This is a genomic window from Sagittula sp. SSi028 (assembly GCF_048553715.1).
Classification (GTDB): Bacteria; Pseudomonadota; Alphaproteobacteria; order Rhodobacterales; family Rhodobacteraceae; genus Sagittula.
The window spans coordinates 56,905-111,377 of sequence record NZ_JBLZNC010000003.1 but is presented as its reverse complement, the minus strand read 5'-3'; the positions used below and the strand labels follow the sequence as shown (position 1 = coordinate 111,377).

58 protein-coding genes (1 of these 58 running past the window's edge) are annotated in these 54,473 nt (G+C 63.4%); 23 read left to right on the top strand and 35 right to left on the bottom strand.

The window, feature by feature from the left end:
• On the top strand, positions 1-1,347 hold the 3' portion of the coding sequence (locus ACN5AZ_RS06715; RefSeq protein ID WP_419428093.1) for an ABC transporter transmembrane domain-containing protein. The gene continues 447 nt to the left of window position 1, outside the view; 1,347 of the gene's 1,794 nt are visible here — the last part of the coding sequence; the start codon falls outside the window, past its left edge; its stop codon occupies positions 1,345-1,347.
• Positions 1,348-1,699: 352 nt separating this feature from the next.
• On the opposite strand, the gene ACN5AZ_RS06710 is transcribed toward ACN5AZ_RS06715, so the two are convergent.
• Positions 1,700-3,259 (bottom strand): bifunctional metallophosphatase/5'-nucleotidase, encoded by a 1,560-nt coding sequence (locus tag ACN5AZ_RS06710; RefSeq protein ID WP_419428092.1) that lies wholly within the window; start codon positions 3,257-3,259, stop codon positions 1,700-1,702.
• 178 nt (positions 3,260-3,437) lie between these two features.
• Between ACN5AZ_RS06710 and ACN5AZ_RS06705 the strand changes: the two genes are divergently transcribed.
• Genes ACN5AZ_RS06705 through arsC form a run of 3 tightly spaced genes read left to right on the top strand, consistent with a single transcriptional unit; the run spans position 3,438 to position 5,166 of the window.
• Positions 3,438-3,776, top strand: coding sequence for a DUF952 domain-containing protein (locus ACN5AZ_RS06705; RefSeq protein WP_419428091.1), 339 nt, complete (start codon positions 3,438-3,440; stop codon positions 3,774-3,776).
• Positions 3,773-4,831: a quinone-dependent dihydroorotate dehydrogenase gene (locus tag ACN5AZ_RS06700; RefSeq protein ID WP_419428090.1), complete on the top strand. Its 1,059-nt coding sequence runs from the start codon at positions 3,773-3,775 to the stop codon at positions 4,829-4,831. The genes ACN5AZ_RS06705 and ACN5AZ_RS06700 overlap by 4 nt, the downstream gene beginning before the upstream one ends.
• A complete protein-coding gene (gene arsC / locus ACN5AZ_RS06695) occupies positions 4,822-5,166 on the top strand; it encodes an arsenate reductase (glutaredoxin) (RefSeq protein WP_419428089.1) in 345 nt (114 codons plus the stop codon). Before ACN5AZ_RS06700 ends, arsC begins: the two co-directional genes overlap by 10 nt.
• Positions 5,167-5,285: 119 nt before the next feature.
• On the opposite strand, the gene ACN5AZ_RS06690 is transcribed toward arsC, so the two are convergent.
• From ACN5AZ_RS06690 to rpsA, 5 genes are all read right to left on the bottom strand, one after another.
• Positions 5,286-5,945: a phosphoribosylanthranilate isomerase gene (locus ACN5AZ_RS06690; protein WP_419428088.1), complete on the bottom strand. Its 660-nt coding sequence runs from the start codon at positions 5,943-5,945 to the stop codon at positions 5,286-5,288.
• 68 nt (positions 5,946-6,013) lie between these two features.
• Positions 6,014-6,376: a LapA family protein gene (locus ACN5AZ_RS06685; RefSeq protein WP_419428087.1), complete on the bottom strand. Its 363-nt coding sequence runs from the start codon at positions 6,374-6,376 to the stop codon at positions 6,014-6,016.
• 3 nt (positions 6,377-6,379) lie between these two features.
• The gene (gene ihfB / locus ACN5AZ_RS06680) at positions 6,380-6,661 is read right to left on the bottom strand and encodes an integration host factor subunit beta (protein ID WP_023849055.1); all 282 of its coding nucleotides are present in this window, start codon (positions 6,659-6,661) and stop codon (positions 6,380-6,382) included.
• Positions 6,662-6,902: 241 nt separating this feature from the next.
• A complete protein-coding gene (locus ACN5AZ_RS06675) occupies positions 6,903-7,238 on the bottom strand; it encodes a hypothetical protein (RefSeq protein ID WP_419428086.1) in 336 nt (111 codons plus the stop codon).
• 173 nt (positions 7,239-7,411) lie between these two features.
• Entirely contained in the window at positions 7,412-9,091 is a 1,680-nt protein-coding gene (rpsA, locus tag ACN5AZ_RS06670; protein WP_419428085.1) for a 30S ribosomal protein S1, read from the bottom strand.
• 361 nt (positions 9,092-9,452) lie between these two features.
• On the opposite strand from rpsA, the gene ACN5AZ_RS06665 reads away from it, so the two are divergent.
• The gene (locus tag ACN5AZ_RS06665; protein ID WP_419428084.1) at positions 9,453-10,607 is read left to right on the top strand and encodes an amidohydrolase family protein; all 1,155 of its coding nucleotides are present in this window, start codon (positions 9,453-9,455) and stop codon (positions 10,605-10,607) included.
• Between the two features lie 165 nt (positions 10,608-10,772).
• Positions 10,773-10,988 carry a DUF1127 domain-containing protein gene (locus ACN5AZ_RS06660; RefSeq protein WP_419428083.1) on the top strand — a complete coding sequence of 72 codons (216 nt, stop codon included), beginning with the start codon at positions 10,773-10,775 and terminating at the stop codon, positions 10,986-10,988.
• 178 nt (positions 10,989-11,166) lie between these two features.
• Here the strand turns inward: ACN5AZ_RS06660 and rpsD are convergent, their stop codons facing one another.
• Complete coding sequence (gene rpsD / locus ACN5AZ_RS06655; protein ID WP_419428082.1) at positions 11,167-11,787, bottom strand: 30S ribosomal protein S4; 621 nt, start codon at positions 11,785-11,787, stop codon at positions 11,167-11,169.
• 298 nt (positions 11,788-12,085) lie between these two features.
• Here rpsD and ACN5AZ_RS06650 point away from each other — a divergent pair, with 298 nt between their 5' ends.
• The 5 genes from ACN5AZ_RS06650 (at position 12,086) to gcvA (ending at position 17,504) form a co-directional block, all read left to right on the top strand.
• Positions 12,086-12,889 carry an EAL domain-containing protein gene (locus ACN5AZ_RS06650; RefSeq protein ID WP_419428081.1) on the top strand — a complete coding sequence of 268 codons (804 nt, stop codon included), beginning with the start codon at positions 12,086-12,088 and terminating at the stop codon, positions 12,887-12,889.
• Positions 12,890-13,041: 152 nt separating this feature from the next.
• Positions 13,042-14,217, top strand: coding sequence for an acetyl-CoA C-acetyltransferase (locus tag ACN5AZ_RS06645; RefSeq protein ID WP_419428080.1), 1,176 nt, complete (start codon positions 13,042-13,044; stop codon positions 14,215-14,217).
• Between the two features lie 221 nt (positions 14,218-14,438).
• Positions 14,439-15,161, top strand: a complete 723-nt coding sequence (phbB, locus tag ACN5AZ_RS06640; RefSeq protein ID WP_419428079.1) for an acetoacetyl-CoA reductase — start codon at positions 14,439-14,441, stop codon at positions 15,159-15,161.
• A 146-nt stretch (positions 15,162-15,307) separates the two neighbouring features.
• Complete coding sequence (locus ACN5AZ_RS06635; protein ID WP_419428078.1) at positions 15,308-16,237, top strand: VOC family protein; 930 nt, start codon at positions 15,308-15,310, stop codon at positions 16,235-16,237.
• Positions 16,238-16,565: 328 nt separating this feature from the next.
• A complete protein-coding gene (gene gcvA, locus ACN5AZ_RS06630; protein WP_419428077.1) occupies positions 16,566-17,504 on the top strand; it encodes a transcriptional regulator GcvA in 939 nt (312 codons plus the stop codon).
• A 54-nt stretch (positions 17,505-17,558) separates the two neighbouring features.
• On the opposite strand, the gene ACN5AZ_RS06625 is transcribed toward gcvA, so the two are convergent.
• The 3 genes from ACN5AZ_RS06625 to ACN5AZ_RS06615 form a co-directional block, all read right to left on the bottom strand.
• Entirely contained in the window at positions 17,559-17,729 is a 171-nt protein-coding gene (locus tag ACN5AZ_RS06625; protein ID WP_419428076.1) for a YdcH family protein, read from the bottom strand.
• A 108-nt stretch (positions 17,730-17,837) separates the two neighbouring features.
• Positions 17,838-18,620: a tRNA1(Val) (adenine(37)-N6)-methyltransferase gene (locus ACN5AZ_RS06620; protein ID WP_419428075.1), complete on the bottom strand. Its 783-nt coding sequence runs from the start codon at positions 18,618-18,620 to the stop codon at positions 17,838-17,840.
• Positions 18,610-18,825 (bottom strand): DUF2007 domain-containing protein, encoded by a 216-nt coding sequence (locus tag ACN5AZ_RS06615; RefSeq protein ID WP_419428074.1) that lies wholly within the window; start codon positions 18,823-18,825, stop codon positions 18,610-18,612. The genes ACN5AZ_RS06620 and ACN5AZ_RS06615 overlap by 11 nt, the downstream gene beginning before the upstream one ends.
• 53 nt (positions 18,826-18,878) lie before the next feature.
• On the opposite strand from ACN5AZ_RS06615, the gene ACN5AZ_RS06610 reads away from it, so the two are divergent.
• The gene (locus ACN5AZ_RS06610; RefSeq protein ID WP_419428073.1) at positions 18,879-19,874 is read left to right on the top strand and encodes a polyprenyl synthetase family protein; all 996 of its coding nucleotides are present in this window, start codon (positions 18,879-18,881) and stop codon (positions 19,872-19,874) included.
• Here ACN5AZ_RS06610 and ACN5AZ_RS06605 read toward each other — a convergent pair.
• The 4 genes from ACN5AZ_RS06605 to ACN5AZ_RS06590 all read right to left on the bottom strand — a co-directional run bounded on the left by ACN5AZ_RS06605 (position 19,867) and on the right by ACN5AZ_RS06590 (position 24,692).
• Complete coding sequence (locus ACN5AZ_RS06605) at positions 19,867-20,775, bottom strand: 4-(cytidine 5'-diphospho)-2-C-methyl-D-erythritol kinase (protein ID WP_419428072.1); 909 nt, start codon at positions 20,773-20,775, stop codon at positions 19,867-19,869. The two genes, ACN5AZ_RS06610 and ACN5AZ_RS06605, sit on opposite strands and share 8 nt — an antisense overlap.
• Positions 20,762-22,516, bottom strand: a complete 1,755-nt coding sequence (locus ACN5AZ_RS06600; protein WP_419428071.1) for a tetratricopeptide repeat protein — start codon at positions 22,514-22,516, stop codon at positions 20,762-20,764. The genes ACN5AZ_RS06605 and ACN5AZ_RS06600 overlap by 14 nt, the downstream gene beginning before the upstream one ends.
• A 96-nt stretch (positions 22,517-22,612) precedes the next feature.
• On the bottom strand, positions 22,613-22,903 hold the full coding sequence (locus tag ACN5AZ_RS06595; protein WP_419428070.1) for a PilZ domain-containing protein: 291 nt from the start codon (positions 22,901-22,903) through the stop codon (positions 22,613-22,615).
• A 139-nt stretch (positions 22,904-23,042) separates the two neighbouring features.
• Positions 23,043-24,692 (bottom strand): 4Fe-4S dicluster domain-containing protein, encoded by a 1,650-nt coding sequence (locus ACN5AZ_RS06590; protein WP_419428069.1) that lies wholly within the window; start codon positions 24,690-24,692, stop codon positions 23,043-23,045.
• Between the two features lie 322 nt (positions 24,693-25,014).
• Between ACN5AZ_RS06590 and greA the strand changes: the two genes are divergently transcribed.
• Together greA and ACN5AZ_RS06580 are read left to right on the top strand one after the other, a co-directional pair.
• Positions 25,015-25,485, top strand: coding sequence for a transcription elongation factor GreA (gene greA / locus ACN5AZ_RS06585; RefSeq protein ID WP_419428068.1), 471 nt, complete (start codon positions 25,015-25,017; stop codon positions 25,483-25,485).
• Positions 25,486-25,497: 12 nt separating this feature from the next.
• Positions 25,498-26,493 (top strand): hypothetical protein, encoded by a 996-nt coding sequence (locus ACN5AZ_RS06580; protein WP_419428067.1) that lies wholly within the window; start codon positions 25,498-25,500, stop codon positions 26,491-26,493.
• A gap of 104 nt (positions 26,494-26,597) precedes the next feature.
• Here ACN5AZ_RS06580 and glp read toward each other — a convergent pair whose 3' ends face one another.
• The 4 genes from glp to ACN5AZ_RS06560 are packed head-to-tail and all read right to left on the bottom strand — an operon-like array spanning position 26,598 to position 30,678.
• Positions 26,598-28,682: a gephyrin-like molybdotransferase Glp gene (gene glp / locus ACN5AZ_RS06575; protein ID WP_419428066.1), complete on the bottom strand. Its 2,085-nt coding sequence runs from the start codon at positions 28,680-28,682 to the stop codon at positions 26,598-26,600.
• Positions 28,679-29,170: a molybdopterin-guanine dinucleotide biosynthesis protein B gene (gene mobB, locus ACN5AZ_RS06570; RefSeq protein WP_419428065.1), complete on the bottom strand. Its 492-nt coding sequence runs from the start codon at positions 29,168-29,170 to the stop codon at positions 28,679-28,681. The genes glp and mobB overlap by 4 nt, the downstream gene beginning before the upstream one ends.
• A complete protein-coding gene (gene mobA / locus ACN5AZ_RS06565; protein WP_419428064.1) occupies positions 29,167-29,784 on the bottom strand; it encodes a molybdenum cofactor guanylyltransferase MobA in 618 nt (205 codons plus the stop codon). Before mobA ends, mobB begins: the two co-directional genes overlap by 4 nt.
• 3 nt (positions 29,785-29,787) lie before the next feature.
• Complete coding sequence (locus ACN5AZ_RS06560) at positions 29,788-30,678, bottom strand: formate dehydrogenase accessory sulfurtransferase FdhD (RefSeq protein ID WP_419428063.1); 891 nt, start codon at positions 30,676-30,678, stop codon at positions 29,788-29,790.
• A 49-nt stretch (positions 30,679-30,727) separates the two neighbouring features.
• Here ACN5AZ_RS06560 and ACN5AZ_RS06555 point away from each other — a divergent pair, with 49 nt between their 5' ends.
• Both ACN5AZ_RS06555 and ACN5AZ_RS06550 read left to right on the top strand, forming a co-directional pair.
• Positions 30,728-31,444: an AzlC family ABC transporter permease gene (locus ACN5AZ_RS06555; RefSeq protein ID WP_419428062.1), complete on the top strand. Its 717-nt coding sequence runs from the start codon at positions 30,728-30,730 to the stop codon at positions 31,442-31,444.
• Complete coding sequence (locus tag ACN5AZ_RS06550) at positions 31,441-31,767, top strand: AzlD domain-containing protein (RefSeq protein WP_419428061.1); 327 nt, start codon at positions 31,441-31,443, stop codon at positions 31,765-31,767. The genes ACN5AZ_RS06555 and ACN5AZ_RS06550 overlap by 4 nt, the downstream gene beginning before the upstream one ends.
• Here ACN5AZ_RS06550 and ACN5AZ_RS06545 read toward each other — a convergent pair whose 3' ends face one another.
• The 5 genes from ACN5AZ_RS06545 to ACN5AZ_RS06525 all read right to left on the bottom strand — a co-directional run bounded on the left by ACN5AZ_RS06545 (position 31,768) and on the right by ACN5AZ_RS06525 (position 36,061).
• Positions 31,768-32,427 carry a hypothetical protein gene (locus ACN5AZ_RS06545; RefSeq protein ID WP_419428060.1) on the bottom strand — a complete coding sequence of 220 codons (660 nt, stop codon included), beginning with the start codon at positions 32,425-32,427 and terminating at the stop codon, positions 31,768-31,770.
• A gap of 149 nt (positions 32,428-32,576) precedes the next feature.
• Positions 32,577-32,714, bottom strand: coding sequence for an aa3-type cytochrome c oxidase subunit IV (locus ACN5AZ_RS06540; RefSeq protein WP_419428059.1), 138 nt, complete (start codon positions 32,712-32,714; stop codon positions 32,577-32,579).
• Positions 32,715-32,820: 106 nt separating this feature from the next.
• Positions 32,821-33,270 (bottom strand): DUF6173 family protein, encoded by a 450-nt coding sequence (locus ACN5AZ_RS06535; protein WP_419428455.1) that lies wholly within the window; start codon positions 33,268-33,270, stop codon positions 32,821-32,823.
• Between the two features lie 59 nt (positions 33,271-33,329).
• Complete coding sequence (locus ACN5AZ_RS06530) at positions 33,330-34,373, bottom strand: MBL fold metallo-hydrolase (RefSeq protein WP_419428454.1); 1,044 nt, start codon at positions 34,371-34,373, stop codon at positions 33,330-33,332.
• A complete protein-coding gene (locus ACN5AZ_RS06525) occupies positions 34,373-36,061 on the bottom strand; it encodes an acyl-CoA dehydrogenase (protein ID WP_419428058.1) in 1,689 nt (562 codons plus the stop codon). Before ACN5AZ_RS06525 ends, ACN5AZ_RS06530 begins: the two co-directional genes overlap by 1 nt.
• A 133-nt stretch (positions 36,062-36,194) precedes the next feature.
• On the opposite strand from ACN5AZ_RS06525, the gene ACN5AZ_RS06520 reads away from it, so the two are divergent.
• Positions 36,195-37,130, top strand: a complete 936-nt coding sequence (locus tag ACN5AZ_RS06520) for an L-threonylcarbamoyladenylate synthase (protein WP_419428057.1) — start codon at positions 36,195-36,197, stop codon at positions 37,128-37,130.
• A 4-nt stretch (positions 37,131-37,134) separates the two neighbouring features.
• Here the strand turns inward: ACN5AZ_RS06520 and ACN5AZ_RS06515 are convergent, their stop codons facing one another.
• Positions 37,135-37,716 (bottom strand): YqgE/AlgH family protein, encoded by a 582-nt coding sequence (locus ACN5AZ_RS06515; protein WP_419428056.1) that lies wholly within the window; start codon positions 37,714-37,716, stop codon positions 37,135-37,137.
• A gap of 138 nt (positions 37,717-37,854) precedes the next feature.
• Here ACN5AZ_RS06515 and ACN5AZ_RS06510 point away from each other — a divergent pair, with 138 nt between their 5' ends.
• Entirely contained in the window at positions 37,855-38,649 is a 795-nt protein-coding gene (locus tag ACN5AZ_RS06510; RefSeq protein ID WP_419428055.1) for a protein-disulfide reductase DsbD domain-containing protein, read from the top strand.
• A 3-nt stretch (positions 38,650-38,652) separates the two neighbouring features.
• On the opposite strand, the gene ACN5AZ_RS06505 is transcribed toward ACN5AZ_RS06510, so the two are convergent.
• The 6 genes from ACN5AZ_RS06505 to ACN5AZ_RS06480 form a co-directional block, all read right to left on the bottom strand.
• A complete protein-coding gene (locus tag ACN5AZ_RS06505; RefSeq protein ID WP_419428054.1) occupies positions 38,653-42,333 on the bottom strand; it encodes an efflux RND transporter permease subunit in 3,681 nt (1,226 codons plus the stop codon).
• 32 nt (positions 42,334-42,365) lie between these two features.
• On the bottom strand, positions 42,366-43,823 hold the full coding sequence (locus tag ACN5AZ_RS06500) for an efflux RND transporter periplasmic adaptor subunit (RefSeq protein WP_419428053.1): 1,458 nt from the start codon (positions 43,821-43,823) through the stop codon (positions 42,366-42,368).
• A 92-nt stretch (positions 43,824-43,915) separates the two neighbouring features.
• Positions 43,916-44,458: a molybdenum cofactor biosynthesis protein B gene (moaB, locus tag ACN5AZ_RS06495; RefSeq protein ID WP_419428052.1), complete on the bottom strand. Its 543-nt coding sequence runs from the start codon at positions 44,456-44,458 to the stop codon at positions 43,916-43,918.
• Positions 44,459-44,500: 42 nt separating this feature from the next.
• The gene (locus ACN5AZ_RS06490; RefSeq protein WP_419428051.1) at positions 44,501-45,052 is read right to left on the bottom strand and encodes a hypothetical protein; all 552 of its coding nucleotides are present in this window, start codon (positions 45,050-45,052) and stop codon (positions 44,501-44,503) included.
• Positions 45,053-45,075: 23 nt separating this feature from the next.
• A complete protein-coding gene (locus ACN5AZ_RS06485; protein WP_419428050.1) occupies positions 45,076-45,684 on the bottom strand; it encodes a LysE family translocator in 609 nt (202 codons plus the stop codon).
• On the bottom strand, positions 45,681-46,469 hold the full coding sequence (locus ACN5AZ_RS06480) for a uracil-DNA glycosylase (protein ID WP_419428049.1): 789 nt from the start codon (positions 46,467-46,469) through the stop codon (positions 45,681-45,683). Before ACN5AZ_RS06480 ends, ACN5AZ_RS06485 begins: the two co-directional genes overlap by 4 nt.
• 148 nt (positions 46,470-46,617) lie before the next feature.
• Here ACN5AZ_RS06480 and ACN5AZ_RS06475 point away from each other — a divergent pair, with 148 nt between their 5' ends.
• The 4 genes from ACN5AZ_RS06475 to plsY all read left to right on the top strand — a co-directional run bounded on the left by ACN5AZ_RS06475 (position 46,618) and on the right by plsY (position 50,129).
• On the top strand, positions 46,618-47,568 hold the full coding sequence (locus ACN5AZ_RS06475; protein ID WP_419428048.1) for an aspartate carbamoyltransferase catalytic subunit: 951 nt from the start codon (positions 46,618-46,620) through the stop codon (positions 47,566-47,568).
• A 66-nt stretch (positions 47,569-47,634) separates the two neighbouring features.
• Positions 47,635-48,174 carry an aspartate carbamoyltransferase catalytic subunit gene (locus ACN5AZ_RS06470; protein WP_419428047.1) on the top strand — a complete coding sequence of 180 codons (540 nt, stop codon included), beginning with the start codon at positions 47,635-47,637 and terminating at the stop codon, positions 48,172-48,174.
• Between the two features lie 69 nt (positions 48,175-48,243).
• Positions 48,244-49,539 (top strand): dihydroorotase, encoded by a 1,296-nt coding sequence (gene pyrC, locus ACN5AZ_RS06465; RefSeq protein WP_419428046.1) that lies wholly within the window; start codon positions 48,244-48,246, stop codon positions 49,537-49,539.
• The gene (plsY, locus tag ACN5AZ_RS06460; RefSeq protein ID WP_419428045.1) at positions 49,536-50,129 is read left to right on the top strand and encodes a glycerol-3-phosphate 1-O-acyltransferase PlsY; all 594 of its coding nucleotides are present in this window, start codon (positions 49,536-49,538) and stop codon (positions 50,127-50,129) included. Before pyrC ends, plsY begins: the two co-directional genes overlap by 4 nt.
• On the opposite strand, the gene ACN5AZ_RS06455 is transcribed toward plsY, so the two are convergent.
• Positions 50,126-50,911, bottom strand: a complete 786-nt coding sequence (locus ACN5AZ_RS06455) for an alpha/beta fold hydrolase (RefSeq protein ID WP_419428044.1) — start codon at positions 50,909-50,911, stop codon at positions 50,126-50,128. The genes plsY and ACN5AZ_RS06455 overlap by 4 nt on opposite strands.
• Positions 50,908-51,507, bottom strand: a complete 600-nt coding sequence (locus tag ACN5AZ_RS06450) for a 2-hydroxychromene-2-carboxylate isomerase (RefSeq protein ID WP_419428043.1) — start codon at positions 51,505-51,507, stop codon at positions 50,908-50,910. Before ACN5AZ_RS06450 ends, ACN5AZ_RS06455 begins: the two co-directional genes overlap by 4 nt.
• Positions 51,508-51,621: 114 nt before the next feature.
• On the opposite strand from ACN5AZ_RS06450, the gene ACN5AZ_RS06445 reads away from it, so the two are divergent.
• Positions 51,622-52,629, top strand: coding sequence for a ribose-phosphate pyrophosphokinase (locus ACN5AZ_RS06445; RefSeq protein ID WP_419428042.1), 1,008 nt, complete (start codon positions 51,622-51,624; stop codon positions 52,627-52,629).
• Between the two features lie 63 nt (positions 52,630-52,692).
• On the opposite strand, the gene ACN5AZ_RS06440 is transcribed toward ACN5AZ_RS06445, so the two are convergent.
• The 3 genes from ACN5AZ_RS06440 to ACN5AZ_RS06430 form a co-directional block, all read right to left on the bottom strand.
• Positions 52,693-53,043, bottom strand: a complete 351-nt coding sequence (locus tag ACN5AZ_RS06440) for an H-type lectin domain-containing protein (RefSeq protein ID WP_419428041.1) — start codon at positions 53,041-53,043, stop codon at positions 52,693-52,695.
• 51 nt (positions 53,044-53,094) lie between these two features.
• Entirely contained in the window at positions 53,095-53,781 is a 687-nt protein-coding gene (locus tag ACN5AZ_RS06435; protein WP_419428453.1) for a MarC family protein, read from the bottom strand.
• Between the two features lie 205 nt (positions 53,782-53,986).
• Complete coding sequence (locus ACN5AZ_RS06430) at positions 53,987-54,421, bottom strand: F0F1 ATP synthase subunit epsilon (RefSeq protein ID WP_419428040.1); 435 nt, start codon at positions 54,419-54,421, stop codon at positions 53,987-53,989.
• Positions 54,422-54,473: the final 52 nt, after the last annotated feature.

Sequence of the window (54,473 nt, the reverse complement as noted above, 5' to 3'; positions counted from 1 at the left end):
TCGATTTCCATCGCCTTGCGCAATCTGCTGCTGTTTACGGGCGGGCTGGTGCTGATGCTGTTCACCTCGGCCAAGCTGACGGGACTGGTGCTGTTGATCGTGCCGCTGGTGGTGGTGCCGATTGCGGTGCTGGGACGGCGGATGCGGGTGCTGAGCCGCGAAAATCAGGACTGGATCGCGCAATCGTCGGGCAATGCGTCCGAGGCGCTCAGCGCGGTGCAAACCGTGCAGGCCTACACCCATGAGCCGCTGTCGCGCGCCGATTTCGCGCGTGTAACGGAAAAGAGCTTTGACGCCGCCAAAAAGCGGATCTGGACCCGCGCCGCCCTGACAGCCATCGTGATTTCGCTTGTGTTTACAGGCATCGTCGGCGTGCTGTGGGTGGGCGCATGGGACGTGCGCGCAGGCGAGATGAGCGCGGGCGTCCTGATCCAGTTCGTGATCTATTCTGTCATGGTGGCAGGCGCGGTGGGCGCGCTGTCGGAGACGTTTTCCGAGCTGCAGCGCGCGGCGGGCGCAACCGAGCGTCTGGTTGATCTGCTGCAGGCCGAGGACAGCGTGCGCGATCCCGCGACACCCGCCCCCCTGCCCCAGCCCGTGCGCGGGGCCATCGGGTTCGAGGGGGTGCGCTTTGCCTATCCTGCGCGCCCTGCGGTGTCGGCGCTGGACGGTGTGACGCTGGACATCCAGCCGGGCGAAACCGTGGCCTTTGTCGGCCCGTCCGGTGCGGGGAAAACCACAATTATTCAACTGCTTCAGCGTTTCTATGATCCGTCGGAGGGGCGCATCACGCTGGACGGTGTGGCGCTGACGAACATGGCCCGCGACAGCTTTCGCGCGCATATGGCGCTGGTGCCGCAGGACCCGATGATTTTTGCCGCCTCTGCCCGTGACAATATCCGCTTTGGACGACCTGACGCATCGGATGCGGAGGTCGAAGCCGCCGCCCGTGCCGCCGCCGCCCATGAGTTCCTGAGCCAATTGCCCGAGGGCTATGAGACCTCGCTTGGGGAGCGTGGCGTCATGCTGTCCGGCGGGCAAAAACAGCGTGTGGCCATTGCCCGCGCCATCCTGCGGGACGCGCCGGTGCTGCTGCTGGACGAGGCCACAAGCGCGCTGGACGCGCAATCGGAGCGGCTGGTGCAGACCGCCGTGGACAGGCTGGCCGAGGGCCGCACCACGCTGATCGTGGCGCACCGTCTGGCCACCGTGAAAAAGGCCGACCGCATCATCGTGATGGAAGCAGGCCGCATCGTAGCGCAGGGCACCCACGACGAGCTGGTGGCCAAAGACGGGCTTTATGCGCAACTGGCGCGGCTGCAATTCACCGAAGGCGGTGCCGCCTGAATCGTCCCAGTACGGTGGGGTTAAAATCCAAGCCATCTAACGCTGCGCGCGGTGGGGTTAACCCACCGCTCCGTTAACCTTTGTCCCCAGACCTTGTGTCTGCCACTATGCAGATCACAAGGCTGGAAGGGTTTGTTCATCAACGTGACCGTCGGTTAACCGGTGAACCGGCCGGTTCAGGGCAAAAACCGGTCGGTTGTTAACCCTCGCACCTGACGTTACGTCATCACTTGTTAATGGGGCGCTGCCCCGTCGCAGCAGGCTGCGACTCCCCGAGGTATTTTACCCAAGAAAAAACCCCGCCCCCGGTGATCGGGAGCGGGGCCTTGGTCGTTGGCCTAAAGTGGGGGGCTTATTCGCCCGCCACCTTGATCCGGCCATCGGTGTAGGGGACGTAGGGCGCGTTTGCGGCGATGTATTCCGCCATCACGTCCGCCAGATCCGGGCCGAAGTCATAGGCGTTTTCCGCGTCCACAAACATGCCGTAGCCGTCGCCACCGTTGCGCACGTAGTTGTTGGAGACCACGCCGTAGAGCTTGTCCTCTTCGATGGGGGCGCCGCCGACCATGACGTCGGAAATGCGGCTGCCCGGCTCTGCGGAAGGATCAACGGTGAAGGACATGCCCGCCACTTGCGGGAAGCGGCCTGCGCCCTCTTCGATCTGGCCGACACCGTTTTCCAGCGCCTCGATCATGGTGGCGCCAGTGACCTGGAAGGTCGACAGCGTGTTCTGGAACGGCAGAACTGTCAGGACCTCGCCCATGGTGACTTCGCCTGCGTCGATGGAGGCGCGCACGCCGCCGCCGTTCTGGATAGCGATTTCGACGCCCTGATCCTTGACCCGGTCAAGCATCGCATCGGCCACGAGGTTGCCCATGGGGCATTCCATGGCACGGCAGACATCGCGCGAGCCTTCGATCGCTTCCGCGGTTTCGGCCACCACGGTCTGGCGCATCTCTTCGAGCGGTCCGGCCAGTTCGGCGATGCGCGCAACGGTTGCCTCGTCCTCTGCCACGGAGGCGTCGAGCAGCTTTGGTGCGCCGGTGATTTCTGTCACCGCACCGTCGTCGTCAAAGGTGACCGACAGCTCGCCCAAGTATTTGCCATAGGCATAGGCGGTCACGATCGGCACATCGTTTTGCATGGTGGGATAGCTGCCCGCTGCGCCATCCATATCGCCCAGCAAGGTGTGGCTGTGGCCACCGATGATCAGGTCGACGCCGGTGAGTTCATCGGCGAGCTTCTTGTCGCCGGGAAGGCCCACGTGGGTCAGCAGGATGATCTTGTTCACGCCGTCCTCGGACAGGCTGTCGATTTCGGCCTGCGCCGCGTCAACCATCGACGAGAAGATCACCGTGTCGCCGGGGGACGACGTTTCGGGCGTGTCTTCGGCCAGCACAGAGACCACGCCGATTTTTTCGTCACCGGGCTGCAGGACGACAGATTTTGCCACGCGACCGGCCAGCATGTTGTTCTGGCTGACGTCGATGTTGGCAGAGAGCACGGGGAATTCGACCTTGTCGAGGAAGTCGGACAGGCCTTCGGGGCCTTTGTCGAATTCGTGGTTGCCGACCGCCATGGCATCGTAGTCGAGCGCGGTCATGAATTCCGCCGCCAGATCGCCACCGTATTGGGTGAAGAAAAGCGAGCCCTGGAACATGTCGCCTGCGTCAAGCAGCAGGACATCGCCCGGTGCTGCGGCACGGGCCTCGGAGATGGCGGTGACCATGCGCGCCATGCCGCCAAAGCATTTGCCTTCGGCGTTGTCCTCAGATCCGCAGGTCGAATCGTACTTGGAGATCGGTTCGAACCGGTCGTGGAAGTCGTTGGTGTGCAGGATTGTCAGGCTATAATCGGCCTGGGCTGCGCCGGCGATCAATGCGGCGGCGGCGGTGGTCATGAGAAAACGCATGAGACCCTCTCTGTCGTCTGTTTTATGGGCAGAGCAGACACCGCGCCGCCCTGTATGTCAAAGGTTCCTGCAAGGTATCGTAGGGGAAATGCCGTTTATCCACAGCGTATTGGATCGATAGGTGATGAGATTTAAGGCGATGCTTGATTTGCCGGGTGCAACGCGGCATCCCATCGCTATGCAGATTTACAAGATTCTCCGTTCCGATGAATGGGTCGCCCTGCGCGAGGCGGGCGAGACCCAAGGTGCCCCTGTCGATATTGCCGATGGCTATATCCATTTTTCAACAGCAGCTCAGGCCCGTGAAACAGCCGCCAAACATTTCGCGGGCGAAGACGGCCTGTTTCTGGCCGCGCTGGAGGCAGAGCGGATGGATGACGGCCTGAAGTGGGAGGAATCGCGCGGCGGCGCCTTGTTTCCGCATTACTATGGCCCGCTGAAACTGGAACATATCGAATGGTGCCAACCTTTGCCGTTGGAAGATGAGGGGCACCGCTTCCCGGATGGATTTGCATGAAAACGATTGAAAAAATCGGCCTTGCCGCGCTGCATCGCTTAGACCCGGAAACCGCGCATGGACTCGCAATCAAAGCGCTACAAAGCGGGCTTGTGCCTGTGGTGGGCCGCGTGACCTCGGACCGTCTGGCCACGACCATCGCGGGGTTGCGACTGGACAACCCCGTGGGTCTTGCAGCGGGATTTGACAAGAACGCGCAAGTTTTGCAACCGCTCGCACGGGCCGGTTTCGGTTTTGTCGAAGTGGGCGCGATCACGCCCCGCCCGCAACCCGGCAACCCCAAACCCCGCCTGTTTCGCCTGACCGAAGACCACGCCGCGATCAACCGTTTCGGGTTCAACAATGACGGGATGGAGGTCGCGGCCAAACGGCTGGCGACCCGTCCTGACAATATGATTCTCGGCCTGAACCTTGGCGCGAATAAAGACAGCACCGACCGAGCAGAGGATTTCGCGAAAGTCCTGCGCCACTGCGGAGCGCATCTCGATTTCGCGACAGTGAACGTGTCTTCGCCGAACACCGAAAAACTACGCGATCTGCAAGGCAAAGAGGCGCTGGCAGCCTTGCTTGCGGGGGTGATGCAGGCCCGCGATGCGCTGCCGAAACCGATCCCCGTTTTCCTGAAAATCGCGCCGGATCTGGACAGGCAGGGATTGGAAGATGTCGCCGAAGTCGCGCTCTCGTCCGGAGTGTCTGGCGTGATCGCAACCAATACGACGCTCGACCGCGATGGCCTACAATCAACACATAAGGCTGAGGCCGGGGGGCTATCGGGCACCCCCCTGTTCGAGAAATCGACAAGGACGCTCGCACAGCTGTCCCAGCTGACAAACGGCGCGTTGCCCATCATCGGCGTCGGCGGTGTCAGCTCGGCAGAACAAGCCTACGAAAAAATCCGCGCCGGGGCGTCGGCGGTACAACTTTACACTGCGCTCATCTATCACGGCCTCAGCCTCGGAGCCGACATCGCAACGGGTCTGGATCGCCTGCTGGCCCGCGATGGGTTTGCCAATGTCGCACAGGCCGTTGGCACAGGACGCAATAAATGGCTTTGATCCTGTGGCACAATCCCCGCTGTTCGAAATCCCGCGATGCATTGTCTCTATTGCAGGCGCGCGGCCAAGACGTGATCTTGCGCCGCTATCTTGATGACCCACCGAGTTTGGATGAATTGCGCGGGCTTCTTGCACGCCTGAACTGCCCCGTACTTGAAATGGTGCGCACTAAAGAGGCGGCTTTCAAGGCGGCTGGTCTTACGAAAGACAGCAGCCAAGAAGATCTTCTGGCCGCAATGGCTGCGAATCCCAAGCTGATCGAAAGGCCGGTTTTGATCACAGACACAAAGGCCGTGATTGGCCGCCCGCCTGAAAAGGTTCTGGACCTGATCTAAGGTACGACGCCCTCGGCTGCCGTTTCATTTAGGTATTTGGCCCAAGGAAAAGCAATGCACGTGTTTGCGTTTTTCCTTGGTCAAAATACCTAAATCCGACAGAAGATCGTGCGCTGCACTCAGAGGCGAGGGATCCGCTCTGATTTGGCGGCGCGCACAAAAGCGTCGATCTTGGCGGCGTCTTTGATGCCGGGCGCGCTTTCGACGGCGGAGGCCAGATCCACCTGGTTTGCACCGGTCATTGCAATAGCTTGTGCGACATTGGCCTCGGTCAGCCCGCCTGCCAGAAGCCATGGTTTGGGCCAACGGCGGCCCGCAATCAGACGCCAATCAAACGGCAGGCCATTTCCGCCGGGCAGAATGGCATCTTTCGGCGGTTTCGCGTCGATCAGCAGTTGGTCTGCGATGGCCATGAAAGTATCGATCTTTTCAAGGTCTTCCTCGGTGGCGAGACCCACGGCCTTGATCACTGGGAGGCCGTAGCGCGCGCGGACCTCACTGACGCGCTGCGGGGTTTCCTTGCCGTGTAACTGTATGAAATCGAGCGGGACTTTGGCGGTGATTTCGTCCAGAAGGTCATCGTCGGGATCGACGACCAAGGCAACCTTGGCAAGCCCGGGCTGGCAAAGCAGCGCCAGTTCGCGGGCCTGATCGGCGGACACGTAGCGTGGGCTCTTGGGAAAGAAGTTGAAGCCCACATAGGCTGCGCCGGAACGGGTCAGCGACTCGATGTCTTCTGCACGGGTGATTCCGCAGATCTTGACGCGAATTTGGGTCATTTGGGCTCCGGAAAAGGAATGGGGACCTCTGGTTAGAGGTCCCCTGTGTCAGCGTAAGGAGATCAGGATCAGGCGCGGGACTGGTCGAGAATGGCCAGCACTTCGTCCTTATCCTTGTCGCGTTCAACCTGGGTCTTTTTCAGCTCGCGTTCAAGTTTGCGGACTTCGCCCTGTTTGGTGCGGGCTTCGACGCGGTATTTGTGCTCCCGCAGCCATTCGAACAGCTCGCCCAGCACAAAACCCAGCAAGATCGCGCCCAAGACCACGATGAACAGAGGCAGCTCTACCGCTATGGCCAGCCAGCCCATCCCCGGGATCGCTGCCATTCCGTCAGGCAGCGTGCTGAGCGTGACCATATCGCGGTTGGCCAGCGACACGATGATCAACACGATGGCGACCACCGCGTAGACAGCATAGCGAATGTAGCGCATGAGTTATTTCCCGTTCAGGCGGTCCCGCAGGAGCTTGCCGGTCTTGAAGAAGGGGACGTGCTTTTCCTCGACCTCGACCGCTTCACCCGTGCGGGGGTTCCGGCCGGTGCGCGCATCCCGTTTCTTGACCGAAAACGCCCCGAAGCCCCGCAGCTCGACCCGGTCGCCCCGGGCCATGGCATTGGTGATTTCTTCGAAGATCGTGTTCACGATCCGCTCTACATCCCGCTGATACAGATGCGGGTTCTCGTCCGCAATCTTCTGGATCAGTTCTGATCTGATCATTCTTTACTTCCCCCTGTCGCGCCTTCCGTTAGTCGAGGAGCGTTATTGGAAAACTATAAGCATACCGATCCGTTACGGGAACCTTTGAAAACGCAATAATTGTCTTATTTTGCATGCGCTTGGCAGGCTTTTCGTGGGATTGATGATGGTTTTGGCAGTGCCGGGGTCAAGATTGGGGTCAGCGAAAATTTCACCCACCCCGTCCCGTGCGGCGATTCGGGTGACGTGGCGGCGCTTTGCCCTATTGGCAGACGGCAGCGAATTCACGGCGGCTTTTGCTGTCGGGTGTCTCTGCCTTGAAGTAGATCAGTCGCATGCCCGCCTCGCCGCAGGTCAGGGCCGCGCGCTGTTTAATCTCGCCCTCGGCCCATGCCCCGCCGAAACGGCCACGCAGCTGGTTCTGCCCCTCGACGGTGATCGGCTTCATGATGAATTCGGTGCTGCCTTGAAGCGGTGCAGGACCGCCTTCAACGATCTGGCTGCCGTCATCGGGTATGACGATCTGGCCGGAGCTTTGGGCGAGGGCAGGCAGCGTTGTGCCCAATAGCAGCCCGAGTGACACCACAAACCGTTTCATACCCTGTCTCCACGCCGGTCCATTTTCCTTAGGTTAGGAAATCCTTTGGGAGAGCGCCATTATTTTTACACGCTTGAGGGATGGTTTATCGAAGCCCCCTGCCCCGCACTCCGTGCAACGAAAAAGGCCCCCGCGTGGGCGGAGGCCTTCTTTAAACGATATGGAAGAGACGATTACTCGTCGCCGCCCTTCAAAGCCGCGCCGAGAATGTCGCCCAGCGACGCGCCTGCGTCGGAGGAACCGAACTGTTCCACGGCTTCTTTCTCTTCTGCGATTTCGCGTGCCTTGATCGACAGACCCAGACGGCGCGTTTTCGAATCGATGTTCGTGACGCGGACGTCGATCTTGTCGCCGGTGTTGAAGCGCTCGGGGCGCTGCTCGGCACGATCGCGGGACAGGTCGGAGCGGCGGATGAAGGACTTCATGCCTTCGTATTCCACTTCGATGCCGCCGTCTTCGATTGCGGTCACTTCAACGGTGATGATGGCACCACGCTTCACGCCGCCAACGGCTTCTGCGAACTTGTCACCACCCAGCGCCTTGATCGAGAGCGAGATGCGCTCTTTCTCGACGTCGACTTCGGAGACCACCGCCTGAACAACGTCGTTCTTCTGGTAGCTCTGGATCGCGTCTTCGCCGCGCTCGTCCCAGGACAGGTCGGAGAGGTGAACCATGCCGTCGATCTCGCCTTCGAGACCGATGAACAGACCGAATTCGGTGATGTTCTTGACTTCGCCTTCGACCTGCGTGCCCTCGGGGTGCGTTTCAGCAAACACTTCCCACGGGTTGCGCTGGGTCTGTTTCAGGCCAAGGGAAACACGACGCTTGGAGGGGTCGATTTCCAGAACCATCACGTCCACTTCCTGAGAGGTGGAGACGATCTTGCCGGGGTGCACGTTCTTCTTGGTCCAGGACATCTCGGAGACGTGAACCAGACCTTCGACACCGGCTTCGAGCTCAACAAATGCACCGTAATCGGTGATGTTGGTCACGCGGCCTTTGTGCACGGAGCCCAGCGGGTACTTGACGCCCACCAGATCCCACGGATCTTCCTGCAGCTGCTTCATGCCCAGGGAGATACGGTGCGTGTCCTTGTTGATCTTGATGACCTGCACTTTGACAGTTTCACCGATCGACAGGATTTCGGAGGGGTGGTTCACACGGCGCCATGCCATGTCGGTCACGTGCAGCAGGCCGTCAACGCCGCCCAAGTCGACGAATGCGCCGTACTCGGTGATGTTCTTGACCACACCGTCAACCGAATCGCCTTCCTGCAGCTTGCCGATAACTTCGGCGCGCTGTTCGGCGCGGGATTCTTCGAGGATCGCGCGGCGCGACACAACGATGTTGCCACGGCGACGGTCCATCTTGAGGATCTGGAACGGCTGCTTGAGACCCATGAGCGGGCCTGCGTCGCGCACGGGGCGCACGTCAACCTGAGAGCCGGGCAGGAAGGCCACGGCGCCGCCGAGATCGACGGTGAAGCCACCTTTGACACGGCCAAAGATCGCACCTTCGACGCGCTGGTCGTCGGCGTATGCTTTTTCGAGGCGGTCCCATGCTTCTTCGCGGCGCGCCATCTCGCGGGAGATAACAGCTTCGCCACGGGCGTTTTCGGCGGCGCGGAGGTAAACCTCGACTTCGTCACCGACAGAGACTTCGGGCTGTTCGCCCGGCTCTGCGAATTCTTTTAGCTCGACACGGCCTTCCATCTTGTAGCCGACGTCGATGATGGCCTGGCCCGCTTCGATTGCGATGACCTTGCCTTTGACAACTGTGCCCTCATCGGGCGTGTCCATCTCGAGGCTCTCGTTCAGGAGTGCTTCGAACTCTTCCATGGATGCGTTAGACATATACGTCTGGTTTCCTTTTCATCGGTTTTCACTGGCCGCACGGTTGGCTCCGCCGGTCTTGGTTGGTCACTGAGCTTGCCGCAAAACAAAGAGGGCCGGTGGTCCGGCCCTGCTCGTCCTTGCCGCGGCGTTAAATGCCTTGTCGACGCTCGCGCGTATAAAGGATGCCCGTTGGCCGGTCAAGCCTTGGGGCCTTCTGATCTGTAGACCGCCCTGTCCTGTGGCCCCTGCCCTGTCACGAATAATTTACGCTAAATCCCAGGTTTTGCGATGAAAATAAGGGGTTTTCGGCGTGAATGTCACGGCCACGATACATTGCCCGATTATGCATCAGGTAACACTCATCGTCCCGAGCAGACCCATGCCAGCTTGTCTTCCTCCCCTGTGCCTGAGCGGTGCAGCCGTCCTGCGCCCCGAGGGATTCTCGGATACCCCTGTGGCCTTTGCCGATGGATTGATCTGTGATGGGACTTTTGCGCAGGTGGATCTGGGCGACTATCTGGTGCTGCCGGGGATCGTTGATCTGCACGGCCCGCTGGTGACGGAGCAGATGGGCGGCGCGGACAGCTCTGCCGCCGCTGATGCGCTGAGCCGCGCGGCCCATGACGCCGCTGCCGCTGGAGTGACCACGGCAAGCGTCGCACTGGGGTGGGGCTGGCAAGGCGGCGGCTATGCGCCTGACCGCTGCGCCGCCGCGTTGACACATCTGCACGGCGCTAAGCGAATGCCATTCTGCGATCTGCTGCCGCAACTGGTGTTGGAGACACACAGCGTCGACACGCAGGACCGCCTTGTGACCACGCTTCGGCGTCATCCGGTCGCCAGCCTGCTGTTCACCGATACGCTGGACAATGCGGCCCAAAAGGCGCTGGTCGATCCGGCCATATCGAGTCAGGCGGCGGAAGACTATCGCACAGCGCTTGACACGCGGCGGGCGCAAGCCCCTGACGTGCCACGACATTTATGCCGTGTGGCCGATATGCTTGAGGCACTGGAGGTGCCCTTTGGCAGTCTGGGTGATGCGGATGGCGAAACCCGTGACTATTACAACCAGATTGGCGCACGGCTGTGTGCCCTGCCGGTGCGCCGCGCGGCGGCGGCGCTGGCGCGGGCGGCGGATGCGCCGATCCTACTGTCTGCGTCAGAGTTATGCGAGCGCGCGCCCGGCGCGGCACCTTTGGCCACGCTGGATCTGATCCACGCAGGCCTCGGCGATGTGCTGGTCTCTGCCGGGGCGTTTAATGCGCTGGTGCCTGGGGCCTTTGCGGTGACACAGGGCGGTGGATGCGGCTTGGAAGACGCTTGGGCCATGGTATCGTGCACCCCTGCCCGCCTGCTGGGGCTTGCGGATCGCGGGCAGATTGCGGCTGGGCTGCGGGCGGATCTGGTGCTGGTTCACCGCAAGCGCCGCACTGTCGATGCCACCATTTGCGGCGGGCGGCTGACGCATGTCAGCCCGGCCTTGCGCGCGCGTTTCGCACCCTTTGCCGACCGTCAGGCCATGGCTGCGGAGTAGCCCGCTTAGGGCGACGTTAATACGTGTAAAATTCATCTAAATGTTGAAGCCATGCATAAGGTGGACAGCCGGTATGCTGCACTGGCAGTGGTCCTACGCCGCAGTGCGGCATAGATTGGTGGCACGGAGGGGAGCAATCGTTCCAACCGAAGAGGCATAAACGCTATGGCACATATTACATATGACGACAGCGCCCGTCGCGGCATCCTGAGCAGCATGTTCCACGGTATGATGGACACGCTGACCCGCGCGGCTGAATCCAGCCACCGCATGAAGGAAATCGAACGCCTGCAGGGCCTGTCCGATGCAGAGCTGGCAAAACGCGGCCTGACCCGCGAAGGCATCGCGCACCACGTGTTCCGCGACATTTACTACGTCTGAATGATGTAGCGATCCGCTGATGCGGATGTGACCAAGGCCGTCGTTCCTACCGGAACGGCGGCCTTGGTGCGTTTGGCGCTATGATCCGGCGCATTGCTGTTCCGGCAAACAAAAAGGCCACCCCAAAGGGCGGCCCCAAAGTCGGGCGGCGCATAGCACCGCCCTACGTCTGTTACGCTTAGTTCTGAGCGTAGTATTCGATAACCAGGTTCGGTTCCATCTGAACCGCGTAGGGCACGTCCGACAGGCCGGGGGTGCGCACGAAGGTCGCAGTCATTTTGGAGTGGTCGGCCTCGATGTAATCGGGGACGTCACGCTCTGCCAGTTGGACAGCTTCGAGAAGCGCGGTCATCTGCTTGGACTTCTCGCGGACCTCGATCACGTCACCCTCTTTCACACGGTAGGAGGGGATGTTGACGCGCTTGCCGTTCACTAGCACGTGGCCGTGGTTCACGAACTGACGTGCAGCAAAGACGGTCGGCACGAATTTCGCGCGGTAGACGACGGCGTCCAGACGGCGCTCGAGCAGGCCGATCAGGTTTTCACCGGTGTCACCCTTCACACGCTCTGCCTCGGCATAGATGCGACGGAATTGCTTTTCGGTCATGTCGCCGTAGTAGCCCTTGAGCTTCTGCTTGGCGCGCAGCTGCAGACCGAAGTCGGACAGCTTCTGCTTACGACGCTGGCCGTGCTGGCCGGGGCCGTATTCACGACGATTGACCGGGGACTTCGGACGGCCCCAGATGTTTTCGCCCATGCGGCGGTCGATTTTGTATTTGGCAGACGTGCGTTTTGTCACGGCTGATCTCCTTCTGTAGGTTCGAAGGGCGTTGTCCTCTTTCCGGACCGGCGAACCGGCACCCCGGATTGACAGGCATCCCCTTGCGAGGGCCACCAACACCAATGAAGGCGCTCAAATACACGGCCTGTGCGTGGTGTCAACCGCAGTGTTTGGGCTGCGGCGTGGAGGGCGGCTGAAAGCTTTCGGAACAATTTAGGACAAAGCCGCACTTTAACGCGGGCTTAATTGGTGCGGTGTCAGATGGCAGGCGGTTGGGGGCTCTGCCACAGGTCGGAGCTGGAAAATGGGAAAGATCATGACAGGTCCGCGTAATCCGCTGGATCATGCCGTAACTGCGCGTGATGCCGGTACAATTGATATGGTACGCCGCGCCATCCAGCACCGGCAGGTCATGCTGGCGTTCCAGCCCGTGGTGACCTCGGTCCATCCGGATCGCATCGCCTTTCACGAGGGGCTGATCCGCGTTCTGGACGAAACCGGCCGCGTGATCCCTGCCGCCGATTTCATTGATGCGGTTGAAAGCACGGAATACGGGCGGCTGCTGGACTGTATCGCATTGGAGAAAGGCCTGGCCGAGCTCGCCCGCGTGCCCGAATTGCGACTGTCCATCAACATGTCTGCCCGATCCATCGGATATAAAAAGTGGATGCGCACGCTCAACCGTGGACTGGCGGCGGATCCGACTGTGGCGGAACGGCTTATTCTGGAAATCACGGAACAGTCTGCCATGCTGGTGCCCGAACTTGTGGTGACTTTCATGCAGGACCTGCAGGTCAAGGGAATCACCTTTGCCATCGACGATTTCGGGCAAGGGTACACGGCGCTGCGCCACTTCAAGGATTTCAGCTTTGATGTGCTGAAAATTGACGGCGCTTTTTGTAAGGGGATTGCGGCAGACCCCGACAATCAGGTGCTCGTCTCGGCGATCGTGCAGATCGCTGTGCAATTTGATATGTTCACCGTCGCCGAAAGCATCGAGAGCGGCGCGGATGCAGACTGCTTGCAAGCCATTGGCGTGGACTGCCTTCAGGGCTTTTTCTACGGCGCGCCCACGGTCACCCCGACGTGGCGCGAGGCCAACAGCCGCAAACGCGCGTAGCCTATGCCGCACCGCCGCATCGCACGGAACCTCTTTTTCTGCGACGGCAAATGGGTTAATTCAGGGACCTGACAGGCGCGACAGAAGCACCCCGCAGGGAGCGGATCGCCAATTTCGGCAGGTGCAGACACGCCAGGTCTGGAGGACACCACATGACAAACGTCGTTATCGCAAGCGCCGCCCGCACCGGAGTTGGCAGCTTTGGCGGTTCTTTTGCGAACACCCCCGCCCACGATCTGGGCGCCGCTGTTCTGGAAGCACTGGTCGCGCGCGCCGGCATCGAAAAAGGTGAGGTTTCCGAGACGATTTTGGGTCAGGTATTGACCGCAGCCCAAGGGCAGAACCCCGCACGTCAGGCCCATGTGAATGCAGGTCTGCCCATCGAATCCGCCGCTTGGTCCATCAATCAGGTCTGCGGATCGGGCCTGCGGGCCGTGGCGCTGGCCGCTCAGCACATCCAGCTGGGCGACGCGGCCATCGTATGCGCCGGTGGTCAGGAAAACATGTCCATGAGCCCCCACGCGCAAAACCTGCGCAACGGCTATAAAATGGGCGATGTGCAGTACATCGACACGATGATTCGCGACGGCCTGTGGGATGCGTTCAACGGCTACCACATGGGCCAGACCGCCGAGAATGTCGCCGAACAATGGCAGATCAGCCGCGAGATGCAGGATGAATTCGCTCTCGCCTCCCAGAACAAGGCCGAGGCCGCGCAAAAGGCCGGCAAGTTCGACGACGAGGTGATCCCCTTCACGATCAAGACCCGCAAGGGCGAAATCGTGATGGATAAGGACGAATACATCCGCCACGGCGCGGTGATCGAGAACATGCAGAAACTGCGCCCGGCCTTTACCCGTGACGGGTCGGTCACGGCGGGCAATGCCTCGGGTCTCAATGACGGCGCCGCCGGTGCGCTGCTGATGACGGCGGACGAGGCGGAAAAGCGCGGGATCGAGCCGCTGGCCCGCATCGTGTCCTATGCAACGGCCGGTCTGGACCCATCCATCATGGGCGTGGGTCCCGTCTATGCCTCGCGCAAGGCGCTGGAAAAAGCGGGCTGGAAGCCGGAAGATCTGGATCTGGTCGAAGCCAACGAAGCCTTCGCCGCGCAGGCCTGCGCCGTGAACAAGGACATGGGCTGGAACCCCGAGATCGTGAACGTCAACGGCGGCGCGATTGCCATCGGCCACCCCATCGGCGCGTCGGGCGCGCGCGTCCTGAACACCCTGCTGTTCGAGATGAAGCGCCGCAACGCCAAGAAAGGTCTGGCAACTTTGTGCATCGGCGGCGGTATGGGCGTTGCCATGTGTCTTGAGCGCCCGTAAGCTTCTATTGACCGCATCAAAGGGGCGCCCGTGCGGTGCCCCTTTTTTGTGGCCGCGAGGGAGGAATGGAACGCGAGGATGCCTGCCTTTTACCCGACACAGCCATGCTGCAGGTGCAAAAACGCCGCACCTCGCAGACCCGATGCGCAATATTGTTGTTACTTTTGTGATATATTGATAACAAAGTTACCATAAAAAAATACGACTGGGAGGAGACCCAAATGGCAAGAGTTGCACTCGTCACCGGCGGAAGCCGCGGCATCGGAGAAGCAATTTCCAAAGCGTTGAAGGCCGAAGGCTATGAAGTTGCGGCGACTTACGCTGGCAACGATGAAAAAGCCGCCGCTTTCACCGAGGCGACCGGCATCAAGACCTACAAGTGGAATGTCGCGGATTACGAGGCCTCCAAAGCCGGACTTGCTCAGGTCGAGGCCGATCTGGGTCCGATCGACGTCGTCGTGGCCAACGCGGGCATTACCCGCGACGCGCCGTTCCACAAGATGACACCGGACCAGTGGAAAGAGGTCGTGGACACCAACCTGACCGGCGTGTTCAACACCATCCATCCGATCTGGCCGGGCATGCGCGAGCGTAAATTCGGGCGTGTGATCGTGATCTCGTCGATCAACGGCCAAAAGGGGCAGTTCGCGCAGGTCAATTATGCCGCGACCAAGGCAGGCGATCTTGGGATCGTCAAATCGCTGGCCCAAGAGGGCGCGCGCGCAGGCATCACCGCAAACGCCATCTGCCCCGGCTATATCGCCACAGAGATGGTGATGGCCGTGCCGGAAAAGGTCCGCGAATCGATCATTGGCCAGATCCCCACAGGCCGTCTGGGCGAACCCGAAGAGATCGCGCGCTGCGTGACTTTCCTTGCCTCTGACGATGCCGGCTTCATCAATGGATCGACGATTTCCGCAAACGGCGGCCAGTTTTTCGTCTAACATTTGATGGGTTTACTGCACCCTATCGTAGCCCCGGTCATTTGGCCGGGGCTTTTTCGTGCGATGGCGCACCATTCCCGCGCAAATTCCCCGAATACCCTGCGCCCAAGCACAGCCTATATTCCGCGCAAACCGGAGGATACGCCATGTTGAAACAGATCAATGGATTGCATCACGTCACCTCGCTCGCCTCAAGCGCGCAGGAGAACAACAGCTTTTTCACAAAAACGCTGGGTTTGCGCCGGGTGAAGAAGACGGTGAATTTTGACGCGCCGGACGTCTACCACCTGTATTACGGCGATGCCGCAGGCGCGCCGGGCACGGTGATGACCTACTTCCCGTTCCCCCATGCGGCGCGCGGCCGCGCCGGGACCGGCGAGGTCGGGACCACCGCCTTTTCGGTGCCGCGTGGTGCCCTGCCCTATTGGCAGGACCGGCTGGACACATTCAACGTCGCAGGGCTGACCCGCAGCGAGCGGCTGGGCGAGGCGCGGCTGGCGTTCAAAGGCCCCGATGGCGACGGCTTTGCGCTGGTCGAGACGGAGGACAGCCGCCCCCCTTGGGCCGCAGAGGTCCCCGAAGACGTGGCCATTCGCGGCTTTCATTCTGCGGACATGCGTCTGTCCCCCCGCGATGCGCAGGCCAGCGCCGAGTTGTTGCGCTTTATGGGATATAGCCGCGAGGACACGACAGACAATGTCACCCGCTTCCGCATCGAGGGCGGCAATGACGCGCAGGTCATCGACATCACCGAAGTCGACGCAGCCCCTGCCGCGCAGGGGGCGGGATCGGTGCATCACATCGCGTTCTCTGTAGATGACCGTGCCGCGCAACAGGAGGTGCGGCGCGCCCTGCTCGACACCGGCTACCACGTCACCCCTGTGATTGACCGTGATTATTTCTGGGCGATCTATTTCCGCACGCCCGGTGGTGTGCTGTTCGAGGTGGCCACAAACGAGCCGGGATTCGACCGCGACGAAGACCTCGCCCATCTGGGCGAGGCGCTGAAACTGCCCCGTCAGCACGAACATCTGCGCGACAAGCTGGAGCAGTTGCTGGAGCCGATCACGGATTAAGCCGCCTTGCCCGAGAAACAAAAAGCGCCCCCGCAGCCATCAGGTTCGGGGGCGCTTGGGTCTTTGCCAGACCGTCGGGACATATGCCCTGCGGTCAGTTGCGGCGAAGAAACAGCGCACGCCAGACGTCGCGCATCATGGTGCCTCGGGCGTCATGAGCGGCACGGATCGCGGCGCGGTGGCGCGTGTCGATAGCAGATTCCAGCATGTCGGGCCCCTTTCACTAAAGCCTGTCTTGATTGGGTATGAGATAGCGGCGCAGATCAAAGGCGACAAACGAGACATCTTATGCTATCAGTTAAGAATATCTTTTCTGACGGAGGATCTGATGCCGGACCGCCTGCCCCCGCTGACCGCGCTGCGCGCTTTTGAGGCTGCGGCGCGTCACATGTCCTTTGCCAAGGCCGCGCAGGAATTGCATGTGACCCCGGCGGCCCTGTCGTTTCAGATCAAATCTCTGGAGACGGAGCTGGGGGCGCCGCTGTTCCACCGCCTGAACCGCGCCGTGACATTGACGCAGGCGGGGCAGATGCTGGCACCTGAGCTGAGCGAGGGGTTCGACCGGCTCAACAGCGCGTGGCGTGCGGTGCGGCGCAGTCTGGATGGTGCGGTGTTGACGGTGACGGCGGGTCCGGGGTTTACGGCAAAATGCCTCGCCCCGCGCCTGTACGGCTTTGCGCAGGCGCATCCGGACATCGAACTGCGGTTTCTGGCGGGCTTGCGGCGGTTCGATTTCCAGCGTGACGAGGTCGATGTGGCCATTCGTTACGGCCTTGGCCCCGATGAGGGTCTGTTCTCAGAGACCCTCATCGACGAGGGGATCGCGCCGCTGATGCGTCCGGATTTGGCCGCGCGCTACCCCACTCCTGAAAGCCTGCGCATGGCGCCGCTGATCGAAGACAGCTCGCACGCGTTTCTGGACCCTGCGCCGGATTGGCAGGCGTGGTTTGCCGCCTGCGGGATCGACCACCGGCCAACGGTGGCGACCAGTTTTTCGCAGGTGGATCATGCGCTGGATGCGGCGCTGGCGGGGGGCGGCGTGGCCCTGTCGCGCACCTCGCTGGCACAAGGCCTGCTGGCCAGCGGACAGCTGGTCGCGCCATACGACATCATGCTGGCAACGCCCGCGCGGTTCCGGTTTCTTTGCCCCACAGGCACAGAGCAGCGACCGCAGATTGCCGCGTTCAAGGACTGGTTGTTCGGGGAAATCAGGGCGCTGCCTTCGGGCATCGAAGGCAAAACGCTGGTTTCCGTGCTGCGGCCATGACCACATCAGACCTGCCCCGGCCAGAGCCGAGACAGGCCACCCTCGCCCGGGGCGTCAGGCGGTGGTCGAAAGTCTCGCGATTTCCTCCTTGATCCGCAGTTTCTGCTTCTTCATGTCCGCGATGTGCAGATCATTTGTGCCAGGCGCACGTTGTGCCGCCTCGACCTTGTCCGAAAGTGTTTGGTGTTTCCTCTTCAGTTCCTGCAGATGCGAACTCAAGCTCATTGGATACTCCTTTCGTTGGGGTTCAGGAGTCCAGTGCAGCACATCACAGGCCACCTGTCACGCCGCAGCTGCAAGAATGCTTCACAAAACTTTTAGAATCGGCAAGATTCAGCTTTGCGGCGTGGCAAAATCCAACGCTTTGCCCAATAACATGACGTTGCGGAAGCTCTCGGTATAGTTGTCGGGCTGCTCGGGCCGAATCGTGTCGGGATGGATTGGGCGCGGCGTGTGGCAGACAAAGGGCGCCCGCCCGTTCTTGCGCCCACGGATCAGGAAAAGACGGGGAGGACGCCCCGTGCGCGGCAGCAATGGCAGCAATTCGAGCGAGCCCAGATGACCGTGCATCGCCGCCATCAGTTCCGGCAACCGTTCGATGCGCTGGATAAAGGTTGCATAGCCGCGCGGGCGCAGGCGTTTGGCCGCCGTGGCCACCCAGACGTCCAGCGGGATTTCGCCCGCCCGCCCCGTACCGCGCCCACTGTCTCGGGCAACCACCCCGCGTGCGGTCTCAAAGTACGGCGGATTGGCGATGACGTGGTCAAAGTTCTGCGCCCGCAGATCGGCGGGCGGGCAGGCCACGTCCCCCGTCCAGATCGTTCCGGTCAACCCATTGTGATCGAGGTTGCGCCGCGCGAGATCCGCATAGCCCGGCTGCAGCTCCAGCCCCGCTAGCTGCAAGCCCGCCACCCGCGCCCCCAGACAGCACAGCGCAACCCCGCCGCCGCAGCCCAGATCCAGCACCGACTGGCCGCTGCGCGCCTGTACGCTGGCCGCCAGCAAAACCGGGTCCGTGCCCGCGCGATACCCCTCACGCGGTTGAAAGATATGGGTTTTACCGCCCAGCATCGCATCACAGGTCAAATCCTGCGCGGCAAAGGGATCACCCCGCAAGGTTCACCCCCGCCAGTTCCAGAACACGCCGCGCGCGGTCCAGATCATCCGCTCGCACCATCAGGCGGCGCGGCAAAATGCCGATGCTGCCTTCGAGGATGCTCATATTTACGTCCAGCTCAAAGCTGGGTATATCCTCGCCATCCAGAAGGGTTTTGACCAGCGGGATCAAAGTGATGTCGGTGGTGCGTAGAAGCTCTTGCATGGGTGTGATGTAAGGACAGGACGCGCGCCTGTCGAGCCTCAAGGGGGAGAGCGATGTTGGATCAGCGAAATGGCAAACCGCACGAACGTCTGGCCCAGCTGCTGGCCCCGGAAATGGATGCGGTCAACGCCCTGATCCGCGACCGCATGGCGTCGGAACATGCGCCGCGCATCCCAGAGGTGACGGCCTATCTGGTCGAGGCAGGCGGCAAACGTTTGCGCCCCCTGCTGACGCTCGCCGCGGCCAAGCTGTGCGGCTACGACGGCCCCTATCATGTGCATCTCGCCTCGACGGTGGAGTTCATCCACACCGCGACGCTGCTGCACGATGATGTGGTCGACGAAAGCCTGATGCGTCGCGGTCGCAAGACCGCCAACCTGTTGTGGGACAACAAATCTTCGGTTCTGGTGGGGGATTACCTTTTCGCGCGGTCGTTCCAGCTGATGACCGAGACGGGCAATCTGCGGGTGCTGCGCATCCTGTCCAACGCCGCCGCCACCATCGCAGAGGGCGAGGTGCTGCAACTGACCGCCGCGCAGGATCTTTCGACGACAGAGGCGATTTATCTGCAGGTTGTGCGTGGCAAGACCGCCGCGCTGTTTTCGGCGGCCACGCAGGTGGGTGGCGTGATTGCAGACCGCCCCGAACCGGAGGTGCAGGCGCTGTTCGATTACGGCGATGCGCTGGGGATTGCCTTTCAGATCGTGGATGACCTGCTGGATTATTGGGGCGGTGACGCCACCGGCAAGAACATCGGGGATGATTTCCGCGAGCGCAAACTGACGCTGCCGCTGATCAAGGCGCATGCCAAGGCCGATGCCGAAGAGCGTGCTTTTTGGACGCGGGTCATCGAAAAGAGCGACCAGCAAGAGGGCGATCTGGACCATGCGTTGGCCCTGCTGAACAAACACGGCGCGCTGGAAGAGACGCGGCAAGAGGCGCTGGCCTGGGCGGCCAAAGCCAAAGCGGCCATGCAGTCCCTGCCCCAAAGCGAGCTGCGCGACCTTCTGATCGATCTCAACGACTATGTGGTCGCGCGGGTCAGCTAAACCGGGGCATGCCCCAGTCTGACACATCCCCCAAAAGCGCGGGCGCGACCCACCAATCGGGGTGCGCTGCGCGGATCTCTGCGGCCATCTGATCCAGATCCGCCTGTGTGGCCGCCGCGAACAGGCCAAAACAGGTGGCGCCAGAGCCGGACAACCGCGCCAGACCACAGCCCGGCAAGCGCCCCAGTGCATCCAGCACCTGACCGACCGCAGGCTCTATCCCTTCTGCGGCGGGCTGCATGTCGTTGCGCTGCGTCTGCAGGAACGCGACCAGATCCGCCGCATCGGCAAAGCGGGGCAGATGTGCGGGCATCGGCGGGTTGTCACGGCGCGTCATGGCGCGGAACACCGCAGGGGTCGACACGGGCTTGCGCGGATTGACCAGCACGGCGGGCAGCGGCGGCAGATCAGGCACAGGGGTCAGCGTCTCACCAATCCCCGTGGCGCGCAGGGGCCGGTTCATCATGCACATAGGCAGATCGGCACCCAGTTTTTGCAGGTCCAACGCGGCGGCGAGATGGGACAGCCGCGCGCCGAGTTGATCCTCGTCCAACGACAGGCCGCGCAGCAAAAGCGCCCGCAAGACCGCTGCCGCATCGGCAGAGCCCCCCCCGATGCCAGAGGCCGCAGGCAGAAATTTGGTCAGCTTGACGGAGATGTCGTCGCACACAAGGCGCGCGGCCCGCAGCACAAGATTGCTGTCATCGCAGGGCACGCCAGCGGCTTCTGGGCCGGACACCGACAGCGTCATACCGCGCGCGGAAAAACCGACCTCCAGCAGATCATGGACCGGCGCGAACACCACCAGTGAATCCAGCAGGTGATAGCCGTCATCGCGTTGGCCGGTCACATGCAGGGTCAGGTTGATCTTGGCCGGGGCGCGGACCCTAGCCTTCGTCATCGCCACCCGCGCCTGCTGCGGCCTGCTCCAGCGAGGGCGCGCCCTCTTCGGCCAGAACCTGATCCAGACCGACCTCAAGCTTGCGCTTGATCCGGTCTGGGTTGGCCTCGTCCGAGGAATCGCCCCAGTCGACAAAGGACAGGGCGCGTTTCCACATGAATTCCGCTTCGCGTTCGCGGCCCACGGCCCAATACACGTCACCCAGATGGTCGTTGACCACGGGGTCGATCGGCATCAGCTCGGCGGCGCGCTCCATATGCGGCACGGCCTCCTCATAGCGGCCAAGGCGGTACAAAACCCAACCAAGGCTGTCGACGATATAGCCGGAATTAGGCCGCGCGGCGACGGCGCGTTCGATCATATCCAGCGCCTCGTCCAGCTTGCGCTGCTGTTCGACCAGCGAATAGCCGAGGTAGTTCAACACCTGCGGCTGTTCGGGGTTCAGCTCCAGCGCGCGGCGGAAATCGGATTCGGCTGCCTCCCACTGGTCCTGACGCTCAAAGCTGATGGCGCGGGCGTAGTACAGGAACCACTGGCGCGGCGTGTCCTCGCCCATCAGGTCCAGCGCGCGGGTGTAGGCATCGACCGCCTCGGCGTAGCGTTCCTCTTGGCGGTAAAGATCGCCAAGACTGGTGTGCGCGACGGTCAGGTCCGGCTGAAGATCAGCGAGATCCTCGATCACGTCGATGGCTGCGGCCACATCGCCCTGTTCGCGCAGGGCCTCTGCCTCACCCAGAACGGCGGCGTGATAGGACGGATCCTCGGCAGGCACCTTTTCAAAGGTCTGCTCTGCCAGATCGTAGCGGCCCATGCCCGACAGCAATTCACCCGACAGCAGGATCGCATCGGTGTGGTCGGGGCGCAGATGTTCGGCCATGCGCGCATAAAGCAGCGTCAGCTCGTCGCTGCCCTCGTTCGAGAGCGCGCCCGCGAGGGTGTAGAACACCTCGGCCATGCCGTCCTTGGGGCTGCGCACATGGCTGAACGGCATGCGGTCGCCAGCGGCCAGCGTGTCGCGCATCTCCGCAAGTTCGGGGTCCAGATCCGCGCCAAAGTTCTCGTCCAGCAATTCAACGGCTGCGTCGGTCTGGCCAAGCTGGGACAGGATTTCCGCGCGGGCCATGACACCGCGTCGGGTGCCGGACATGCCGCCGGCCTGATCTTCCTCGAAGATGCTGCTGGCGGTTTCGAAATCCCCGACAGAGGCCAGCGCCAACGCCTTGTGATAAGCGGCAAACGGGGCAAGGCCCTGCATCTTGGCCACCTCGTCAAAGGCCAGCAAGGCCGCGCTCATGTCGCCGGAGCCCAGCAGTGACCACGCCTTGACCAGACCATCGGCCAGCGGACCAATGGCGCGGCCTTCATCCACGGCCTTGATGATGGCGGCGTAGCTTTCATCGGACGCGGTCTGCGTGATGATGGCCATGCGCGCGATCTGCGAGGGGGTGTCGGCGTCTTCCATCCGCTGCGCCAGTTCGGCGGCGCGGTCGAAATCGCCCAATGACATCTCTGCCAGAATGGCGCGTTCCAGCAATTCGGGGCGGGCGGGATCATTTTCCAGCGCGCGCCCGTAATACAGCGCTGCGGCCGTAAAATCGCCAAGGAAGCTGGCCTGACGCGCGGCAAGGTAGTCCCCCGCGATGCCATTGGCCTGCGCGGGGCCAAAGCCCAATGTGGCGGCTGCCACGGCCAATGCGCTGACCCGGAGTGTCGCACGAATGCCCTTTGCCCAATGCGTCAAAATCCCGCCTCCTGCGATGTCGTTTCACACCGAATCCTAGAGCGCACCGCAGGGCTTGGCAATGGACCGGCCCCAGATCACAGCCCCACGGGCCGATCACATAAACACGAGGTCACGATACTGCCGCAGGTTTTCCAGTTGCGCGGCGCTTAGCGGGCGGTCGAATTTCAATGCGGCCCCCCGTTCGGACACGCGGACCACATGCGCCATGACCGGCTGGCGCATGGCCGACAGGCGAACCGCCTGCCCCGTGGCCAAGGGCAGATCGCCCTGCGCAAAGGCCCCGCTGATCGAGACATTCACAATCTTCGCAGCGAAATCCCCCTGATCGGTACGCAGCTCGAATCCCCAGGCGCTTGGCCAACGGTCTGCACGGCTTTGCATCATGGTCACATTCCCTGTGATGCGCCCCCATGGCCAGATTGGCCACGACATCTGAAGAAGTCGTTAAGGCCCCAGATACGCAAAACGCGCCCCCGAGGGGACGCGCCTGTCTGTTTTACCGAAGCATGGCCGGACACACCCCTTACATGTTGGGGTAGTTCGGCCCGTCGCCGCCCTGCGGCACCGTCCAGTTGATGTTCTGCGAGGGGTCTTTGATGTCGCAGGTCTTGCAGTGCACGCAGTTCTGGAAGTTAATGACAAACTGCTGTTCGCCGTCCTTTTCCACAAACTCGTAAACCCCTGCCGGACAGTAGCGCGCCGAAGGCCCCGCATATTCGGGCAGGTTCACGGCCACAGGCACCGAAGGATCCTTCAGCTTCAGGTGGGCGGGCTGGCTTTCCTCGTGGTTGGTGAACGAGAAAGACACGTTCGTCAGGCGATCGAACGACAGCTTGCCGTCGGGCTTGGGATAGTCGATCGGCTTGTGATCGGTGGCCTTGCCGGTGGCTGCGGCGTCGGTCTTGCCATGGCTGAGCGTGCCGAAGAACGAGAACCCGAACAGCGAGTTGGTCCACATGTCCAGACCACCCAACGCCAGCGACGGCAGCATGCCCCACTTGGACCACATCGGCTTGACGTTCCGCACAGGCTTGAGATCCTTGCCGATCGCGCCCTCGCGCACTTCGGTCTCATAGTCCGACAGCTCGTCCGATGCGCGACCGGCCTTGAGCGCGGCAACCGCCGCCTCCGCCGCCGCCTTGCCCGACAGCATGGCGTTATGGTTGCCCTTGATGCGCGGCACGTTGACCATGCCCACGGAACAGCCCAGCAGCGCCACACCCGGTGCGACCATCTTGGGCATCGACTGATACCCCCCTTCCGAGATCGCCCGCGCGCCATAGGCCACGCGCTTGCCGCCTTCGAGCAGCTCGGCCACCATCGGATGATGCTTGAAGCGCTGGAATTCCATGTAGGGGTACAGGTGCGGGTTTTCGTAGTTCAGATGCACTACAAAGCCCACGTAAACCTGATTGTTCTCGAGGTGGTAGATGAACGACCCGCCGCCTGCGTTGGAGTTCAGCGGCCAGCCCATGGTATGGGTGACAGAGCCTTCCTTGTGCTTGGCGGGATCAATCTCCCAGATCTCTTTCATGCCGATGCCGAATTTCTGCGGCTCTTTTCCGGCGGACAGATCGTATTTGGCGATCACTTCCTTGGCCAGCGATCCGCGCACGCCCTCGGACAGGAAGACGTATTTGCCCAGCAGCTCCATCCCCGGCTCGGTGTTAGGCCCGTAAGAGCCGTCTTCCTCCAGCCCGAAGACACCGGCGATCACGCCGCGCACTTCGCCATTGTCACCGTAGACCAGCTCGGAGCAGGCCATGCCGGGGAAGATCTCGACGCCCAGCGCCTCTGCCTGTTCGGCCATCCAGCGGCAGACGTTGCCCATCGACACGATGTAGTTGCCGTGGTTGTCCATCAGCTTGGGCATGGGCCAGTTGGGAATGCGGACCTCGCCCTCGGCGCCCAGCATGTAGAAATGGTCTTCGGTCACGGGCGTGTTCAGCGGCGCACCCTTTTCCTTCCAGTCGGGGATCAGCGCGTCCAGACCGCAGGGGTCCAGCACCGCACCCGACAGGATATGCGCACCAACCTCCGAGCCTTTCTCCAGCAACACGACATCCAGATCGGGGTCGAGCTGTTTCAGCCGGATCGCGGCCGACAGACCGGCCGGGCCGCCACCGACGATGACGACATCATATTCCATTGACTCGCGTTCGATCTCGCTCATCCCTTACTCCCTTTAGAGACTGGCTGCCGACGTGGTTCGGACCGCGCCCTGTGCCACGCAACAAAATTTCAAAATTCCTATCGCGGCAATGCAGCAGGCGTCAATGCAAGCGCGGCGTCACACAGCGTCACAGTCCGCCGAAAAACATGACACTAGCACATAAATGCATCATTCGCGCCACAGCCTTCGGCGGCACAAACCGGCCCTGACGTCCGGTGAAACCAAAAACCCGTTGGCAACCGGACCCACAACGCTTTACATCAAAGGTCTCACGCGACAGTTTCCCTGCGCAAACGCGTCTCTCAGCAAAAGAAGATCCGAAATGGACAAGATCCTGATTACCCGCGCGGGCTACACCGTGCTCGAAGTCGAATTGAAACAGCTCAAATCCGTGGAGCGTCCCGCCATCATCGCCGCCATTGCAGAGGCGCGTGAACTGGGCGACCTGAAGGAAAACGCCGAATACCATTCCGCGCGTGAAAAACAGGGCTTTATCGAAGGCCGCATCAAGGAAATCGAATCCGTCATCGGCCTGGCCGAAGTCATCGACCCCAAAACCCTGTCCGGCCCGATCAAATTCGGCGCCACAGTGACCGTGGTGGACGAAGACACCGACGAGGAAAAGACCTGGCAGATTGTGGGCGAACACGAGGCCTCGATCGAAAAAGGCCTGCTCAACGTGAAATCCCCCATTGCGCGCGCGATGATCGGCAAGGAAGAAGGCGACAGCGTCGAGGTGAAGACCCCCGGCGGTGAAAAGTCCTACGAAATTCTGAACATCGTCTACAAATAAGCAAGGCACCCCATGGCCGACCCCAAGGAAACGCGCAACGCCCCGCAAAGCTTTCATGCGCGAGGTGATGCAAACGCCGTGACATCGGTCGAAATCGCCGCAGCCGCGCTGTCTGTGGTCTGGCTGGTGGTGGCCGTGTGGTATTTTCTGGCAGGGGGCGCGGCCGCCTCGGGCGGCGGATTTGCGGTGACCTTGCTGGTGGTCGTGCTGCCGGTGTCAATGATCTGGGTGGCCGCCATGGCCATCCGCGCCGCCCGCGTCATGCGCGAGGAAAGCGCCCGCCTGCAGGCGGCCATCGATGCCCTGCGCCAAGCCTATGTGGCCCAGTCGCAGGCGGGCAAGGGGCAACCGCCGCACCCGCAGGTGGTCAAACGGCTCGACGATCTCGGCGGTGGCATCCGCAATCTCGAATCCACGCTGGCCATGCTCGGCGGCATCCGGCAGGCAGAACCGCAGCCCGGCCACAGCCCTGCCCCCTCCGGCGCGGACGACCAGCCCACGCTCTCGCTGGGCACACCGGCAGAGGCGCTGCAACCGCCCCTTTCGACCGACGATCTGATCCGGGCGCTGCATTTCCCCGAGACCGCCGAAGACACCGAAGGTTTCGCCGCCCTACGCCGCGCGCTCAAGGACCGCAATGCCGCCAAGGTCATTCAGGCCGCACAGGATATCCTGACCCTCATGAGCCAGGACGGCATCTATATGGATGACCTACGCCCCGACATGGCCCGCCCCGAAGTCTGGCGCGCCTTTGCCAAGGGCGAACGCGGCCGCACCATCGCGCCTCTGGGCGGGGTCCACGACCGCTCCAGCCTCGCCCTCGCAGCAGGCCGCATGCGCGAAGACCCGATCTTCCGCGATGCCGCCCACCACTTCCTGCGCCGCTACGACCAGCTGTTCGCAAACGTGGAATCGCAGCTCAGCGATGAAGACATCCAATCCTTCGCCGCCACCCGCACCTCCCGCGCCTTCATGCTACTGGGTCGTGTCGCAGGCACCTTTGACTAGGCACCTGGTCTTTTCCTTGGACAAATACCTCCGCCGGAGGCAACACGCCCCCCGTCACGGGGGGCAAACCTGTGTCGGCGCAGCCGACACCGTATAAATCGGGCCTAAAGTCCGAAACTGCCAAAGGGGATGTAGCGCACGGGATCTCCCCGGGCGACCTCCGCCGCCGCGTCCGGCAGCTCCACCAACCCTTCGGCCCAGCTGAGCGACGACACCCGCCCCGAGCCTTCGGATTTGAACACCTCCGCCTGACCATTGCGGATGCGGGCGCGCAGATACTCGCGCCGTCCCGCCTTCTTGCGCTTGGCGAAGCCCGCGGGCACGTCGAACCCCTGCGGGGCCTGCCACCCCTGCCCGGCCATCAGCCCCATCGCAGGGCGCGCGAAAACCAGCGTGCAGACAAAGGCCGCCACCGGGTTGCCGGGCAGACCAAAGACCGGCATGCCGTCCCACATCCCTAGCGCGAGGGGGCGTCCGGGCTTAAGCGCGATGCGCCACTCCGCCAGCGCCCCGCTGTCGCGCAGCAGGGCCGAGACGTGATCCTCATCACCAGCAGACGCCCCGCCAGAGGTCAGGACCACATCCGCGACCTCGCGCGCGCCATCCAGCCGCGCCCGCAAATCCGCGCGATTATCCCCCACGCGCCCCAGATCCACCGCAACATGGCCGAGACGCGCAATCACCGACAACAGCATTGGCCGGTTGGCGTCGAAAATCTGGCCCGGCCCGGCGGTGTCCCCGGGCTCTACGATCTCGTCACCGGTGGACAGAACACCGACCCGCAGCGGCAGCCGCACCGTCACGCGGTCCACCCCCACCACAGAGGCCAGCGCCAGATCCGCAGGTGTCAGGACACGGCCCGCCGTCAGCGCAGTGTCTCCCGCGCTCAGATCCTCGCCCGCGCGGCGGGTATTGGCGCCCGCACGCACCGGCCCGCGAAAGGCCACCTCGCGGCCGTTGGTGGCGCAGTCCTCGTCCAGAACCACCGTATCCACCCCCTCGGGCAGGGCCGCCCCTGTGAGCACACGACAGGCATGCCCCTCAGGCACCACACCGTCAAACGGTGCGCCTGCGGCAGACCGGCCCGCCACCAAGGGCAGCGTGATGTCGCCGTCACCGACCGACGCGGCCGCAAACCCGTATCCATCCACCGCCGTATTGGGCTGCGGCGGGTTGCTGCGTTTGGCGACCACATCATGTGCCAGCACACGCCCACATGCCTCGGCCAAGGCGACCTCTTGCGTGCCCACAACACAGGTCAGTCGCGTGGCCAAAAGCTCCAGCGCCGCGTCCACCGGCGTCCAGTCCACCCCCGGCGGCAGGGCGAAACAATCATTCTTCAGCGGTGGCGGTTTCAAGACCATGGCGTCCAACAGTTCCCGTTCGTGTCCAAGCCCCAGAATCCAGCCTTCGTCGTGGTGGCCGGCGGGGATGTCGACCTCCAGCATAGCGGCCATCCGGTCAGGCGAAAGCCGGTTTAGCGCCTCGGCCAACAGCGTCACCTGCAGCGCGTCGCGGATGCCGCTACGGGCCTTGACCGCAGGGTCGATCAGCCCGGGCCAGACCTCGGCCAGTACCACCTGCGCCTGCGCCCAAGGCTCGAACGGCCAGACCGCCGCGCCGAAACGCCGCTTGAGCCGCGCCAGTGTCGGCAAGCCCATCAGGGTCTGGCTGCCCACAGACCCCGCCCCCGCCAATTGCCACACCGGAAAGCTGCCCTTGGCCTGCGCGTCACACAGGCGGCGGTCGGCAAAGGGGTTGCGATAGCCCGCCTTGGTGCGCGGCAACCCGTCGATGTCACGCTTCAGCAGGTTGCCCCAAAAGGGCCCCCACCCGTCAAAGCCCTGATTGATCCCCGCCGCCACATCAAAGCGGTTGTTGCATTTGGGACTGTCAGTGATGCGCTGTTCCAGCCAGTCCCACAGCGCCAGCGTATCGCCGCCACAGATCGCCTGCGCCGCCCCTGCGGGCAGGCCAAAGGCAAAGTCGAAGCCGATCAGCACGCGGTCACCTGCGGCGACGGCGGCGCCGATCCGCTCGGCGATATAGGCCTCGGCCACTTGGCGGTTGCGACAGTAGCGGGCGGGCAGGCCTGCCTCGCCGACCCAGATCGCGTCCTTTTTCGGCTGCGGCCCCCGATCGTTGCCCCCCGACCAGTCGACCACGATCACGCGGTCGAATGTGCTCACAACCCGACCTGTGCCAACACGAAATCGGCGATGGCTGCGGTGTCGTCGAGGTCGAGAACCGGCACCGACACATCCAGCGCGCAATCCGCCGCTACCGCTAGGATGCTGGGATCGCCCGGCTGGATCAACTCATGCCCCGCTTCCCTGCGCCAACATTCGATCTTGGGGTGGGGTTCGCGTTTGTAGCCCTCGATCAGGACCAGATCGCAGGGGGCGAGGCGCGACAAAAGATCCGCCAGCGCAGGCTCGGACGCGCCGCGCAGTTCGGTCATGACCGCCACCCGCTTGGGCGAGGCCAGAACCACCTCCTGCGCGCCTGCTGCGCGGTGGCGGTAGCTGTCACGCCCCGGCTGGTCCACGTCAAAGCTGTGATGCGCGTGTTTGACGGTGCTGACCGTGAACCCGCGTGCGGTGATCTCGGCCACCAGCCGTTCCATCAGCCCTGTCTTGCCCGCGTTTTTCCACCCCGTGACGCCAAAGATCTTCATAGCATCGCCTCGGCCTGTTGCAGATCCTCGGGCGTGTTGACGTTAAAGAACGCGGCCTCATCGGGAAAGACCGCCTCGCGTCCGCCGTGGCCTTCGGTCCAGAGCACGACCTTTTTCAGACCATCTCTGAGCGCTGCGCGCAGATCATCACGCAGGGCGACAGGCCAAAGGCCAAAGGTCGGGTGCCGCACCAGCCCCCCCTTGGCGGAGCGTGTCACGGTCTCCCCCCGGGTGGCGGCCAGAACCAGCGGGTGTGCCTGCCCCTCGGACGCAAGCTGCAGCACGGGCACCAGATCACAGGGCAGAAACGGCGTGTCGGCGGCCACGCTGACCACGGTGTCTGCCCCCTGCTCCGCCGCCCAGTCCATGCCCGCCAGAACGCCCGCCAGAGGTCCGGCGAAACCGGGGATGCTGTCGGCCACCACTGGCAGGCCCAGATCAAAGCGCGCCGCATCGCCATTGGCGTTCAGGCACAAATCGGACACCTGCGGCGAGATCCGTTCGATCACCCGATCCATCAGGCTTTGCCCGCCCAAGGTCAGCATGCCCTTGTCGCCGCCGCCCATGCGGGTTGCCTGCCCCCCTGCGAGGATCACCCCAACCGGAGCTTTCATACTTTATCCTTCCTGCGCCGCGCTTTTGCGGCGATGTTTGCGATCTTCTTCGGCGACGCTGGCGGGATCAACGTCCCAGTCCAGCCGCTCGGCTCCGGACAGGCAGGTGAACCGCCGCCCGCGCATCCGCCCGATGCAGGTCAGCCCGACCTGTTGCGCGATGTCGACGCCCCATGCGGTAAACCCCGAGCGCGACACCAGTACAGGCACCCCCATCAGCGCGCATTTGATCACCATTTCCGAGGTCAGCCGCCCCGTGGTGTACATGATCTTGTCGTCGCCGGAGACGTCATTGGCCACCATCCAGCCCGCGATCTTGTCGACGGCGTTGTGGCGGCCGACGTCCTCCATGTAAACCAGCGGGCGGTCGCCCTGACACAGCACTGACCCGTGGATCGCCCCCGCCTCGAGATAGAGCGACGGTGTGGTGTTGATCTTATGCGCCAAGGCATACAGCCAAGAGGTGCGCACAGGCGTGGCGGGGAGCGTCAGCCCCTCGAGCCCCTCCATCATGTCGCCAAAGACCGTGCCCACCGCGCAGCCGGAGGTGCGTGTCTTTTTCTTCAGCTTTTCTTCGTAATTGGTCTGCCCATCGGTGCGGACCACGACCACCTCTAGCTCTTCGTCGTAATCGACGCCGGTCACGGTCTCGCCCACGCGCAGCATCCCCTGATTTTTCAGAAACCCGAGGCCCAGATATTCGGGATAATCCCCGATGGTCATGGCGGTGACGATCTCCTGACCGTTGAGATAGATGGTCAGGGGGCGTTCCTCGACCACGTTGATCTGCACCGGCGCGCCGGTCTGGTCGAAGCCCTGCACCCCGCGGGTCAGCCGCGCCGCCTGCGGGTTCGGGGCGATGATATAATCCGTGCCGCTGTCATGCGATTGCATCTGCCGTGGTCCCCCGCTACGTCATATCCGAAACTTCGGAGGTCAGACCATGCCCCAGCACAACGCGATGTCAAGCTTCCGGCGGGGGCTAAGGGACGGGCTGCCGTTTCTGTTTGTGATCATTCCCTTCGCGATGCTGTTTGGCGTGCTTGCCACCGAAGCGGGTCTGAGCGTGTTTGAAACCCTCAGCTTTTCCGTGGTGGTGATTGCCGGTGCGGCGCAGTTTACCGCCTTGCAACTGCTGCAGGAAAACACGCCCACGGTGGTGATCTTGCTGTCGGCGCTGGCGGTGAACCTGCGGATGGCGATGTATTCCGCATCCATCACGCCACATCTGGGCGGGCTGCCGCTGTGGAAACGCGTGATGACCGCCTATTTCCTCGTCGATCAGACCTATGCCGCGGCGATGCTGGATTACGAGAAACACCCGCAGCAAACGCCCGCGCAGAAGTTCGCCTTTTTCATCGGGGTGATGCTGCCGATCTGCCCGTTCTGGTATCTCTTCACATGGCTGGGGGCCTGGGTCGGGGGCACGGTGCCTGATACGCTGGGCTTGGATTTTGCGCTGCCGCTGACCTTTATCGCGATGCTGGGGCCAAGCCTGCGCACCGGCGCCCATCGGGTTGCGGCCATCGTCGGCGCCACAGCGGCGCTGGTCTTTGCGTTTTTGCCGTTCAACCTTGGCCTGATCACGGCGGCGGTGATGGGCATGGTCGCCGGAGCCGAATTTGAACGCCGCACCACCCCGCCGGAGGCACAGCCATGATTGACCGCACTGAACTCTGGACGATTATCGTCCTGCTTGGGCTTGGCTCTTTCGGGCTGCGGTTTGTGTTTCTGGGGCTGGTGGGCGACCGGCCGCTGCCCGAATGGGTGCTGCGGCATCTGCGCTACACCGCCGTGGCGGTGATCCCTGCGCTGATTGCCCCGCTGGTGGTCTGGCCTGCTGCGACCGGCGGGCAGACGGACCCGCTGCGGCTGAGCGCTGCGGCGCTGGCACTGGCCGCGGCGGTGTTGACCAAGAACCTGTATGCGGCTCTTGGCACCGGGATTGTCGTGATGTTGGGGGGCGGCTGGCTGATCGGGTGATCAGTTGTTGCTGTAACGCCCCTCTTCTTCCCACGCCATTTCGATCCGCTGCACGGCGAGGTCTTTGTCATCCTCGTCGGTCTCGCGCAGCTCGCGTTCCTGCACGCCGGGCAGTTCGGCAAACGCTTCCATCAGCTTGTCGGGGAACAGCGCCTGTGGCAGCGATTGGAACCCCGGCAGCTGGCGCAGGATCTTGGACGTGGCCGTGGTGCAGGCGGCTGGCGCGACAGAGCCGTTGGCCTGCACCAGACGCAGCGCCTGTTCGGCCACCTCCGGCGCGACCTGCACGCGCTGGATCTTGACCCGATAGGTCGACCGGGCGTGCGCGCTTTCATAGGCCTGTTCGACCGCCGGAGTGATGCCGTAGAGCACATCGTTCACCTCTGGCACGCCTTGGAAGCGGACAGACCCGGCAGGATCAAAGACCACCCGCTGCGACGGGGCATTCACCATGATCGAGGTATGCGCACCGTTGTTGGTGCGGTTGTTGATCATCGTATAAAGCGTGATCGACGGCGGCTCGGACGAGCGGTAGGCGGCCTGTGCCGCAGCCTCGGGGGTGGCATTCGGGCCAGACATCTGCCCACCGGCACAGGCCCCCATCACCATCAGCGCCAACAGCGCCATTCCTGCCCGAAGGCCCGCAAAACGTATCGTCATATCCCACCGTTCTTTGTTGTCGCGCCGCCCCCATGGGACATCCGCGTCACAGACATTGTGTCAGAGCCATGCACAAGGCCCAGGTCACATTCAAGTGATCCCGGGCCTGCGCTTGGATATCGTCCCGCCACGGGGCGGCACCTGTCAGATCAGGTGGTGAAAATCGCCATAAAGACGACGATTGCAAGAATCACCATGCAGGTTTTCATGGTGAAGTTCATGAAACCGTCAAAGGTCTTTTCCTGAACCGTGATGTCCATTGTGCCGTGCTTGTGCTCTTCGGCCATGTCCGTCCCTTTCGCTAAGGTGTTCTGCGTGTCGACGCAGACAGATAAAGGATAAATTCAGCGCTGTCACCGCGAGAAAATGACTCAAATGTCGCGGCTGACTGTCTCAGGCCGGATCGATCTGCGAGACCAGCGAGAAACCGATGCGCCGGGGCGCTTCGCGTTCGGGCTGTTTGGGCAAGGCGCGCAGCACCACCGACAGTTGCGAGACATGCTGAATCAGCTGCATTTTCGCCCCCGACGGGTCAGATCCGTAAAAGGTGACGATGTCGGGATCAAAATAACCGATGCCTTCGATGCGCAAAACACCGGCGTCGCTGCCGGCGTAGCCCATGGCGATCTCGTGCTCGGCGTCGAGCTGTTCCTCGAAGTTCTGGATGTACAACGCCAGTCGCTCATAGGCCCAGCGGGCGGGGCTTTTCTGATCAACCGGAGTTTTGGTCATCGATTCGGGCAGATCCTGCGGGGCGGGCGCGTCCTCGGTATGGGTGTCGCAACGACGCGGCAGGGCGCTGGCCTCAAAGGCTTCGGCAGAAGTGGAAATCGTGTCGTCCATGGGGCTGGCCTGTTGCTGGATCATGTGGAAGTCAGAGAAAGCAGGGACGCGGCAATGCGTCAACCGGCGCAGGCGGCAAAGCGCCATCTACCATCGGTGGTGATCTCGCGGGTGACGCGGCCTGCGTGCCACAGATGCAGGCAATGGGCCATCGCCTCGACCATGGCGAGCCCGTATTCCGCATCCCCGATGCGCCGTTTGAACAGCGGAGTAAAACACTCTGTCGCCACAGAAGGCGTGGCCAGATGCGCCTCCAGCCGGTCGAGCGCGTGGTGATGGTTGGAAATCATCTGCTGCAAGCGTAGGGGGACGCCAGTGAACGGCAGTTTATGCCCGCCCAGTGCGAGGTGGTCGTCGCGCGCGATCTGCGCCAACCGCGTGCAGCTTTCGATCCAGTCTGCAACGGGATCGGCCTCTGGCTCTGTGGCATAGGCCCCCAGATTGGGCGAGATCGACGGCAGGATCTGGTCACCGGCGATCACCAGATTGCAATCGCGTGACCACAGGGTCAGCTGTTCGGGCGCGTGGCCGCCGCCCTCGTGCACGTCCCACGTGCGCCCGCCCGCCACAAAGCAGTCCCCCTGTTTGAGCCGTTTGTGCCCGTAGGGCATGGGCGCGACAGTGGCGCGAAACATATAGGGCGGCTCGGACATGCGGGCGTCGATCAGCCGTTGTTCCATTCCGGCGGCGCGCCAGTAAGCGACCACCTCCGGCGGGGGCGTGTCATGGGGGTCCTGCTGCAACATCCGCGCCAGCAGCCATGCGGTGCGTGAACAGACCAGCTCTGCGCCGTTCTCCTGAAACCAACCGGCGAGGCCCACATGATCGGGATGATGATGGGTTACGAAAACGCGGGTGACGGGTTTGCCCGCCAGCGGCCCGTCCAAAAGCGCCTGCCAGACGGCGCGCGCCTTGGTCGAGGCCATGCCGGTGTCGACGATGGTCCAGCCATCGCCGTCATCCAGCGCATAGACATTCACATGATCCAGCTTCAGCGGAAGCGGCAAGCGCATCCACAGCACGCCCTCGGCCACCTCGACCGCCGCGCCGGTGTCGGGCGGCGTGTCGAAAGGGGTCCGGATAGGCGCGCGGGTGCCGTCCATCACGCGGCGAAATCCTCCGCCGGGATCAGATCGCCCGCCCGCGCTTGCGCACACAGGCCGGTGTGTTCGGGCAGCAGCCGCGAAATGTAGAACCGTGCAAGACGCTCGACCTCGCCACCGGGCTCGGCGCAGGCCGCGCGCAGATGCGCATCACCGCCCAGCACACGGGCAAAGGCGCGCAGGTACGGCACCGCGCCGCCAAAGCGGTCGGCCGTATCCATCGCCAGCAGCGCCTCGGTGGTTTCGCGCAGCGTCTCGGACGCCTGCCAGACCGCATCGGCCAGATCGGGAAGCTCGGCCTTGCGGGCCTCGGCATAGGCTTCGATCTCATCGAGCAGGGCAAAGATCGCCTCGCCGCCGTCCATCAGTTTGCGGCCCACAAGGTCCATGGCCTGAATGCCGTTGGTGCCTTCGTAGATCGCGGTCACACGCACGTCGCGCAGATATTGCGCCGCGCCGGTTTCCTCGACAAAGCCCATGCCGCCGTGCACCTGAATGCCCTTGGACGCCACATCAATGCCGGTGTCCGTGCCAAAGGCCTTGGCGATGGGCGTCAGAACACCTGCGCGGGCTTTCCATGCCGCCTCATCCGTGGCGCGCCCCATGTCCAGAGCCACCGCCAGCGCAAGAGAAATCGCACGCGAGGCAAAGACATCGGCCTTCATCTCGGCCAGCATGCGGCGCACGTCCGCGTGGCCCAGAATGGTGCCGGTCTCGGACCGGCCCTGTTTGCGCTCATTGGCGTAGGCCAGCGCGTGCTGATAGGCGCCTTCGGCGACGCCGACACCCTGCACTGCCACGCCAAGACGGGCGTTGTTCATCATGGTGAACATGGCGCGCATGCCGTCGTTGGGTTCCCCCACAAGCCAGCCCTTGGCGCCCTCATAGCTCATGACACAGGTGGGCGAGCCATGCAGGCCCATCTTGTGTTCAAGGCTGACCACACGCAGGTCGTTGCGCGTGCCCGGCTCGCCGTTTTCGTCGGGAATGAACTTGGGCACGATAAACAGCGAAATCCCCTTTGTGCCGGGCACCGCGTCGGGCAGGCGCGCCAGAACCAGATGGCAGACATTGCCGGTAAAGTCGTTGTCGCCCCAAGAGATATAGATCTTCTGGCCGGTGATCGCATAGCTGCCGTCATCCAGCGGCTCCGCCTTGGAGGTCAGCGCACCCACGTCCGACCCCGCCTGCGGCTCTGTCAGGTTCATGGTGCCCTGCCATTCGCCGGTCACCAGCTTGGGCAGGTAGGTTTGCTTAATCGCGTCAGAGGCGTGATGTTCCAGCGCCTCGATCTGACCTTGGGTCATCAGCGGGTTCAACTGCAGCGCAAGGCAGGCCCCCGACATCATGTCATTCACGCAGGTGGTGACCACCATCGGCAGGCCCATGCCGCCGTTTTCAGGATCTGCAGAGGACGCGATCCAGCCGCCTTCGGCGATCGCCTTGTACCCTTCGGCAAACCCTTTGGAGGTGCGCACCACACCGTTTTCCAGAACCGCCGGATAGAGATCGCCGTTGCGTTGCAGCGGGGCCATGACCTCGTCGCACATCTTTGCCGCTTCGCCCAGCACTGCCTCGACCGTGTCAAAGGAGGCCTCTTGGAACATCTCGGTGGCCGACACGCGGTCGTAGCCTACGACATTCTTCAGAATGCGGGAAAAATCGCTTAGGGGTGCGCGATAGGTCATGCGAAATACTCCTCCGACTTGGCAAGCCCGCTCCTACCTAGTAGCAAGCGGTCCGGTATCGCAAGCGTAGGCTGCCCCACCGTGGCGTCTACCGAAACGCCACGTCACGGCAAAAGGTCCCTGAGGTCACTGTATGACAGAGCAGTTTTCTTCCTCCCCAGACGGGCTGGACAGCGCCGCAGAGCATCTGCGCAACGGCCATCTGATCGCCTTCCCGACAGAGACCGTCTACGGGCTGGGGGCCGATGCGCGCAGCGATTCCGCCGTGGCCCGCATCTATGAGGCCAAGCAGCGCCCGTCGTTCAATCCGTTGATCGTGCATGTGGCCGATGTGGCCGCCGCCAAGGCGCTGGTCATGTGGTCGGACGAGGCTGAGGCGCTGGCCGAAGCCTTCTGGCCCGGCCCGCTGACGCTGGTGTTGCCGCTGCGCGAGGGCGCAGGCATCTCCAAACTGGTGACCGCCGGACTGGACACGCTGGCAGTGCGGGTGCCCGCCGCCCCGCTGGCGCGCGATCTGCTGGCCCGCGCCGCTGTGCCGGTGGCGGCCCCTTCGGCCAACCGGTCCGGCCAGATCAGCCCGACCCGCGCCGCCCATGTCCTTGAAGGGCTGTCAGGACGCATCGATGGCGTTGTGATGGGCGGTCCCTGCACGGTTGGGCTGGAATCCACCATTCTGGGCCTTGCGGGGCGTCCGACCCTGCTGCGCCCCGGTGGCGTCACGCGCGAGGCCTTGGCGCAGGTGCTGGGCCGCAGCGTGGCCGAGCGGCACGCCACCGACGGCATCACCGCCCCCGGCCAGACCCGCAGCCACTACGCCCCCAAGGCGCAGGTGCGTCTGAATGCGGTGGAATTCGCGGCGGGCGAGGCGCGACTGGGCTTTGGCCCCGTCGATTGCGATCTGAACCTGTCGGACGCCGAAGACCTGACAGAGGCCGCATCCAACCTGTTTGAATACCTGCACCGACTGGATGCCACAGGGGCTGCGCATATCGCGGTCTCGCCCATTCCGCACCTCGGCCTTGGCGTTGCGATCAACGACCGGCTGAGCCGCGCCGCAGCGGACCGTTAGACGATCAGGCGCGCCCGCCCTCTGACGACAGCATCATCGGGCTGACGCCCAGTGTTTCCAGTGCCGCCTCCCACTTGGCCTCGTCTTCAAGCTCAAAGATCATCTCAGGCGTGGCCTGACAGGTCAGCCAAGCGTTCTGGGTCAGCTCTTCTTCCAGCTGGCCCGGCCCCCAGCCGGAATAGCCCAACATCATCAGCCATTTGCGCGGCCCCTCGCCGCGACCGAGGTCCTCTAGGATGTCCAGCGTTGCGGTCATGCGCAGCTCTGGCGTGACCTCCAGCGTGGTGACGACCGACCGGTAATCGGGCGAATGCAGCACAAAGCCGCGCCCCATCTCGACCGGCCCGCCATAGCGCACGGGACGCTGCCCCAGACCGGCGGTGTTTTCGATGTCGAGCTGCGTCAGAAGCGCGCCCATGTCCACGTCCTGCGCCGGTTTGTTGATGATCAGCCCCATCGACCCTTCGGCGGAATGGTCGCAGATGAACACCACGCTCAGCTCGAATCGCGGATCGCCCATGCCCGGCATGGCAATCAGGAAATGCCCTGTCAGATTTGTTGCGTCCGCTGCGGTATCGTCTGCCATGACTGCCTCTTGTTGCGCTTGCCCCACCATGCGCGCTGCGCAGCGCTTGTGCAAGAACGTGGCCATTGCGGCCCCGCTGACAAGGGTCTCACCGCAAGGTGACTTCCATTTCAGCAGGATTCGTCCCATCTCAGGGGCATGAAACGACTTTTGACCGCCCTGCTGTGTGCCGTGGCCCCTGTGGCCGCCCTTGCCGATGATTTCGACGGTGTGATCCGTGCCACGGTCCTGCCCGGCTGGCGGATGGAGAACGGCGACCACATGGCCGGTCTGCGGCTGGAGCTTGCGCCCGGTTGGAAGACCTATTGGCGCAGCCCCGGCGATGCGGGCATCCCCCCCGCCTTTGACTGGGCGGGGTCGCGCAATCTGCGTGCGGTGGATGTGGCATGGCCCAGCCCCGAAGTGTTCTGGCAATCCGGTATGCGGTCGGTCGGATACACCCAAGAGGTGATCCTGCCGCTGCGTGTCGATCTGGCGCAGGCGCAGCGCGACGCGCGGATCAATGCCACAGTGGACATCGGCGTGTGCAAGGATGTCTGCCTGCCGGAGCGGCTGCATATCCGCGCCGATCTGCCCGCGTCCACCCGCGCCCCCGATGCGCGGATCGCCGCAGCGCTGGCGGACCTGCCCTTTACGGGCGAAGACGTGGGCGCAACAGATGTGACCTGTTCGGTCTCGGCTGCGGATCGTGGCATCGGTCTGACAGTCTCAGCGCAGCTGCCGCAGGCCACGGGCCGCGAGGATACGGTGATCGAATTCGCCGACCCCGCGCTGTGGGTGGCGGAGCCCAAAACGTCTTTGGAAAACGGACGTCTCGTGGCGCGCACCCGCGTGATGCACACGTCTTCGGCGGGGTTTGCGCTGGACCGGTCGACCATGACGCTGACCGTATTGGGCGGTGCCGTGCCGGTGGAAATCACCGGCTGTCGCTGACGCTCAGGCGGTGCGACGCCGCGCCAGCAACACCAGCCCCGCCCCCAGATACATCCCCAGCGACAAGACCGCGATCCCGGCCACAAACAGGCCCAGCGCGGCCCCTGCCCCGCCGCCGCCAAGTAGCGCAGGCAGCCCGCCAGTGATGGCCACATGGCCCAGTGTGGCCGCCAGCCATGCCAGCGTCAGCGCCGCCGCACCGCTCAGCGCCAGCCGCACGCCCAGCGCACGGAACCGCCAGCCGCGTTTGAGGCTGGCCCATGCCACCGACACGTCATGCTGCACCGCCACCAAAGACGGCACCACCAGCAAAACCAGCACCATGCCAAAGCCCAACCCGTAAACCAACGTGATCACCGTGGGTTTGAGAAACTGCGCATCGGCCGATCCCTCGTACAACAGCGGTGCCAGACCCAGCACCGTGGTGGCTGTGGTCAGAAACACCGCGCGCAAACGGTCACAGGCCCCGTCGATGATCGCAGGCAGGATGCCGCGCTCCTGTGCATGGCTGTCGATCTGTGTGACCAGAACGATGGAATCGTTGATGATGATGCCGGTCATGCCCAGCAGACCCACGACCGTGAACATGCTCGCGGGCACATCCCACAGCCAATGCCCGTAGATCGCCCCCACCAGCCCGAAGGGAATGATCGCCATAACCACCAAGGGGCGCGCCCAACTGGCAAAGACCCAAGCCAGCACCAGATAAATGCCCAGCAGCACCATCCCCAGACCAAAGCCCGCATCCGACAAGAACGCATCTTCCTGTTCCGACAGCCCCGCCATGCGATAGGCCACCTGACGGCTGTCTGCGATGCGGGGCAGGATATCGTCTTCGAGCTGTTGCATGATTTCGGTGGCACGGGCGGGATCGTCTTCGGAGATATCGCCGGTCACGGAAATCAGCCGCACTCCGTTCTCGCGCCGCACCGTGCTAAAGCCCGAGCGTTGCTCAACCCGCACAATATCGGCCAGCGGCACATATTCCCCCTGCGGCGTGCGCAGCAGGGTGCGTTCAAGGAAATCAGCGGTCAGTTCGCTGTCCGGCAGCTCGACCCGGATCTCGGCCGACCGTGGGCCAACCGGGAAGGTCGCCGCCTCGATCCCGCCCAGACGGTTGCGCAGGGCAGAGCCCAGCCCGTCAATGTCAAAGCCCAGCGCCTGCCCCTGCGGGGTCAGCTCTAGGATCATCTCGGATTTGTCGTAGGACAGGTTATCCTCGACGGCGGAGACCTCGGGGAATTGGGCGACGGCGGCTTTCAGGTCTTCGGCGGCAGCCTTGAGCACCTCGGACGAGGCACCAGAGAACTGCACATCCAGCGCATCGCCCCCCGGCCCCGACCGCCAGCCCCGAAACGAGATCGTCTCCACCTGCGGATGCCGGCCTGCGCGCTCCTGCAGATCTCCGACAAAGGCAAAGGAGGAATAGGGGCGCAAGTCGGCCTCGATCAATTCGATGGAAATCGCGCCAAGCTGGTCGGGATCCTTTGTATCGGCCCCTGCCAGCGACGGGCCGGAATTGCCGCCGATTTCCGCGATCACATAGGCCAGCGGATTGCGTCCGTAGCGGTCTTCGTATTCGGCGGCGAGATCCTCGGTGGTTTGTTGCAACAGCCGCAACTGCGCCAGCGTATCTGCGCGGGTTGCGCCGGGGACCATGGCGAAATTACCGGTCACGGATGCCCGTTCCGGCGCGTTGAAAAACCGCCACTGCACCTCGCCTGAGATGAAAAACACCACGATGCCGCTGAGTGCGACAACGGATGCCGACAGCACCACGTAACGGGCGCGGATCACCAGTGCCATCAACGGGCGAAACAGCGTCTCGCGCACCCAGCGAAAGCCCCGGTTCACCAGTTTGGAGGCACTGTCGATGCCATTGTCGGACAGGCCGCGCAGTTTGGCCTGTCGTGCCTGTGCAGGCTGGCGGGCCAGACGCAGCGCCAGAAGCGCTACCATCGCCGCCCATGCCACCACGCCGCCAATCCACCCCTGCGCAATGATTGTCTGCCGGAGCGCCACGGCCTGTGCCTGTAGCCCTGTCAGCGCGTCGGGTGCCTGAGCAAACAGGCCCGAGATCGCAACCAGCACCGCAGGCAGCGACATCACAGCCAACACGATCAACCCCAGCGCAATCAGCGCCACCAGCGCCTCTGCCAGCAGGCCCAGCACCGCACGCCACGGTCTGTAGCCGCCCGAGGCACGCGGTTTCAGCGCATAGGCCATGTGGTTCGGCAGGATCAGGAAGCATTCCACAAGCGAGGCCAGCAGCACCATGATCACGGTAAAGGGAATATCAGAAATCAGATCGCCAAACCGCCCGCCGATCGCCACCAGTCCGAAAAAGGCGATCACGGTGGTCAGCGTGGCGGAAAACACCGGCATGGCCATACGCTGCGCCGCGCGCTCTGCGGCCTCGAACGGGCCGTGGCCGTTGCGGGACAGATGGTCTGCATGCTCTCCGACGACGATGGCGTCATCGACCACGATCCCCAACGTGATGATCAAGGCAAACAGCGAGATCATGTTGATCGTCAAACCGCCCAGATACATCAGCGCAATCGCCGCCAACAGCGCGGTCGGAATGCCCAGCGCCACCCAAAAGGCCGTGCGCGTGTTCAGGAACAAGAACAACAGCCCCACCACCAGAACCAAACCCATTGACGCGTTGTCGAGCAGGATGTTCAGACGGCCGGTGATTGCCTCCGACCGCGTACGGATCAGATCGATGCTGACCCCTTCGGGCAGGGTTGCGGCATAGGCGGCGGCCACCTCTTCGACCTGCGCCTGAATGGCGATGGCATCGCCACGATCCGAGCGGTCGACGCGAACCGAGATGGCCGGATTGTCCCCGACAAAATAGCTGCGGGCGCGGTCCACGCCCTCGGACCGGACGCGGGCGACATCGCCCACCGTCAGCTTGGTCCCGTCGGCCAAAGCGCGCAGCGAAATGCCCGCCACGTCCTCGGCGCTGCGTTTCTCGATGCCTGTGCGCACGCGTGCCCCCGCGCCGTCCACATCGCCTGCGGGATCGGCGTCAACCTCGGCGGCGATGGCATCGGCGATATCGGCCATGGTGATGTCATGTTCGATCAGGCTGGCAGAGGTAACCTCGACCACGATTTGCGGCGCGGCAATGCCACGGATCGTGGTGCGGGTGACACCTTCGGCAAACAGGCGGACCACAAACTCATCGGCAAAGCGCGCCAGCTGGTCAACGCCCACAGGCCCCGTGACCACCACATCCGTGACGCGGTCCCGCCACCCCCCGCGCGACACGGTGGGCGCCTCGGCCTCATCCGGCAGGCCTGTGATGCCGTCCACCGCCTGTTGCACATCATCCGCCGCGCGACCCATGTCCCAACCGGGGTCGAATTCCAATTCGATGCTGGCGCGCCCTTCGCGCGATTGCGCCGTCGATGCGGCCACACCTTCGACGGACAACAAGGCCGGTTCGAGAAGCTGGACAATGGCGGCATCCACATCCTCGGCACCCGCGCCATCCCATTGCACCGATACGTCGATTTCGTCGCTGACCGTATCGGGAAAGAACTGCGCCCGCATGTTCGGCACGGCCATCAGACCCGCCGCCAGAAGGATCACAAGGATCAGGTTCGCCAGCGTCGGGTGGCGCGTGAAATAGGCGAACAGACCGCTGGCGGATTTGGGCAATTCACGCGACATGCTGTCCCCTCCTGATGCGGGCGGCGCGGCGGTCAGCCGCCCATGCGCCCTTCGAGACGCGCCACCACATCAGCGGGCACGCGGTCTTGTTGCAATTGCGCCAGAACGCGGGTTTTGGCCGCCTCCGGCATGCGGGTGTTCGACTGAACGAAGGCGACAAGGGCTGCGCGACGTTCCGTGGACAGTTCCAGCAGCTCCGGCTCGGCAGAGGCTTCGCCGCCCTCGGGCACAAAGGGCTGAACCTTGATCCCCGCCCCCAAAAGCGGCGTGCGTTCGGCCACCACCTGCCGCCCCGTCAGGCGCGGCGCGCGCACCAGAATGTCATCGCCCTGACGCCGCTCCAGCGTCACATCGACCAGTTCCAGACGATCCTCTGCCCCCAAGGCCAGAACCGCCCCGTCCGCGCCCAGCGCGGTCGCGGGCAGTCGCGCGACATTGTCCAAGGCAGGCTCCTGAATGCGGACGGTGACGAAATCGCCCGGTTTGAACCCGCGCGGCGCGTCCAGCGTGGCAAACAGCAACCGGCCGGTCTGCCCCTCGCCCACAGATGCGCTCTCGCGCGAGATCTGGCCCGTGGTGGTCAATTGCGCATCATAGCTTTGCATCACCACCTCGACCGGCGCGCGGCGCAGATCGCCCGCCCCGTCCAGAAGCCGCGCGTATTGCCCCGTGGACACGCGAAAGGCCACCTCCAGCGCGCTGGGATCGACCAGTTGGGCAAGCTGTTCGTTCGCCGAAACCAAACGTCCGGAGACCACGGTGACATCCGTCAGCACCCCGTCAAAGGCCGCGCGAATTTCGGTATCCGCAAGGCGGCGCTCGGCCTCTTCGCGGGCGATTTCGGCGCGGCGCTGCGCGGTGCGGGCCTGATCAATGCGCGCCTCGGCGGTGGCCAGCGCCTGCCGTTCGCTCAACACCGCCGCGCGGGCCGAAGACAGCGCCAGCTCGGCGGTCTCGACCGAAGCCTCGGTGCCCACGCGGCGGCCCAAAAGATCGCGCGCCCGCTGCAAAGCCTGTTCGCGCAACATCACCTGATCCTCGGCGGCGGCAAGTTCATCGCGGGCAATGTCGATGGCGCGGGCGGCCTCGCGCCCTTCGGCCTGCGCATCCAACAGATCGCTTTCCACACGGTCCAGCGCCGCCTGCGCATCTGCCGGATCAATGCGCCCCAAAAGCTGGCCTTGGGTGACGCGCCCGCCCTCGACAAAAGCGGGGTCGAGTTCGCGCAGCGGCCCACCGGCGGCGGCGCGCAATTCCAGCGTGCGGGCGCTTTGCACCTCGCCAAAAACGGACAGAACCGGCGTGATGGTCTCGGGCGTGACGGTGATGGTGTTGACGGTAAACACGCGTTCGCGGGCGGGCCTGCGGTTGGGTTCCTCGTTCATCCGCGCCTGCACCGCATCGCGCACCATGATCCCCGCCCAAGCCAACAGGCCCAGCGTCAAGCCAAACAAAAACAGCCCCGTCAGGCTTTTGCGGAAAAAGCGCATGGCTCTACTCCTGTTTGGGGTGCAAAGGCGCGCCCCGCCCACATCAGCGGGCCAATTCACATAGCTATATACGGCTTATACGCCGCATTGGGTCATTTGCGTCGTTGATGTTCATCAAGACGCGGTAAAATCTCGACAAAGTTACAAGGCCGGTGCCGGTAATCGAGCTGCCAGCGCAAAATTTCATCCCAGGCGTCCTTGCACGCACCGGTGGAGCCGGGCAGCGCAAACAGATAGGTGCCGCCTGCGACACCGCCTGTGGCGCGGCTTTGCACCGCAGAGGTGCCGATTTTCTGGAAGGACACCATGGTAAAGACGGTGCCGAAGGCGTCGATCTCTTTCTCGTAGACGTCGCGATGGGCCTCGACCGTGACATCGCGGCCGGTCAGACCGGTGCCGCCGGTGGAAATCACCACATCCACATCGTCGCGCGCGATCCAGAGCCGCAACTGGTCGGCGATTGCCGCGCGGTCATCGCGCAGGATCGCACGGTCGGCCAAGCTGTGCCCCGCCTCGGTCAGACGCGCCACCAAAGTATCGCCCGAGCGGTCATCCTGCAGCCCGCGCGTGTCGCTGACGGTCAGGATGGCGATGCGGACGGGGATAAATTGCTGTGTTTCGTCAATGCGCGACATGCGTCATGGGCCTTTCATTGCGGCGGCGATTGCGCGGCGGTCTTAGAGGCAGGGATTGTCTACCGGTAATCTTGGCACCGCCAGCGCGAAGTCAAGCACCCCCTCGAAGGCGTCAGAGGCCAGGGCCCCCGCAAAACCCTGAATGCCGTGATCGGGGTCTGTGCAGGCCTCGGCCCCGCCCGTCTCGCGCCACTGCTCCAGTTGCGCGGCCAGATGGGCGTCGACCTCTGCCGGGTCCAAGGCGGGCTGCGCGTTTGCCATCACAAAGCGGGTGATGCGGCGCAAGCGCTGTTCCAACACGCGTGCGTCATGCGGCGATGGCGTCCAGCGACAGCTTTTGGCCAAGGCGTTGAGTTCGAAATACAGATCATACAGGCACCCGACGGCGCCACGCCCGCTGACGTCCATCCCGTCATAGCGGGTCGCCCCGTCGGGATCGGTGTAGCGGTAAAGCTCGATGCCTTCGGGCATTTTCAGCACGTCGATGTCTGACCCGTCGCGGGTCCCGCCCTCGGTGATCTTGTCGGCATGGGTGTCAAACAGCGCGGGATAGTCGATCGCCCCCGCCTGCGCGCCAAGCGGCCACAAAGCCATCAGCCAACACAGGTGCCGCTTTGTCATAGGGCCAACCGCAAGGCCAGACCGCCAAACAGCGTGGCGCAAAAATAGCGCAGGCCACGTTCCGTGCGGGTTCCCCCCTGAAGATGTGCGCGCAAACGGCCCGCGAATTGGCCCACAAGCCCGTTCACCACAAGACCACCCAGCGCCATCATCGACCCGAAGATCAGGAATTGCGGCAGAACCGCGCGCGACGGGTCCACGAATTGCGGCACAAAGGCCAGGACGAACAAGATGAATTTCGGATTGGTGAGGTTGACCACAAAGCCCTGACGCGCCGCATCGCGCGCACCCAAGGGGGGCGCATCCACTCCGGCCAACGGCGTGCGTAAAGTGCGCACCGCAATCCACGCCAGATAGGCCGCTCCAGCCCAGCGGATCACGTCGAATGCCCCCGGCAGGGCGGCGACCAGTGCCCCCAGCCCCAGCCCTGCCAGAACCACATGGACGATCCCGCCCGCAGACACGCCGGCGGAGGCCGCCCAGCCGCAGCGTGCCCCGCCCCGCAGCCCTTGGGCCATGCAGAACAGCATATCCGGGCCGGGCGTGATATTCAGTGCAAGCCCCGCAGGCAGAAAGGCCAGTAGCATGACGGGATCGACGATCATGACAGCTCCTTCAGGCGGGCCTTGACCGACAACAGATCGGCCCATGCCTCTCGCTTCAGGGCCGGTTGGCGCATCAGGGCCTGCGGATGCATCATCGGCAAAGCAGGTTTGCCGCCGATGTCAGTCCACTGGCCGCGCAGACGGGTGATGCCGCGTTTGCCCAGCAGCGACTGGCAGGCGGTGTTGCCCATGACAATGACCACCGCAGGATCCACCAGCGCGATATGGCGCTCCAGAAACGGCTTCATCATGGCGATGTCTTCGGGGCGCGGGTCACGCCCCTGCGGCGGACGCCATGGCAGCACCGTGGTCAGATAGGCGTTTTCCGCGCGGCTCAGCCCGATGGCGGCCAGCATCTTGTCCATCAATGTGCCCGACGCCTCGACAAACGGTTTGCCAGAGCGGTCCTCATCCCGGTCGGGCGCTTCGCCCACGACCATCACCTTGGGGTGCGCGGCCCCCTCGCCAAACACCAGATTGCGCGCGCCACGTTTCAGCTCGCACAGCTCGAAGGCGGCCATGGCGGCCTGCAGCGAGGACAAGGTTCCGGCAGCGGCGGCGGCGGCCTGCGCCTCGGCCACGGGGTCGATCTGCGGCTCCAGCGCGGGGGCGGCCTGCCCTGCGGCCCCGGTTCCGGCACGCTTTTTGGCGGCGCGCGCCTCCTTGGCGGCGTCTTCCAACGCGAAACGGTCAACGGGAGCATCGCAGAGCACCTCTGCCACGCCCATTTCCATCTGCCATTCCAGTGCCGCGCGCGCGGCGTGCCAATCCAGTGCCGATTCCATGAAAGCCACCTTAGACCCCCGCCGCGCAAAGGAAAATCACCCGCCGAGGCCCAAACCGCATTTTCCGCGCAGCCGTGGACGGGCAAGCGCACCCTTGCGGGGCGGGCGTGTGCTTCGTAAACACGGGGCAACCACATCAGGGATGACCATGCGCTTCGACCATCGCCACCTTCTGGGGATCGAACCCCTGCGCCCCGACGAGATCACCACCATTCTCGATCTTGCGGAACAATACGTCACCTTCAATCGGGGCCGTGACAAACATGCGCAGGCGCTGGCGGGGCTGACACAAATCAACATGTTCTTTGAAAACTCCACCCGCACGCAAGCCAGCTTTGAGCTGGCAGGCAAACGGCTGGGCGCAGACGTGATGAACATGGCCATGCAGGCCAGCAGCATCAAGAAGGGCGAAACCCTGATCGACACCGCGCTGACGCTGAACGCGATGCACCCGGACCTGCTGGTGGTGCGCCATCCGCATTCCGGCGCGGTCGACCTGTTGGCCCAAAAGGTGCATTGCGCGGTGCTAAACGCAGGGGACGGGCGGCACGAACACCCCACACAAGCCCTGTTGGATGCGCTGACCATTCGCCGCGCCAAAGGCCGCCTGCACCGGCTGACCATCGCGATTTGCGGCGATGTGGCGCACAGCCGCGTGGCGCGGTCGAACCTGCTGCTGCTGCATAAAATGGAAAACCGCATCCGTCTGGTGGGGCCGCCGACCCTGATGCCATCGGGGATCGATGCCTTTGGCGCCGAGGTCTATGACGACATGCGCGAAGGGCTGCGCGATGCGGATGTGGTGATGATGCTGCGCCTGCAAAAGGAACGCATGGACGGCGGCTTTATCCCGTCGGAGCGCGAGTATTACCACCGCTACGGGCTGGATGCGGAAAAGCTGTCCTATGCCAAGCCCGATGCCATCGTCATGCACCCCGGCCCGATGAACCGCGGGGTCGAGATCGACGGCACCATCGCCGATGACATCAACCGCAGCGTCATTCAGGATCAGGTCGAAATGGGCGTGGCCGTCCGCATGGCCGCGATGGACCTGCTGGCGCGCAACCTGCGGGCCAATCCCAAATCGGTGCTTGTCTGACGCCTATGCCCCAAAACGGCGGAGCCTGCTCCGGCCTGATATTCACACCCAAGCGCCTGAGGCCCCATGACCGAAATCGCGATCAACGGCTCTGACACCGCAACGCTGCATGTGTTGCATCTGGACCTGCCCCCCCAAGCCGTCGAGCGGTTCACCACCATGGCAGGCACCGGCGAATGGCCCCTGAAATACGCGGTCGGCGCGACGAAGCTGCGCCCGGCCTTTGTGGAAACCGTCGATCTGCGCGATCTCGAAGGGCTTGGGCTGTCGCATTATCTGGGGCAGGCCTACGACATATCCTCGGCCGCGTTGGGGGGTGACAAGGCGCGGCTGGATGCGCTGACCGGCCATGTGGTGATCCTGCCGCCGCAAGCCTTCGAGAACACCTCGCAGACGTTGCATATCGCCCAACCCCTGACCCACATCGGAAGCTACAAGGCGCAGGCCCCCGCCGCCAAGGGGGCCCGTCTGCGCACATCTGCTGCGCGTGGTGAAGGCTCTGGCGGGCCTGCCAGCGCGATGGGCAACCTCACGCGCCCCGCCGGTCTGGTGCTGGCCGCCTTGGCGCTGTTGTTGATCGCGGGCCTTTTGGCCGTGCTGCTCTAGCGTCGTGACCGCTTTCCCCGCGCCCCGAATTGCCTTAGACCAAAGAAAATCCCAAACATCCTGGCCCGCATGACCCATACGCTGTTTACCAATGCCCGCCTGATCGATCCCGAAGGCGACACTGACCAAGCCGGCGCGCTTTTGGTGGTGGATGGGCGCATCGAGCGCATCTTTGACGCCACTGCCGCGCTGCCGGATCACCCTGACATGGTCGTGGTCGATTGCCTCGGAAAATGTCTGGCCCCCGGCATCGTCGACATCGGCGTCAAGGTGGGCGAGCCCGGCGAGCGGCACAAGGAATCCTTTGGCTCTGCGGGGCTGGCGGCGGCGGCGGGCGGTGTGACCACGATGGTCACGCGCCCCGACACCGACCAGACAGTCGACACGCCCGAACAGCTTGATTTCATCCGCCGTCGCGCCAGCGACGAGGCGCGGGTGAACGTGCTGCCGATGGCTGCGCTGACCAAAGGCCGCGCGGGCCGCGAGATGACGGAGATCGGCTTTTTGATGGATGCCGGGGCCGTGGCCTTTACCGATTGCGACCATGTGGTGACCGACACCAAGGTGCTGTCGCGTGCGATGACCTACGCCCGCTCGCTGGGCGCGCTGATCGTGGGCCACCCGCAGGACCCCGGCCTGTCCCGTGGCGCGGCGGCCACAAGCGGCAAGTTCGCGTCGCTGCGCGGCCTGCCGTCGGTGTCGCCCATGGCCGAGCGCATGGGGCTGGACCGCGACATTGCCTTGGTCGAGATGACGGGCGTGCGCTACCACGCCGACCAGATCACCGCCGCCCGCGCCCTGCCCGCGCTGGAACGCGCCAAGGCCAACGGCTTTGCCATCACGGCGGGCACGTCGATGCACCACCTGACCCTGAACGAAATGGACCTTGCGGACTATCGCACCTTCTTCAAGGTCAAGCCGCCGCTGCGCGCCGAAGAGGATCGCAAGGCCATCGTCGAGGCGGTTCGCACCGGCCTTATCGATGTGATTGGGTCATTTCACACGCCGCAGGACGAGGAATCCAAACGCCTCCCGTTCGAGGAGGCCGCATCGGGTGCGGTGGGTCTGGAAACCATGCTGCCGGTGATCTTGCGGCTGTATCATGCCGAAGAGCTGTCCCTGCCCTGCCTGTTCCGCGCGCTGTCGTTCAATCCGGCCCGCCTGCTGGGTCTGGACAGCGGACGTATGACGGCGGGCGCACCGGCGGATCTGGTGCTGTTCGATCCCGACAAACCCGTCGTGCTGGACCGGTTCAAACTGCGGTCCAAATCCAAGAACACCCCCTTTGACGGCGCGCGCCTGCAGGGCCGTGTGCTGGGCACATGGGTTGCAGGCCACCGCGTTTTTGACGAGGCCCGCCCATGACCGCTTTGCTTTGGACCCTGTTTGGCTACCTGCTGGGGTCGATCCCCTTTGGCGTCCTGGTCACGCGGGCCATGAACCTTGGCGATCTGCGCAACATCGGCTCTGGCAATATCGGTGCGACCAACGTGCTGCGGACCGGAAACAAGGCCGCGGCTGCCGCGACCCTGCTGCTGGACGGCGGCAAGGGCGCGGTCGCGGTTCTGCTGGCGCGCTGGTTGGCGGGCGAAGGCGAGGTCGCGCAACTGGCAGGGCTGGCCGCCATGATCGGCCATTGCTTCCCTGTCTGGCTGCGGTTCAAGGGCGGCAAGGGCGTGGCCACCTTTCTGGGCACCATGCTGGCACTGGCTTGGCCCATCGGCTTGCTGTGCTGCGTGACGTGGCTTGTGGCCTTTGCCCTGTCGCGGATTTCCTCTGTCGGGGCGTTGGCGGCTGTGGCGTCGGTCGCCCCATGGACGCTGCTGTTGGGGCGCACCGATCTGACGATCACCGCGCTGGCGCTGACCATTGTGGTGCTCTGGCGGCATAAGGAAAACATCGCTCGCCTGCAGGCAGGAACCGAACCCCGCGTGGGCCGCAAGGACAAGACCTAAGCGGTCTGCCCCGCTGCCAAAAGCTGTTGCGACATGACGCGGGCCACATCGGCCCCATGGGTCAACAACAGCATATGTCCGGCCCCGTCGACCACAGTTTCGCGCGCGTTGCGCAGGCGCGCCATCAGGCCGCTATGGATGTCTCGCAGCATCGGATCGGTCTTGGCCCCCCGCAGGAAATGCACCGGCGCGGCCAGCTGTTCCAATCGTCCCTCGGCCAGCAAACCGGCCCGATCCTCCCACAGCGTCGGGGCGGTTCCCAGGACAAAGGGCATCTGCCGCGCAAAGCCCTGTTGCATTGGCTCCGGCAGATCCTCCCACGCGGCCCCGCCCCAGCGAGCGTTGAACATCTTGGCACAGGCCATCCAGTCGCCCTGCTGCGCGGTCTTCTGCAACAGCTTTTGTTCCGCACGCTTTTCGCGTTTCAGCGGGCTGTCCGCAGCCGCCGCAAAAAGCACCGGCTCGATCAAGGTCAGTGACAAGACCTGCTGCGGCGTCTCCAGCGCGAGGCGCAGCGCCACGGTGGCCCCGAAACTGTGACCGATCAGATGCATGGGCCCGTCAAACAGCGGGCGCATGGCGGCGGTGGCCACGTCATGTACATCCTCGCCGTCCGGGAAAGGATCGCTGCGGCCATGGCCGGGCAAATCCGGCGCCGTGACGCGCAGCTGTGGCAGGCCACGCGCCAGATCACGCCACATGCTGCCAACCCCCTGCCCGCAGTGCAACGCCAGCAGGGAGACCGTTCCTTCACCGAAGTGACGCAGATGGACCGAGGTCACAAATCCCCCGACAGATGCGCGTCGAGATCATCCAGCCGGTCGCAGCCCCAGAATTTCTCGCCATCGTCGCAAACAAGGAAGGGCGCACCAAAGACGCCGGCCTCGACCGCTTCGTCAAGGTTGCGGGTATAGGTTTCGGCACCGGCCAAAAGCCCCGAATCCTTGAGCCCGCGATCAAACCCTGCCGCTTCGAGACAATCGCCAATCACGCCATCATCGGCCACGTCGCGGTCCTCGATCCAACAGGCCCGCAACAGGCCAAAGACCAGCGCCTGCATATCGCCGCCACCGGCCTGCTGTGCTGCGATCACCGCATAGGACGCAGGCGCCCCATTGGCAGGGAAAAACGCCGGTTTGGGGTTATAGGGCAGTCCGGTCTTCTTCGAGGTGCGCGCCATTTCCTGCAGGCGGTATTCCTGCCGCGACACATGGCGCTGCCCCGGCGGCGTGCCGCCCGTGCGGGCAAACAGCGACATGATGTCCACGGGTTTGTAGGTCAGGGTCGCGCCGTGCTTTGCGGCGATCTCTGCCACGCGGGTGCCCGCGAAATAGGTAAAGGGCGAGATGACCGAAAAATAGTAATCGATATGCGCCATGTATCACGTCTCCTTGTTGCGGTCCCTGACCGTGCTGGCGCCGACGGTAGGCGCGTGTTAACGGGTGCGCAACCCGTCACGAATCCGTCATCATCCTCACGGAGCAAGCTGCCCATGCCCACCGTTATCGAACCCAAGCTGATCGCCGGCAACGCCAACCGTCCGCTGGCCGAGGCCATCGCCCGCCGCATGTCGCTGTACCGCGGCATGTCCGTGGGCCTTGTCGATGCCCGCGTCGAAAGGTTCAACGATCAGGAAATCTTTGTCGAAGTGTACGAAAACGTACGCGGCGAGGACATGTTCATCATTCAGCCGACCTCCAACCCGGCCAATGACAACCTGATGGAATTGCTGATCATGGCGGACGCGCTGCGCCGGTCGAGCGCGTCGCGCATCACCGCCGTGATCCCCTACTTCGGCTATGCCCGTCAGGACCGCCGCACCAAGGCACGCACCCCCATCACCGCCAAGCTGGTGGCCAACATGATGGTCGAAGCGGGCATTGAGCGTATCCTGACGCTGGACCTGCACGCGGCGCAGATTCAGGGCTTTTTCGATATTCCGGTGGACAACCTCTATGCCTCGCCGATCTTTGCGCTGGATATCCAGAACCAGTTCGACGACCTCAGCGATGTTATGGTGATCTCTCCGGACGTGGGCGGCGTGGCCCGCGCCCGCGAGCTGGCCAAGCGGATCAACGCGCCGCTGTCCATCGTCGACAAACGCCGCGAAAAGCCCGGCGAGATCGCCGAGATGACTGTGATCGGGGATGTGACCGGCAAGAAATGTATCATCGTCGATGACATGTGCGACACCGCCGGCACCCTGTGCAAAGCGGCCGAGGTCATCATGGATCACGGCGCGACCGAGGTGCACGCCTATATCTCGCACGGGGTGATGTCCGGTCCCGCGGTCGAGCGCATCACAAATTCCGTGCTCAAAACCTTGGTGCTGACAGATTCGATCCAGCCCACGGGTCCGGTGGCTTCTGCCCCGAACATCCGCATCCTGCCCACTGCGCCGATGTTCGCGCAAAGCATTCTGAACATCTGGAATGGCACCTCGGTGTCGTCGCTGTTTGAAACCGACACGCTGGGCCCGATCTACGAAGGGATCCTATGATCCCTACGCCATAGCGCAATACAAACCGGGGGCCGCAGTGGCCCCCGGTTTCGTTTCAGGCAATCAATACAGATCCCAGTCGTCTTCGTTCTTCAGCGCCCCCATGGCGAGCCAGTTCATCCGAACCCGCGCCACTTTGGTGTCGCTCCACGTGCGAAAGACCAGCTCGAAGCCGGTGGTGGTCACGTTCTCCGCGCTGATGTCCGCACGCACATTCGCACCCTGATCCATGTCCCACAGCGACAGGCCGACATGCACGACGGGCACCTCGGCGAAAGGATCTGAGAAGATCACGGCGCGACGACGCTCGCGCGCGCCCTCGCCCGTCCACATCGGCCCGCCATCTTTGAAGTCGGTAAAGACCTCGGCATTGCCCTGATCAACGCCCAGTGTGGCGCCGCTAAATTTTCGCATCTTAAATCTCTTGCAACTTTGGCAAGGGTATAGCGGCTTCGGTTGATGAAATCACTCGGAAATTGTTTCAGCCGCAGGAACCTCGCCCGGGATACTGTCGAGACGCATCGCCCCCACCGCATCCAGACCGCCCAGAACCGCGTCCACCGCCACGGTGGCAAGGATAATGCCCATCACGCGGCTGATCACGCTGGCCCCGGTGGACCCCAAGACCCGTTTCAGCCGCGCTGCCAGCAAAAGCAGCCCCAAGGTGACCAACAGCACAAGCGTCAGCAAGACCGCCGTGACGATCTGGTCGGGAATGGAGTTGGCGTTGTTGTCCGTCAGCACAACGATCGCCAGCATCGCCCCCGGCGAGGCAATGGAGGGCATGGCCAAGGGGAAGACCGCCCCCGCCAGATGTCCCTTTTCCGCCTGATCAATCTCGTGCTCGGGCTTGCTGTCGCCAAAGATCATCGTCAGCGCGAACAGGAACAGCACGATCCCGCCCGCAATCTGGAACGAGCCGAAGCGCAGGCCAAGCGCCTCCAGCAGGACCTGCCCCGCGACAAGAAAGCCCAGCAGGACAATCCAGGCGACGACAACAGCGCGCAGGGCAAATTTCCAATGCAGCGCCGCGGGCACCGCTGCGGTGGCAAAGTAGAAGACCGGCAAGGTCCCTATCGGATCGACCACGACGAACAGCGTCACGAAATCGCGTAAGATGCTGGTGATGTCGATCGCAAAGTCCAAGGTCAGGGCTCCTCCGGGGGCTGGTGGGGAAAAAGGGCTGTCAGGGCTGATCTACGCACTGTGAACGACGGTGCAAGATGGTTTCGTGAATGTTTCACACGATCGGCGCCGGGACGCCGCAGCCGCGTGTATTTTGGCACAATATAGGGCGCAAAAGCAAAAAACCCCGCCGAGGACGACGGGGTTTTTCGATCTGTCAAAGCGGCAAAGCTCAGAGAGCGGGCTGCTTGGGGTCAAGACCGATATGCGTGCCAACCGCGACCATGTCCTGCAGCAGCTTGGCTGCATCGTCCACGGGGCCGGGCTCGTTCTCGAAGGTCACCTTGGTCTGCTCGTAGGCGGCATGCGCCTCGTCAACCAGGGCCTCGTAGGTGGTCTGATCCACGTCTGCCGCCGGAAGCGCCTTTTCGGCAAGCACAGAGATGCTTTCGCCGATTTCAGCAAAACCGCCGGTGACCACGAATTTCTCGGTGCCTTTGTCGGTTTCGACGGTCAGCACACCGGGACGCAGGGTGGTGATGGTTGCAGCGTGGTTCGGCATGGCGGTCAGATCGCCTTCGGAACCGGGAATCTGAACCGACTTAGCCTGCGCCGACAGGAGCTTGCGCTCCGGCGAGACGAGGTCGAATTGCATCGTGTCTGCCATGTGAAACTCCTTTGTCGGGAGACGGTGGGGTGAAACCCCACCCTACCCAGGA

Bases quoted from the DNA above. Each gene is read 5' to 3' on its own strand.
- ACN5AZ_RS06555 (WP_419428062.1), top strand. From the start codon at position 30,728: ATGCCCCAGCACAACGCGATGTCAAGCTTCCGGCGGGGGCTAAGGGAC.
- ACN5AZ_RS06625 (WP_419428076.1), bottom strand. From the start codon at position 17,729: ATGAGCTTGAGTTCGCATCTGCAGGAACTGAAGAGGAAACACCAAACA.
- ACN5AZ_RS06700 (WP_419428090.1), top strand. From the start codon at position 3,773: ATGAAAACGATTGAAAAAATCGGCCTTGCCGCGCTGCATCGCTTAGAC.
- ACN5AZ_RS06610 (WP_419428073.1), top strand. From the start codon at position 18,879: ATGTTGGATCAGCGAAATGGCAAACCGCACGAACGTCTGGCCCAGCTG.
- ACN5AZ_RS06685 (WP_419428087.1), bottom strand. From the start codon at position 6,376: ATGCGCTACATTCGCTATGCTGTCTACGCGGTGGTCGCCATCGTGTTG.
- ACN5AZ_RS06515 (WP_419428056.1), bottom strand. From the start codon at position 37,716: ATGGCAGACGATACCGCAGCGGACGCAACAAATCTGACAGGGCATTTC.
- ACN5AZ_RS06645 (WP_419428080.1), top strand. From the start codon at position 13,042: ATGACAAACGTCGTTATCGCAAGCGCCGCCCGCACCGGAGTTGGCAGC.
- moaB (WP_419428052.1), bottom strand. From the start codon at position 44,458: ATGTCGCGCATTGACGAAACACAGCAATTTATCCCCGTCCGCATCGCC.
- ACN5AZ_RS06705 (WP_419428091.1), top strand. From the start codon at position 3,438: ATGCAGATTTACAAGATTCTCCGTTCCGATGAATGGGTCGCCCTGCGC.
- ACN5AZ_RS06560 (WP_419428063.1), bottom strand. From the start codon at position 30,678: ATGCAATCGCATGACAGCGGCACGGATTATATCATCGCCCCGAACCCG.
- gcvA (WP_419428077.1), top strand. From the start codon at position 16,566: ATGCCGGACCGCCTGCCCCCGCTGACCGCGCTGCGCGCTTTTGAGGCT.
- ACN5AZ_RS06445 (WP_419428042.1), top strand. From the start codon at position 51,622: ATGCCCACCGTTATCGAACCCAAGCTGATCGCCGGCAACGCCAACCGT.
- rpsA (WP_419428085.1), bottom strand. From the start codon at position 9,091: ATGTCTAACGCATCCATGGAAGAGTTCGAAGCACTCCTGAACGAGAGC.
- ACN5AZ_RS06615 (WP_419428074.1), bottom strand. From the start codon at position 18,825: ATGCAAGAGCTTCTACGCACCACCGACATCACTTTGATCCCGCTGGTC.
- ACN5AZ_RS06490 (WP_419428051.1), bottom strand. From the start codon at position 45,052: ATGGCTTTGTGGCCGCTTGGCGCGCAGGCGGGGGCGATCGACTATCCC.
- phbB (WP_419428079.1), top strand. From the start codon at position 14,439: ATGGCAAGAGTTGCACTCGTCACCGGCGGAAGCCGCGGCATCGGAGAA.
- ACN5AZ_RS06470 (WP_419428047.1), top strand. From the start codon at position 47,635: ATGACCGAAATCGCGATCAACGGCTCTGACACCGCAACGCTGCATGTG.
- ACN5AZ_RS06485 (WP_419428050.1), bottom strand. From the start codon at position 45,684: ATGATCGTCGATCCCGTCATGCTACTGGCCTTTCTGCCTGCGGGGCTT.
- mobB (WP_419428065.1), bottom strand. From the start codon at position 29,170: ATGAAGATCTTTGGCGTCACGGGGTGGAAAAACGCGGGCAAGACAGGG.
- ihfB (WP_023849055.1), bottom strand. From the start codon at position 6,661: ATGATCAGATCAGAACTGATCCAGAAGATTGCGGACGAGAACCCGCAT.
- ACN5AZ_RS06505 (WP_419428054.1), bottom strand. From the start codon at position 42,333: ATGTCGCGTGAATTGCCCAAATCCGCCAGCGGTCTGTTCGCCTATTTC.
- ACN5AZ_RS06590 (WP_419428069.1), bottom strand. From the start codon at position 24,692: ATGAGCGAGATCGAACGCGAGTCAATGGAATATGATGTCGTCATCGTC.
- ACN5AZ_RS06520 (WP_419428057.1), top strand. From the start codon at position 36,195: ATGACAGAGCAGTTTTCTTCCTCCCCAGACGGGCTGGACAGCGCCGCA.
- ACN5AZ_RS06545 (WP_419428060.1), bottom strand. From the start codon at position 32,427: ATGACGATACGTTTTGCGGGCCTTCGGGCAGGAATGGCGCTGTTGGCG.
- ACN5AZ_RS06550 (WP_419428061.1), top strand. From the start codon at position 31,441: ATGATTGACCGCACTGAACTCTGGACGATTATCGTCCTGCTTGGGCTT.
- ACN5AZ_RS06500 (WP_419428053.1), bottom strand. From the start codon at position 43,823: ATGCGCTTTTTCCGCAAAAGCCTGACGGGGCTGTTTTTGTTTGGCTTG.
- ACN5AZ_RS06595 (WP_419428070.1), bottom strand. From the start codon at position 22,903: ATGATGCAAAGCCGTGCAGACCGTTGGCCAAGCGCCTGGGGATTCGAG.
- ACN5AZ_RS06675 (WP_419428086.1), bottom strand. From the start codon at position 7,238: ATGAAACGGTTTGTGGTGTCACTCGGGCTGCTATTGGGCACAACGCTG.
- ACN5AZ_RS06540 (WP_419428059.1), bottom strand. From the start codon at position 32,714: ATGGCCGAAGAGCACAAGCACGGCACAATGGACATCACGGTTCAGGAA.
- ACN5AZ_RS06475 (WP_419428048.1), top strand. From the start codon at position 46,618: ATGCGCTTCGACCATCGCCACCTTCTGGGGATCGAACCCCTGCGCCCC.
- arsC (WP_419428089.1), top strand. From the start codon at position 4,822: ATGGCTTTGATCCTGTGGCACAATCCCCGCTGTTCGAAATCCCGCGAT.
- ACN5AZ_RS06430 (WP_419428040.1), bottom strand. From the start codon at position 54,421: ATGGCAGACACGATGCAATTCGACCTCGTCTCGCCGGAGCGCAAGCTC.
- pyrC (WP_419428046.1), top strand. From the start codon at position 48,244: ATGACCCATACGCTGTTTACCAATGCCCGCCTGATCGATCCCGAAGGC.
- ACN5AZ_RS06690 (WP_419428088.1), bottom strand. From the start codon at position 5,945: ATGACCCAAATTCGCGTCAAGATCTGCGGAATCACCCGTGCAGAAGAC.
- mobA (WP_419428064.1), bottom strand. From the start codon at position 29,784: ATGAAAGCTCCGGTTGGGGTGATCCTCGCAGGGGGGCAGGCAACCCGC.
- ACN5AZ_RS06665 (WP_419428084.1), top strand. From the start codon at position 9,453: ATGCCAGCTTGTCTTCCTCCCCTGTGCCTGAGCGGTGCAGCCGTCCTG.
- ACN5AZ_RS06530 (WP_419428454.1), bottom strand. From the start codon at position 34,373: ATGGACGGCACCCGCGCGCCTATCCGGACCCCTTTCGACACGCCGCCC.
- greA (WP_419428068.1), top strand. From the start codon at position 25,015: ATGGACAAGATCCTGATTACCCGCGCGGGCTACACCGTGCTCGAAGTC.
- ACN5AZ_RS06535 (WP_419428455.1), bottom strand. From the start codon at position 33,270: ATGGACGACACGATTTCCACTTCTGCCGAAGCCTTTGAGGCCAGCGCC.
- ACN5AZ_RS06605 (WP_419428072.1), bottom strand. From the start codon at position 20,775: ATGACGAAGGCTAGGGTCCGCGCCCCGGCCAAGATCAACCTGACCCTG.
- ACN5AZ_RS06710 (WP_419428092.1), bottom strand. From the start codon at position 3,259: ATGCGTTTTCTCATGACCACCGCCGCCGCCGCATTGATCGCCGGCGCA.
- plsY (WP_419428045.1), top strand. From the start codon at position 49,536: ATGACCGCTTTGCTTTGGACCCTGTTTGGCTACCTGCTGGGGTCGATC.
- ACN5AZ_RS06440 (WP_419428041.1), bottom strand. From the start codon at position 53,043: ATGCGAAAATTTAGCGGCGCCACACTGGGCGTTGATCAGGGCAATGCC.
- ACN5AZ_RS06510 (WP_419428055.1), top strand. From the start codon at position 37,855: ATGAAACGACTTTTGACCGCCCTGCTGTGTGCCGTGGCCCCTGTGGCC.
- ACN5AZ_RS06660 (WP_419428083.1), top strand. From the start codon at position 10,773: ATGGCACATATTACATATGACGACAGCGCCCGTCGCGGCATCCTGAGC.
- ACN5AZ_RS06650 (WP_419428081.1), top strand. From the start codon at position 12,086: ATGACAGGTCCGCGTAATCCGCTGGATCATGCCGTAACTGCGCGTGAT.
- ACN5AZ_RS06580 (WP_419428067.1), top strand. From the start codon at position 25,498: ATGGCCGACCCCAAGGAAACGCGCAACGCCCCGCAAAGCTTTCATGCG.
- ACN5AZ_RS06450 (WP_419428043.1), bottom strand. From the start codon at position 51,507: ATGGCGCATATCGATTACTATTTTTCGGTCATCTCGCCCTTTACCTAT.
- ACN5AZ_RS06635 (WP_419428078.1), top strand. From the start codon at position 15,308: ATGTTGAAACAGATCAATGGATTGCATCACGTCACCTCGCTCGCCTCA.
- ACN5AZ_RS06480 (WP_419428049.1), bottom strand. From the start codon at position 46,469: ATGGAATCGGCACTGGATTGGCACGCCGCGCGCGCGGCACTGGAATGG.
- ACN5AZ_RS06525 (WP_419428058.1), bottom strand. From the start codon at position 36,061: ATGACCTATCGCGCACCCCTAAGCGATTTTTCCCGCATTCTGAAGAAT.